A 56,029-nucleotide genomic window follows, 5' to 3' on the forward strand; every position below is an offset into this window, starting at 1 on the left:
ACCACGCCAACTAGCTAATCGGACGCAAGCTCATCCCCAGGCGGCAAGCCTTTCACCTCCCGGTCACATCCGGTATTAGCGGCGGTTTCCCACCGTTATCCCGAACCTGGGGGCAGATTCTTACGCGTTACTCACCCGTCCGCCACTGTGCCCAAAGGCACCGTTCGACTTGCATGTGTTAAGCATACCGCCAGCGTTCATCCTGAGCCAGGATCAAACTCTCCATTTTGCCTTGCTCGGCTGTTGTATCTGTTGTTAAATCAATCTTGCACGGGGTGGGTGTATTTGTTTGTCTTGGTTCTGGGTGGTTGCGCAAAAGGCGCTTTATTAATATGCACCACCCCCTCAACCCCTGTCAAGTACTTAAATAAAATTTTTTGTGCGTTTCTCTCGCCGATCGGTTTACGGGTTGCAGGCAATGCTGGCTCTGGTGGAGCGGGGGGTAGTGTCCGCGGAGGTGCTGGCAAGGGAGGGGGGGATTCCTGTGGCTTTTCTGGAGAAGATTTTGTTGGATTTGCGTAGGGCGGGATTGGTGGGGGCAATCAGGGGAACAAGGGGGGGGTACTACTTGACCCTCCCTCCCCAGTCGATTTCGGTGGGACAGGTGCTAGGGGCATTGGGGGAGAAGTGGCAACTACGGGGGCAGGGATCATTTATGGAGTTGGTGGAGGGGCGGATTGCCAAAGTGGTGCAGGGGTATCTAGAGGGGTTGACTCTGGCAGATTTGTATTTCGATTGGCAGAGCTGGAAGGCACAACAGCAGGGGGATGGCGGATTTACGATTTAGGATGTTTGGCAAGGGAGAGGTTCGCGGCAAGGGCTACCTGGGGATGGGGGTCTTTGGCGAGGTACTTGAGAGCAGCTAGACTTTTGGGGGAAGGGAGGTTCCCTAGGGCTTCGGCAAGACGTTGCCGGGTTAACCAGTCAGGGGATTGGGCAAAGGGCAGGATGGCTTCGATCGCTTCTGGGTTGCCAATTTCACCTAGGGCGGCAATGGCAGCTTGGTGGAGGAGGGTTTCGTCGGTTTTGAGGGCACTGAGGAGGGCTTCTATAGCACGATCGTCTCCTAGGTTACCAAGGGAAACAGCCGCACTAAAACGCACCAGCCATTCCGTGTCTTCGTAAAAGGCTCGCAGAAGGGGAGTGAAGGCACGGGGGTCTCTGAGATAACCTAAAGCACCAGCGGCATCAGCCCGAATGCTATAGTCAGGGTCGGTTTCCAAAATCTTGACTAGGGTGGGCAGAGATTGGGGAGTGGGCTTGAGTCCGAGGGCAAATACTGCCATAGCCCGCACTTGCAGGCTTTCGTCATCTATCAGTTGCAGGATGAGGGGCACTGCCTCTTCAGGAGGGGTATCCTTGAGGGAAGCAAGGGCTAGTAAACGATCGCGGGTGTAGGGGCTATGGATTTTAACTCTAATCTCGTCCAGGTTCATAGTTGTTACCAGTATTAACGGAATTCTAAAATCACCTCGGCGGCACGTCACCTAACTTGTGAAGGAAATATTAAGTAAATCTTCCTATTTACAAAAAGTTAAGTTTATAGTTAGTGAATACATAAGTATTACCTATATAAATATAAACATTTGCCAAACTATAAATTCCTGTATAGTTGGTAAGATTAACCACACAGACTGGGGATGAAGGCGGTGTACTTATTACCGATCGTATAGATGCAATAAGAGTTGACAGCCGTTTCATCTTACAATTCCTATAATTTTGCGTGCAATTTTCTAGTGAAGGAGCGTTGCTATGGCATATTCACCAACTACAACTAAGCCCAAGGCGGGCTACCAAGCGGGGGTAAAGGACTACAGACTGACTTACTACACCCCTGACTACACTCCCAAGGATACGGACCTTTTGGCAGCTTTCCGGGTCACACCCCAGCCCGGTGTACCCCCCGAAGAAGCAGGGGCAGCAGTGGCAGCCGAGTCCTCTACGGGTACCTGGACAACAGTATGGACGGATTTACTTACTGACCTGGATCGCTACAAGGGACGTTGCTACGACATTGAGCCAGTGCCCGGCGAAGACAACCAGTATATCTGCTATGTGGCTTATCCCCTCGATCTGTTTGAGGAAGGCTCGGTGACTAATATGTTTACCTCGATCGTGGGGAACGTATTTGGGTTTAAGGCACTGAAGGCTCTTCGCTTGGAGGATATTCGGGTGCCCGTGGCATATCTGAAGACCTTCCAAGGTCCACCCCATGGGATTCAGGTAGAGCGAGACAAGTTGAATAAGTACGGTCGTCCGCTCCTGGGTTGCACAATTAAGCCTAAGCTGGGTCTGTCGGCTAAGAACTATGGTCGGGCAGTTTATGAATGTCTGCGGGGTGGTTTGGACTTCACCAAGGATGATGAAAACATCAATTCCCAACCCTTCATGCGCTGGCGCGATCGTTTCCTATTTGTGCAAGAGGCTTGCATGAAGGCGCAGGCGGAAACGGGGGAAATCAAGGGGCATTACTTGAATGTGACTGCTCCCACCTGTGAAGAAATGTTTAAGCGGGCGGAATTTGCCAAAGAGATTGGCGCCCCCATCATCATGCACGACTACCTGACAGCGGGCTTTACGGCTAATACCAGTCTGGCGCGTTGGTGCCGCGATAATGGGATGCTTCTCCATATCCACAGGGCGATGCACGCGGTAATTGACCGCCAAAAGAATCATGGTATTCACTTCCGCGTTTTAGCAAAGGCATTGCGGATGTCCGGTGGTGACCACGTACATACGGGGACGGTAGTTGGTAAGCTGGAAGGTGACCGCGCTGCTACCCTTGGTTTCGTCGACCTGTTGCGGGAAAACTACATTGAACAAGATAAGTCCCGTGGTATTTACTTCACCCAGGACTGGGCTTCCATGCCAGGGGTGATGGCGGTGGCTTCTGGTGGTATCCATGTTTGGCATATGCCCGCACTGGTGGAAATCTTCGGCGATGATGCTGTTCTCCAGTTTGGTGGTGGTACGCTTGGTCACCCCTGGGGGAATGCGCCGGGGGCAACAGCTAACCGGGTGGCTCTGGAAGCTTGTATCCAAGCCCGCAATGAAGGTCGCAGCCTGGCACGGGAAGGGAATGAAATTATCCGCGAAGCAGCTCGCTGGTGTCCTGAACTAGCAGTAGCTTGTGAAGTGTGGAAGGAAATCAAGTTCGAGTTTGCTACCGTCGATACGCTGTAAAGCCCTGACAGAGGGTGGGATATGGACATTAACCAAGTTGCTAAGGCGACAACCAAAACCCTCATTAGTTACCTGACCTACGAGGCAATGCGGATTGTGGCAATGCAACTCGATCAAACCAATCCCCCCCTTGCCCACTGGTTGCGTGGCTTCTCCTCTACGGGCAAACTCCAAGATGGGGATATGTACCTAGAGGAAATGTTACAGGCGAATCAGGAAATCGCCTTCCGGTTGATGGTGGTACGGCAACACCTCGCTCAGGAAATCGCCGATTTTTTGCCGGAAATGCTCCGATCGGGGGTAGAGGCATCTAATACTAAACTTAAATGTGCTCACCTCGATCGGTTAGTCAACGCTACTGCTGATAACATCCCGGAGTGGGAAAGATTAGACCAGGATTAAGGAGATAACCATGCAAACACTACCTAAAGAGCGTCGTTACGAAACTCTTTCTTACTTGCCCCCTATGAGCGATGTGCAAATCGCCAAACAAATTCAGTACATTCTGGATCAGGGCTTTTTCCCCTGTATTGAATTCAACGAGACAGCGGAACCTACTGACCACTACTGGACAATGTGGAAACTGCCCATGTTCAATGCCGCCTCTGCCCAGGAAGTTCTAAGTGAAGTGCAAGCTTGCCGATCGACATACCCTAACTGCTTTATCCGCGTGATTGGCTTTGACAACATCAAACAGTGCCAGGTGTCCATGTTCATTGTGCACCGCCCCAACCGCATTTAGTTCAACAATTGTTTGACTCTAGCTCCTCCCGATCGGGGGGATTTTTTACTACTTAGCCAAGAGTAATTGACTATCTGGAAAAGTGGTTTGCTAAATTTGAATGTTTGCGAAACTGTGACACCCGCTAAATTAAACAATAGGGTGAAAATCAGAAGAAGGTAGGCTGGAAGAAAGGTATTCCATGATTTTGTCACTAAACAAAATGTGGTCAGGACGAAATAGTAAATCCACCCCACAAGCGGTCCAATGGTGAGATTGCAAAACAAGCCTATGGGGAGTTGAATCAGAAGTCTCATGAAAAGGTTGCCAAATTGCTGAAATGCCAAAAGGGTGACAAATTCTTGAGAGGCTGGCAACAGCGATCAGCCAGGAAATTAGAGCAATGAAAGTTAAGGGAAAAGAGTTTCACAAATCTATAATTACCATTAGGGTAGAGCCATATCCTGACACAAAAGACGTAGCAAAAGTAGCGTAAAGCAGTCGGGGAAAATTTCCAGGACAAAGCAACTCCGTTAGTCCCCAAGGTGTTTTAGTATGGGATTTATACGACCAGCTTCCATTTAGCTTTACCTCAACCCTGTCTCCAGAGTACTGTTCCCTTTTCCTGTGACTAGTTAAATTTGGGTGTCCCGAGCGGGGGAATTTGTAAGAGGAGAAGGGACTATTGGCAGGATTGCCGACTAGAATAGGGGTTGGTATATGAGGATAAGCCTATGTCTAGTGCTCCCGTCGCTGCTACTACAACTGCTCCTAGCTTTGATACTACTGTCCCCAGCGTCAAACGCATCCACAACCTAATCAAGGACAAGCAAGAAATTGAAGTCAAATTGGTGACCGGTGATAGTTACAGGGGTACAGTAAAGTGGATTGACCCCAACTGCCTATGTATTGACTTACTGGGGGAAGAAAGGGGACAAAGTATGGTGATTTGGCTTACGGCGGTTGCCTTTGTCAAGTATCGTTCTCTCGGGCAATGACTGGCTGGCTTGCTTGATTTTTGGGGTAATGAGTCTCATTCTGCCGCCTCACCAAGGTAAACTGGAGGAGTACCTGCTTGCAGCCCGTATCATCAATCGGGAACAACTGGATGTGGCAAAGCGGATGCAGCTGCGGCAGGAAGCTCCCCTTTTGATGGTGTTATATCAGCTAAGTTTTATTGATATTCAGCAGTTCAGTCAGATTTTAGACTGGTGGCTGCAGGCAGGACTGTAGTTCCTGGGCAATGGCTTGGCGTTGTTCCTCGTCGTAGCCCCACTTTTGGTAGAAAGCTTCGTACTCCCCTGTGAGCATCTTTTGGAGGATAGGGGTGATGTCAGGGTGGTGGAGGTGTTGCAAAAGATAGCGGCATCGCCTTTGCACGCGAACAGAGCTATTTGCCATGTCTAGGTCACCGTTGCGCCGATGGGTAATTGCCATTGCTGTTGACATAACCAGGTTTTTGACCAATAGTTCCGCTGTGGGAGTGGGCGACTGCGCCAGTGCTTGCATGATTTGGGGGCTGGGTTGGTCTGCCTGGTACCAATCTCCTGTTAGGAATGTCACAAAAAAGCCACGGGCACCATTTTCAGTCATCAGTAATTCCTGGACTGCTTCTCCCATTTGCTCAGGACTGACATCCGTGCCCTCTAGCAGCTCTGTGGTGCGCACAATTGCTTCCTCGAAGGAGATGCTCATATTTTCCTCTGTCACCTTCTACAATTTTAAGACGTAATGAGTGATTCCACTATGGCGTTTGCAGACACTATTCGGGTGCTAGCCCTGGGTCTAATCCGCGACCACGATCGTTTATTTGTCTCGGAGGGCATCGATCGGCACAAAAACCAAAAATTCTATCGTTTTTTAGGGGGAGGAGTAGATTTTGGTGAACCCAGTGCGGTGACATTGGAGCGGGAATTTCAGGAAGAATTAGGGGCAAGCCTGAAAAATATTACTTACCTCGGTTGCCTGGAGAATATTTTTACCTACGAGGGGAGGAAGGGCCATGAAATCATCCAGCTCTATCGCTGTGACTTTGCCGACGATCGCTTTTATCAGTTGGAGGAAGTGACTTTTGCCGAGGGGGAGAGAAAGAAGCGAGCGCTGTGGCTGCCCCTTGCTGACTTTATTATGGGGGATTTAATTCTGTATCCAACAGGAGTTTTTAAGTATTTGACGTGAAGCAACCTGCCTTTTTAGCGCCGCCCCAGGTCGTCAAAGCCATTGCCCCTGCGGGTGCAATAGGAGATGGGGCAGCCCTGGCAAGGGGTGTATCAATTTGGCAAGCCCAGGGTTACGGGGTAGAACTGCCCCAGGGTCAGAGTCCTTGGCATTATCTGGCAGGTGGGGATAGGGAGCGATGGCAGGAACTTGTACAAAGTTGGGGGCAATACCCTGCCCTGGTGGTGGCAAGGGGAGGCTATGGTACGATGCGGTTACTCTCTCACCTGGGGGAATTGGGGGAGACCTGCCCATGGGTGATTGGCTTTTCCGATGCAACGGCGCTCCTGTGGGCTTTAGCTACCCAAAGGCAAATGCTATCTATTCATGGGCCAGTCCTAGTCACCCTGGCAACTACGACGGTTGCAGCCCAAAGAGTGTTGTTTGGTTTGGTGGCGGGAAAATTGACCACCTTCACGATGGCGGGCATGGCTTGGCAGGGCGGCAAGGCAGAAGGCAGACTCCTAGCAGGTAATCTCACCGTCGCCACCCACTTGCTAGGTACACCCTTTATCCCCCCTTGGCAGGACATCATTCTTGCCCTGGAAGATGTGGATGAGCCTCCCTATAAACTCGATCGCATGCTGACCCACTGGCACTTGAGCGGTTATTTCCAACGGGTAAGGGGTATTGCCCTGGGGGATTTTGGCAACCATCCCCTCACTGACACGATCCTTAAAGAACGTTTACAAAATTTATCTGTGCCCATAGTAGCCCATTTACCCTTTGGGCACATTCCTGATAACTTTCCACTGGTGGTGGGGGCAAGGTGTTTACTGGATGGTGAGCGAGGAGAACTATCTTGGTACCTAGATTAGAAATTTAGGGTAAAGTGGAAGGTAAGTATTGTGGGGTCGGCGATGGACGGCTTTAACCCTTATGAGCTGCTCGGTATAGAGGAAGATGCCGCCTTTGAAGAGGTGACAGCGGTACGGGACCGGCTATTGAAGGCAGCAGCGGATGACCCAGTGGAGCTAGAAAGGATAGAGGCTGCCTACGATGCTATTTTGCGCGATCGTTTACGGGCAAGAATTGAAGGCAAAATTGCGGTTCCCGATCGGATTCGCTATGCCGAGCGCTCCCTGAATGATTTAATTGGGGAGTCTACAACTGAACTGAAACCCTTACCTGCGCCTTCCTGGTTGGCTAACCTCTGGGAGCGTCCCCGCGGCGGCGATATACTCATTACTTTATTGGTCTACGGTGGTCTGGGGCTGGTGGGCTATCTTGTCCCTGCCAATATTAGTCTTAGTCTATCCTTAGGTTTGATTGCAGGCTTCTATCTCCTCCATCGCAAGGAAAATAGGGTGGGGCGGACACTAATGTGGTTAGCAATTGCTCTGGTGGTAGGTATAGCTGTGGGCCATGGTTTAACCCAGGTGGGGGGTGTCCTCCAGGTAAACTTGTTGGTGGCGATTTTGCTCTGTCTGTGGCTGGTTACTACCTTCTGCCGCTAGATGTCACCCTTGGTTAGTATCATCATGGGGAGCGATTCTGACCTGCCAACGATGACGGGGGCGATCGAAGTATGTCGGGAATTCGGTGTACCCTTTGAAGTAAACATTGTCTCTGCCCACCGTACGCCCCAAAAAATGTTTGAGTTTGCCCAGACTGCCCATGTACGGGGTATCAGAGTGATTATTGCGGGGGCGGGGGGAGCTGCCCATCTGCCAGGGATGGTGGCTGCTTTGACTCCTTTGCCTGTTATCGGTGTGCCTGTGGCTGTGACTAAGTTGCAAGGAGTGGATGCCCTCTATGCTATTGTGCAGATGCCCAAGGGAATTCCAGTCGCTACCGTTGCCATTGATAACAGTACTAATGCGGGGTTACTAGCCGTGCAGATTTTGGCAACAGAGAGATCCGATTTACAGCAAAAGGTGCTAAACTATCGCCGACACTTGGCAGACCAAGTAGAACTCAAACAAAGTCAGCTAAAATACTAGCTCAAGTCTTAAAATAGCCACAGTTTGCGCTATGACCCTGCTGATGCCTAAGTCTCCCCCCCAAATGATTGTTATCTTCCCCGATGAGGAACTAGCCTTTGATGCCTATCGCTTTTTGCAAATTAACGGCATCTCTCCTGAAAATATGGTGCTGGTGGGGAAAGGGTTTAGTAGTCCTGAGTACCTCGGTTGCTTGATGCCTCCCTATCGCATCGCCAGACAGACAGCGATTGGGGGAATGGGGTCGGGTTTGCGCATTGGCTCGCTCCTGGCTTTGTTGGCAATGGGATTAGTTCTCTATTTGCGGCTGTTGCCCTGGTGGTGGGCGATCGGGTTAGGGGTAAGTCTCCTCTGTGGTGCTACCCTGGTGGGGGGAATACTGGGTTGGTTGTTTGGTTGGCTCCACCGCAGTCATATTTCGGCAAAGTGTCGCAGTTATCTCAACCAGGGGCAGTATATTTTGCTATTGGAGGGGTCAGAGGCGGTCATTCGGCGGGGTAGGGAAATTCTGCATTCCTACGGTAGTCGCTACGATTTCTAGTCTATGGTGAAGACAACGTTATTGGGTCTGGGTCTAGCGATTACCCTCTCCCCTTTTACCTCGGTCCAGGCAGAAACTAATCCCATCCTCAAAGTCGGTATTGTGCAGCGGTTTGGTAAGCAAGCAGGGGAGCGTCTCCACCTAGAAGCGCCGCCAGGGGATCAACTCCAGCTCAAATTTGCAGGTAAGACGATGCCTGCCCAACAGGTTACTTTTACGGTGGTACCTGAATTATTGCCCCAACCCCGCTTAGAAGAAAGGGTGGTCTTGAGCTATCACCGCAGTTTTGAAAATGCCCAGGCTAGTGCCCATCGTTGGCAGTCCCTCGGTATCAATACGGAAATTGTGCAACCCGATCGGTGGCAAGTGTGGGCAAAACGATCGGACTATGACAATCCTGTGGCACGGCGCTTACTAGTACAGAAATTGCGCTGGCTGGGCAATAATGTCGCTAGATTGGAGAGCCGCTGGCTGACCACTAGCCCTGTTTTGAGTTGGGAAGTTAATGGTATTACCTACAAGGGTACCCAGGTGGACATCAGTACTAGAAACGGCATTGCTCTGGTCAATCAGAACCCCTACCCTGGCACTTTGCGGCTACAGCCCAACGCCTTTGGCAGTTTTACTCTAGTAAATTTTGTGCCCCTGGAGACCTACCTGCGGGGAGTTGTGCCCCATGAGATTGGCTACCAAGCCCCCTATAGCGCTATTCAAGCCCAGGCTGTCCTTGCCCGTACCTATGCCTTGGCTAACCGCCATCGCTTTGTGGTGGATGATTACGAGATTTGTGCCACTACCCACTGTCAGGTCTATGCTGGGTTGAAAAACACTAGTCCTGTCGCCGATCGTGCCATCCAAGATACGAGAGGTAAAGTCCTCACCTATGGGGGCAAAGTAGTTGATGCTCTCTACTCTTCTACTACGGGTGGCATCACTGCTAACTTCCATGACCTCTGGGATGGTGCAGACCGGCCCTACTTGCGCTCCGTCTTTGATACTGTCACTCCCCCCCAGAACCTAGACCTATCCAGGGAGCAGGACTTCCGCCGCTTTATCACCCTGCGTCGTGGTTTTAATGAAGAGGGCTGGCGCACCTTCCGCTGGGAAAAATTTACTTCCCTAGAGGAGATGGCAACTACTCTGCGGGAGTTCCTACGCAAATCAGGGGACAATAAAACTAATTTTCAGCGTATCCGCTCAGTGCAGATTACGGAACGATCCCGCTCTGGCAGAGTCTTGAAAATGCAGGTGCAGACAGATACAGGGACAATCACGATCGAGAAGGACGAAATCCGCGATGCCTTCCACGCGCCAGGAAGCACCCTGTTTTACCTAGAACCGCAGTTGAATGGGGAAGGGGAGTTAATTGGCTATACCTTTGTGGGGGGTGGTCTAGGGCACGGTGTGGGCATGAGTCAGACGGGTGCTTACCGTCTCAGTAGGATGGGCTGGAACTATGAGAAAATTCTTGCCTTCTACTTTCGGGGTACGACCCTAGAGACACTGCAACCCCAGATGATCGCGTTAGAATGGCAGAAGCCCTAGGAGATGTCTATGACTGCGGAGTTAGAAACGATCGTGCCGACAGAGTCAGAAACTAGCAACAGTTGGCTAGTTGGTAGGGGGGAAAACGATGTGGAGATGCCCCTCTTTGACCACTTAGAAGAACTGAGAAGGCGTATTTTTGTAGCGCTGGGGACAGTGGCAGTCTGTGCGGTGGGTTGTTTTGTCTTTGCCCGTCAGATTGTTGCTTGGCTAGAACTCCCCGCCCAGGGGATTAAATTTTTACAACTTGCCCCTGGCGAATATTTCTTTGTGTCATTGAAGGTAGCGGGTTACAGTGGACTCCTCCTGGCAGCACCAATGATTGTCTATCAAATTGTCAAGTTTGTCCTACCAGGTTTGACACGCAGAGAGAAGCAGATTGTCACCCCGATCTTGATTGGCTCTAGTACCTTGTTTGTGGGTGGGATTTTCTTTGCCTACTTCGTGCTTATTCCGGCTGCCCTGCGTTTCTTTGTCAGCTATGGAGCAGATGTAGTTGAGCAGTTGTGGTCGATCGATCGTTACTTTGAATTCGTCCTCATTCTACTGTTTGGCACGGGCTTAGCCTTTCAAATTCCCGTGATTCAGACTTTACTGGGGTTACTGGGAGTTGTCACTTCTCGCCAGATGCTGACGGGGTGGCGCTACGTAGTACTGGGGGCGGCAATTTTAGGAGGCGTTTTGACTCCCTCCACTGACCCGACAACCCAAGCACTCTTGGCAGGGGCGGTAGGTGGTTTATATTTTGCTGGCATTGGAATGGTGAAACTCCTGGGCAAATAGCTCCTATAATGCAGGCAAGCGTCACCTGTAACCTATGAACCGTCGTAGTTTTCTCCTCACCACCCTTGCTGGTCTAACCGTTCTGCCTAATTTAGCAGAGGCACAAGAGGTTAAGCAACTCTACGAATTACCGCCCCTACCCTATGCCTATGATGCCCTGGAACCCTACATCGATGCTGACACTATGCGGTTCCATCACGACCGCCACCATGCTGCCTACGTCAACAATTTGAACAGAGCGCTCACCCCCTACCCCGAATTGCATAACAAGTGTTTAACCGAACTCATCCAAAATCTTGACCAACTACCCAGTCCAATTCGCACCACAGTGAGAAACAATGGTGGCGGACACCTCAATCACACCCTTTTTTGGGCAATTATGTCTCCCGCTGGGGGTGGTAAGCCCACAGGTAACATAGCCCAGGCGATCGATACAACCTTTGGTTCCTTTACGGAGTTTCAACAGTCCTTTGAGCAGGCAGGTTTAAGTGTGTTTGGCAGTGGCTGGGTATGGCTAGTAGGAAGTGGCGATCGGTTGGAAATTATCACCACCCCCAATCAGGACAGTCCTTTGCTGCAGGGCAAGTATCCCCTCCTGGGCAACGATGTCTGGGAACACGCCTATTATCTCAGGTACCAAAACCGCCGCGGCGACTATCTAAAAGCCTGGTGGAACGTGGTCAACTGGGAAGTTGTCAATCTCCGTTTTATGAACCAGTTTGTACCTCAGTTAGAGAATGCTTGACCGCAGCAATGATAGCATTTATATTAGCTAAGCCCCTCTGCGGCGTGCGTGTCTACCTATAATGTTTGTTGATCTATGACAGTTTTGTAAGGGAACTATCTTAATCTGACGGCAGTAGACCAATCCTGGCAATTGGAAACTTTAAGTCAGAGTGACAGTGCCCACCTGGGTTATCCGGGGTCAAAAACTGCGGTAAAACGGCGTAGCGGAGGGGTTTACCTCTATTGCCTGACGAGGGAAGTCCTGCCCTGCAGTGACAACGATCGGGTTGTAGCTTCAAATCCACAGCAGGAATCTGACAATCAAGAAGAGGGCTACTACCCCCAATTGCAGAGCAGTAATCGGGACACCATAGCGCAAAAACGTTTTGAAACTAATGCGTCGCCCGTGGAGTTCCGCCACCCCTGCTCCCACAATATTAGCTGAAGCCCCAGTCAAAGTAGCATTTCCCCCCAGCGTCGCCCCCAGCATCATGGCGTAAAACAGGGGCAGGACATTATTGGGAAATTCCCCACTGTAGTCCGGCTGCAGAATTTCACTACCAGCAAGACCTACTTCCACGACATATTTCTTCAGAAGGGGTACCATAGCCACTACTAGAGGGATATTAGCAATCACACTGGAGAGCATGCCAATCACAAACACCAGCAAAATTGAACCCAGGAAAACATTTCTCCCAATTACTCCTGCCAAAATCAGCGATAGCTGGTCAATTATGCCAGTTTTTTCCAACCCGCCAATCAATACAAAAATACTCATAAAAAAAATCAGCGTCGACCAGTCCACATCCCGCAAGATATGGGTTACCGTATCGATCTTGCTTTTATGGGACAACAACATCGCTAAACCTGCCCCCATAAGAGCAACTGCTGGCGGTGAAATGCGTACAGGCAAACTGTCACCAATCACAAAAAATGTCAAGACAAACAGCACGATTATTGACCCGATCGCCAAGGTGCGAGGATGGTTAATTTTGGGATGGGGCAAGTCATCTAGGGATTTTAGTTCCTTACGCCAAATGCGCCGAAATAGTACAGGTAACAAAAAAATAATTACTCCAATAGCTAGTGCTCCCCCCAAACTCAGCCGCCATAGATACTGGGTAAAGCTGAGGTTAATGGCATCACCAACGATAAAGGTAGCAGGGTCACCGATGAGAGTCAGCAAGCCAGCACTATTGGAAACAACTACCATGAGAATAATTAGGGGCACAAAATCCACTTCCAGCTCGGCTGCCATCGGTGGTAACAGGGGAGCCAGGAGCATTACCGTTGTGGCATTGGGTAAAAAAGCACAAACAATAGTTGTCAGAGCTACGATCCCCAGTAATAAACGTTTTCCCTGCCCCCGCGATAGGATCACCATCTGGGTTGCCAGGTAGTCAAACACTTTAGTTGGCTCAAACGCCCGTACCAACACCATCACCCCAAAAAATAAAGCCAGGGTGCTGTGACCCCGCCCAATGTAACCGATCGCTTCCGGCAGGGTCATGACATTGAGAAACACCAACAGCAATGCCCCTAGGAAGGCTGCCACAGTGATGTCTATCCATTCAGTTATGATCAAACCAATCACGCCTAGAAACGTGCTGCCTGCAACAAACGCTTGCCAGTTCTCCATCAAATTGCAACTCCTAGATGGGGGGAAGAATAATCAGGGCTGGGAAATTACCAAGCTAGAATATGGTCTGAGCCGTTGCCGTATTGAGAATGTACTGTTTGCCATTTGAGGGAACCGATCGGGTTAAATTGTGGCTCAGCATAGCATAGTTATTTCAGGACATTCAAGGGTTTATGGTTGGTTGCAAACCCTACAACTTACTCAATAAAAATAAACTACCTAGGAGGAGTTGAGCCACAGCAATGGGTAATCCCAGCTGTAAAAATTTAGCAAAAGACAGAGTGCGACCATATTGTTCTGCTACACCCGCAGCTACTAAATTGGCAGAAGCCCCGATTAGAGTGGCACTGCCCCCCACACTACCCCCAAAAATTACAGCATAAAACAAGGGTAGATTTTCTATTGCTGTACTGCCAACATTTACTAAATATTGATTAAGTAAAGGCACCATTGCCACTACGAGGGGAATGTTAGGCACTAAGCTGGACAGGCAACCAGTTACCCACAGCAAAATCAAGACAGATAGTCCAGGATTTTGTCCTAAAATCGGTGTTAAAAACCCTGCTATTTGCCCAATTACACCCGTTGCCTCTAAACTGCCAATCAATACAAAAAAAGACATAAAAAAAATGAGCGTACTCCAGTCCACATCCCGCAAAATATGGCTGACTTTGTCCACTCCCGTTAAATCAGAAAGCAACATACACAGAGTTGCCCCCAATAACGCTACAGCAGGCGGAGTAATTCTAGAAGCAAGGGAATCACCGATCGCGAAGAAAATCACAACCAAGAGTACGATCACCCCACCAACTACCAGGGTGCGACGGTGATGGATTGGCGGTACAGGTAAATGGGCAAGGGAGCCGAAATCAGATTGCCATAGGACAGGAAAGAGAAAAGGTAAAGTAATGACCACAACTAGCATCGTAAGGATGCCACTGACTGCCATCTGGTGCAGATATTGTCCAAAAGTCATCTGCAAAAAATCTCCAACAATAAAGTTAACAGGGTCGCCAATCAAAGTAAAAAGACCACCACTGTTGGCAGCAATCGCCATTAAAATTAATAGGGGCACGAAATCCACGCCAATCAACTCGGCTAGGGGGGGGAGGAGAGGTGCTAATAACAAGACCGTGGTTGCGTTGGGTAACAAACTACTAAACAACCCTGTACTAATAGCAATACCCAATAGGATGTTCTTTCCCTTGCCGCCACTAAAACGAATCATTTGCGCTGCCAGATAGGCAAAGATTTTAGTCGGTGCAAAGGAACGCACCATCACCATCACACCAAAAAACAAAGCCAGAGTAGTGTGATTGCGCCCGACATATTCCATTGCTGTTGCCAGGGAGATGACATTAGTAAAGACCAAAACTAATGCTCCTGCCAAACCCACAATCGGCATGGGTAATAAGTCCGTCATCAGAAGTACAACCGCTGTCACAAAAACCCCCACTGACAAACCAGCCTGCCAGTTGTCCATGTGCTCTCCTCTAAGGCTAATCTAAGGGTGACTCTAGTTGAGAGTCAGGCAAATGTAAACTATACTAGGCGCATTTTACTGTAGATACTTATGACCTTCCCCCTGAGTGCTGTCATAGGACAGGAAGCTATTAAAACTGCTCTCCTCCTGCTCGCCGTTGACCCAGGTTTGGGGGGAATTGTCATCAGTGGCAGACGGGGTACGGCTAAGTCTGTGCTGGCAAGGGGTATCCATCAACTCCTCCCCCCGATCGAAGTAGTAGTAGGCTCTATCTGCAACAGTGACCCCAATCAACCCGCTAACTGGGAAGATAGTCTCCACCCCGATCCCCTGGTGACTAGGGTGATCCCGGTCCCCTTCCGCCAAGTGCCTCTAGGGATAACAGAAGACCGCTTGTTGGGTGCTGTGGATGTCGCCCGATCGGTACAAACTGGTCAGACTGTCTTCCAACCGGGAATTTTAGCGGAATGCCATCGGGGAGTTCTCTACGTCGATGAAATCAATCTCCTTGACCCCCAGATCACGAGTTTGTTGCTACAAGCGATCGGGCAGGGGTATAACCAAATTGAACGAGAAGGCATCAGTTTCTGGCATCCCTGTCAACCTTTGTTTATTGCCACCTATAACCCTGAAGAGGGAGCATTGAGTGAGGCATTTCTCGATCGGATTCCCCTGGTTCTCTCCGCCGATGGCGTTTTGGGCTTAGACGAAAGACTAGCGGCTGTCGATGCTGCTCTAGCCTATGCTGACCATCCCAGCAAATTTCTTGCCCAGTTTCAACAGGAGATAGAGGAACTGCAAACCCAAATCCTCCTGGCACGGGAATGGTTGCCCCAGGTGGAAATCACCACCACCCAAATCAACTATCTAGTGCAGGAAGCTCTGCGCGCCCAGGTCAAGGGGCATCGTGCCGAAATATTTGCTGTACGGGTGGCGAAAGCCCACTGTGCCTTAGAGGGTAGAACCCAAGTCAATAGCGAAGACCTGCGCCTAGCCGTGGAATTAGTCATCGTGCCCCGCGCCACCGTTATCCCCCGAAATCAAACTCCCCCACCGCCCCCGCCACCACCAGAACCCCAAAACAGTGACCAAAACCAAGAAGAAGACAACCCCGATAACCAGGAATCTCCCACCATTCCGGAAGAATTTGTCTTTGACCCTGAGGGCGTAATTCTTGACCCCGAAGTGATGTACTTTGCTCAGATGGTGCGCCGATCGGGTAAGTCGGGTGCCCGTAGTCTCGTCTATTCCGACCAGAGGGGGAGATACATTAAGCCCGTCCTGCCCCAGGGTAACACCCCTCGCATTGCCGTGGATGCCACCTTGCGGGTAGCTGCCCCCTACCAAAAAGCGCGTCGTCAGCGTTATGGCACTAAAAAGAAAGTTTACGTCGAGCAAACCGACATCAGAGCGAAAAAGCTTGCCCGTAAGGCAGGTGCCCTCACTATTTTTGTGGTGGATGCCTCTGGCTCCATGGCTCTCAATCGTATGCAATCTGCCAAGGGAGCAGTGCTGCGTCTACTGACTGAAGCCTATCAAAATCGAGATCAAGTCGCCCTCATTCCCTTCCGTGGCGAACAGGCAGAGGTATTGCTACCGCCCACCCGCTCGATCGAAGCCGCCCGCAAACGATTAGAAGTTTTGCCCTGTGGGGGAGGCTCACCCCTTGCCCACGGCTTGACCCAGGCAGTAAGAGTTGGTCTCAATGCCCAAAAAACAGGGGAGGTGGGACAGGTAATTATCATTGCTATTACGGATGGACGGGGTAATGTACCCCTAGCCAGGTCTTTGGGAGAACCAATTGATCCCCAAACTAAGCCTGACATCAAAGGGGAACTGCTAGAAATTGCCCAAAAAATTCGCGCTCTAGGGATGTCCTTTTTGGTAATTGATACAGAGAACAAATTTGTTTCTACTGGCTTTGCTAAGGAACTAGCAGCTGCGGCAGGGGGCAACTACTATCATCTCCCAAAAGCCACAGACCAGGCAATTACAGCTGTAGCTATCAGTGCCATTCAAGATATGCGCCTTAAATCCTAACCAGCCGCGTCAGGACTTCCACCGAACGATCGAGAAAGCCCTGCATCACCTTGGGGTCGAAACTGCGCTGGGATAGTAGGGCAAGGTCGTAAACATGCTGGCACAGGAGTTGGAGAGTATCACTGCTACTCTGTCCCCCCGGCAGAAGGATACTGCCCTGGTCTAGTTGCAAGATGTAATCCATGAGGGGATGGGCGGTATTGATGACTAGAATATGGTCTTCCGGGAAGCTGGGACTGCTCTGTTGCAGCAACATAGAAATTTCCTGCATACGGCGGGCAGCTTCCGGCAAAAGAATCATAGCAGGGGGAGCCGTTTTAAGGGCTTCAGTGCGAATATTCAGACGAGGTTTATTGAGAACACGCTCAAAAATTTCCTTTAACCGATCGCTTTTAGTTTTATTCGTCTTCGGGTCGACTAGCTCAGTTTTAGCCTCTTTGTCGAGGAGAGTATCATCTAGTTCTGCATCTACCCGCACAAACTTGACATCGCGGTACTCCCGTTCCAAAAAGTGAATGAAGTGACTGTCAATGATAGAGTCTAGGGTTAGAACTTCCAGTCCCTGTTTTTGGTAGAGGGCAATGTATTGGCTTTGTCCGATCGGGTCAGAGGTATAAAACACCCGATTTTTCTGCTTCTCCCGATTGCGCTCCAGGTAATCAGACAAAGTAGTATAATTGCCCCCCTGACTCTTAGTTTGTTCTGTTTCTAGGGTAGTGGGATACACCAAAATATCTTTCACCTGCTGATAGAATTTATCACTATTCATGGAGCCAAACTTCATAAATACCCCAATATCCTTCCAGCAGGCAAGAAAAGCTTCCCGATCGTCGGCATACATTTTTTGCAGGTGGTCGCCCACCTTCTTAGCAATGTAGTCTTGGATTTTACGCACCTTGGGGTCACCCTGGAGGAAGCTGCGGGAAACATTGAGGGGAATGTCCGTACTATCAATTGCCCCCCTCAAAGGCAGGAGAAACTTGGGGATAACTTCCTCACAATTTTCGCTGACAAAGACATTATTGCAGAATAGCTTAATTTGCCCCTTAGTGGGGTCAATATCGGGTTTCAGGCGGGGGAAATATAACACCCCTTTGATGATGAATGGGTAATCAGTATTGAGATGAATCCAAAACAGGGGGTCATCTTGGTAGGGATAGAGATAGCGATAAAATTCCAAATAGTCTTCCTTACTCAAACTACTGGGGGGGTCGCGCCACAGGGCTTTCTGCCGATTGATGACTTCCCCTTCCAACAAGATCGGGACAGGGAGAAAATCACAATAGCGTTTGACAATCCGTTTGATCTCACTGGTTTCCAAAAATTCCACCGCATCTTCCTGCAAAGTTAGGGTGACAGTCGTACCGACCGTCGAGCGGGTACCATCCTCGATAGTAAACTGGGTAGAACCATCACAGCGCCAATGGACTGCCGTTGCTCCTTCTTGGTAGGACAAAGTATCAATTTCTACCAACTCGGCGACCATAAAGGAAGAATAAAAACCCAATCCAAAAGCACCAATCAACTGCTGGTCCGTCCCCCCTGCATACTTTTGGGCAAACTCACTGGCACTGGAGAACGCCACCTGATTGATATAACGCTTCACTTCCGCGGCAGTCATGCCAATTCCCGTATCTGCTACCGAAATTTGACGTTTAGCCCGATCGACCGTAATTCTTACCTCTGGGGCAGCCGCCCTATCGTACCCCACCAGACGCAATTTGGTAATGGCATCAACACTATTAGAAATCAACTCCCGCAAGAATATATCCCGCTCGGAATAGAGAGCCTTCTTGATAATAGGGAAAATATTCTCAGTGTGAATGCTAATTGTGCCTGTCTCTTGCATATTTACCGTTGCGCCCAACTTAAAAAAATTTTAAGCCTTCCCCCCAGGCAAATATAAGATCGGGTTTCTGCACTTGGCAATTGCCAAATTCTTTTAATTCTACTACCCTAGGAACATAGGTAGAATGACAGCTATGTTTGTCTTGCTATACGTCTCACTGCTGCTTTTGTTGATGGTGGGGGCGGTATTCTTTTTTGTCAAGTCCCTCACCTATGTCCGTCCCCGTAGCCGCAGCGAAATTATTGCCCAGTTAGAGAGACAGTTTCACAGTAGTCCCTCAGGAGACCCCTAGGTATGGTTGCCGAGCGCTATCGTTTCTCTGAGCGGCGACAGGCAAAACGGCGGCAACGCCAACTACGACGCCTGAGAGGGTGGTGGCAGGTACTACTGTGTAGCAGTTTGGTGTGGGGAATCTGGCGGCTGACTAATGCCCCCTTTTGGTACCTCTATGACTTAGGGCAAGTCACGATCGAGGGAGAAAACCTCCTCCCCGAAGCAGGACTAAAAGCCCACCTCAATCTCTCTTTGCCCCAGTACCTGTTCCGCCTAGAACCACAACGGATTGCCCGTCAGTTGCAGAGCCAAGCCCCCTTGGCGGCAGTGCAAGTCCAGAGGCGACTGTTTCCCACCCAATTGGTGATTCGGGTCAAGGAGCGGGTGCCCGTGGCACGGGCAATGTATGAAGGCAAAAACGGTTACATTGATACTGAGGGTGTGTGGATACCTGCCACTAGCTACCCCACCAAGCTACATCCCCCTTTGACAGTGGTGGGTTTTGATGACCAGGTGCGTGCCCATTGGGCAGAGCTATATTCCCTAGTTGCCCGCAGTCCCGTGGCGATTAGCCAAATCAACTGGCTCGATCGCAACAACTTAATTCTGGCGACAGAGTTGGGTGTAGTTCACTGTGGCAATTTTGAGCGGGAGACTTTCGCTAAACAACTGGCAAAACTCGATCGGATGCGCTCTTTACCCCAGGTTATCAAGGGCAACAATATCAAGTATCTTGATTTTAGAGACCTGGCTGCACCGACAGCAAAATTTTCTGTTTCCCTTCCGTAACCACTACCAAGCGATAGTATAATGCCTACACACAACTGGACTGACCTACTTGCCGATGACTCTGGTGATGGAGAGTTGGAAGAGTTACTTGACCTGGACGAGATTGTGGAGCCTGAAGTGCCTGTGCAAGCCCCGAAACGCCCCTCCCTAAAGCAGCAATACACCCCTGACCCCAAGGGGGAGAATATCATGCCCAGCAACACAGCTAAGATTAAGGTCATTGGCGTGGGCGGTGGCGGTGGCAATGCGGTCAATCGGATGATAGCTGCCCAGGTCAGTGGTGTAGAGTTCTGGTGTTTTAATACCGATGCCCAAGCCCTTATGCTCTCCCAAGCAAGCAAGCGCTTCCAGATGGGGGTAAAAATTACCAAGGGTCTAGGAGCAGGAGGCAACCCCGCTATTGGGCAGAAGGCGGCGGAAGAATCGCGGGATGACATTGCCCAGGCAGTAGAGGGAGCTGACCTAGTTTTCATTACAGCAGGTATGGGGGGTGGTACAGGGACAGGGGCTGCCCCCATTATTGCGGAGGTGGCAAAGGAAGTGGGCGCTTTAACGATCGGAGTGGTGACCCGTCCCTTTACCTTCGAGGGCAAACGGCGGATTAGCCAGGCAGAGGAGGGAATCGCTGCTCTGCGGGAGAACGTTGATGCTTTGATTGTGATCCCCAACGATAAACTGCTGAGTGTGATTACGGAGCAGACTCCCATTCAGGAGGCATTTCAACTAGCAGATGACGTGCTCAGGCAGGGTGTGCAGGGGATCACTGATATTATTACGATTCCTGGGCTAGTGAACGTAGACTTCGCCGATGTACGGGCAGTGATGGCAGATGCAGGATCAGCCATGATGGGGATAGGGACAGGGTCGGGCAAGTCTAGGGCGCGGGAAGCAGCTACGATGGCCATTTCCTCCCCTCTCCTAGAATATTCCTCCATTCAGGGGGCAACTGGGGTAGTGATGAATATCACAGGGGGTAGGGATTTAAGTCTCCATGAGGTAACGGTAGCAGCGGAGACAATTCAAGATGTAGTAGATGCTAATGCTAACATTATCTTTGGAGCGGTGATTGACGATACCATGCAGGGGGAAGTAATGGTGACAGTCATTGCCACTGGGTTTTCCGGTAAAAATGGACCGACCAATGTACCTATCAAGAAGCCAAGTGCTACTAAATCTCCTCCCACCCCCCCCTCGGAACCAGATAATCCTGTCAGTAAGCCTGACCTAGATATCCCCGACTTTTTACAACGGCGCAGACCGCGGATTTAATGATAGGATGCTATTAGATTATTTTGACAACGGCGGTGACCTTCTCTATACCTAGATGCACCCATCAGTTCCCTGCTGATCGACGGCACGAGGACAAGTTAAGGCTGTTTTCTGGTTCGGCTAACATTCCCCTGGCACAGGAGATTGCCCGCTATTTGGGCATGGGTTTGGGTCCTATGGTGCGGAAGACCTTTGCTGATGGTGAAATTTATGTACAGGTACAGGAATCCATTCGTGGTTGCGATGTTTATTTAATTCAACCCACCTGTCGCCCTGTCAATGACCACCTCACAGAACTCCTGATTATGATTGATGCCTGTCGGCGTGCTTCGGCACGGCAAATTACAGCAGTGCTACCCTACTATGGCTATGGGCGAGCCGATCGGAAAACTGCAGGGCGGGAAGCGATTACCGCTAAGCTAGTAGCGAACATTATTGTAGAAGCGGGGGCAAATCGTATTCTAGCCATGGATTTACATTCAGCCCAGATTCAGGGCTACTTTGATATCCCCTGTGACCATGTTTACGGGGCCCCTGTGATTCTCAGCTATCTGCAGGAGAAACAGCTGGAAGATGTAGTGGTGGTGTCGCCGGATGTGGGGGGGGTAGCGAGAGCAAGGGCATTTGCTAAAAAACTCAATGATGCTCCTATTGCCATTGTGGACAAACGCCGCCAAAACCACAATGAGGCAGAAGTGGTCAATATTGTAGGGGATGTGCGGGGGAAAACCGCAATTATCGTGGATGATATGATTGATACAGCAGGGACGATTTTTGAAGGGGCAAAACTTCTGTTAGAGCACGGAGCTAAGGAAATTTATGCCTGTGCTACTCACGCAGTTTTCTCGGAGCCTGCCTATGAACGTCTTGCCAGTGGTGTCTTTCAGGAAGTAATTGTGACCAATACTATCCCTGTGCCTGAGGAAAAACGGTTTCCCCAGTTGAAAATCCTGTCAGTGGCTAATTTGCTAGGAGAAACTATTTGGCGGGTGCACGAGGATTCCTCTGTCAGTGTCATGTTTCGTTGATCTTTAAGAAAACCGATCGATCCACCTAGTCCTGCTCTCCTTCCCCTTAACATTCTTACAACAACGGATGGAAGAAGGGCTATGACAAGAACTCTACCCCTAGTAAGGGATGGTAGCTGGCTAAGGAATTACGCCTTGGTGATGGCAGGGCTAACTTTGGCTTTGATGGCTGTGGGCAGTACTACCAGGGTGATGAATGCGGGACTGGCTTGCCCTGATTGGCCTCTCTGTTATGGCGAGGTTGTCCCCCTTACCCAGATGAACTGGCAAGTGTTTTGGGAATGGTTTCACCGTGTGATTGCCAGTGGCGTGGGATTACTCACGATCGGGTTTGCTGTCTGTAGCTGGTGGTATCGGCAGAGTTTGCCTAGGTGGGTGCCCTGGAGTGGGGTTTTAGCGGTAGCAGTGGTGGTTTGGCAAGGTATTTTGGGGGGATTGACAGTTACGGAATTGTTGCGCTTTGACATTGTGACGGCTCACTTGGCAACAGGCATGGCTTTTTGGGCTTTGTGGTTGGCGATCGGCTTGGGTATGCAGCCGATAGCTGCCTTTGGGGGAGCAGAGCGCTTGGCTTTGGTAGGGGCAGTCTCCACTGCTCTGGTCTATGGGCAGAGTGTGTTGGGTGCTTTGGTGGCTTCCCAATGGGCTTTACACCAATGTCTGGCTAACAGTGCTCTCTGTCAGGTCATGCACAATCACTTGTGGGGGGTAGTGCCTGCCGCGGTGGGGGCAAGTCTCTTACCGATTTGGGTGTGGCGGACTCCTGATGCTCCTGCCATAGTTCATCGCTTAGCACAAACGATCGGAGTTCTCATTCCTGGGCAGATTCTGGTGGGGGTGGCAACTTATCAATTACAGTTATCGGTACCAGTGGTGACGGTATTGCATCAGACGGGAGCAGCCCTCCTATTTGGTGCTTGTTGGGCAGTAGCGGTTTTGGCAATCAGAGGAAGGAAAGCATGACAAATTTGTTGGGCTATAGTTCTTTCCTGGGGTGGAGACAGACTATCTACGATTATTTGCAGCTGACCAAGCCCCGTATTATCTCGCTGTTATTGATTACCACAGCGGGGGCGATGGAGATTGCCGGACGGGGACAAGTCAATCCCTGGCTACTATTGGTAACTCTGGTGGGGGGAGCGTTAGCGGCAGGGGCTGCTAATACTATCAACTGTATCTATGACAGCGACATCGACTATTTAATGGAACGCACCCGTTGGCGACCAATTCCTGCAGGCAAAATTACACCCCGCCAGGCTTTGGTGTTTGCTCTCGCTTTAGCGGCTACCTCTTTCCTGCTGTTGGCAGTTTTTGCTAATCTCCTGGCGGCTTGCCTGGCTATGGCAGGGATTGTCACCTACGTAGGGGTCTATACTCTATGGTTAAAACGTTCCCATCCCCAGAATATTGTCATTGGGGGGGCAGCCGGAGCAATTCCACCGTTGGTGGGTTGGGCAGCAGTGACAGGTAGCTTGGATTGGACGGCATGGGTGTTATTTGCCATTATTTTTGTGTGGACTCCTCCCCACTTCTGGGCGCTCTCTATGATGATTGAGGAGGAATATGCGCGGGTAGGTGTGCCCATGCTGCCTGTGGTAAAGGGGAAAATAGCTACCGCTTGGCAAATTTTGTTCTATATCTTGCTGTTAATTCCTATCAGTCTCTTGTTGGTAGTGCCCCTGGGAGTGATGGGAGCTATCTACTGTGGAGCAGCTCTGGTTTTGGGTTTAACTTTTGCGGCTAAAGGGTGGCGCTTGCTAGAAAAACCCCACGATCGCCAGCTATCTGTGGATGTCTTCAAATACTCGATCGTGTACATGGGTTGTCTGTGCGGTGCTATGGCGTTAGATGCTATTCCCTTCTTACACCGATCGGTTTTATGATCGATGCCACAGTTGGGGATGGCGATGCGGGTCTGTGTGATTGGTACGGGGTATGTGGGCTTGGTGACGGGGGCTTGCCTGGCTTACATGGGCAATGAGGTGGTCTGTGTTGATAACAATGAAGCAAAGGTAGAAGTCTTGCGAGCAGGTCGCTGCCCTATCCACGAACCAGGGTTACCGGAAATCCTGCAACAGGTCTTAGCCCAAGGGTTAATTACTTTCACTACAGACATTGGTGCGGGAGTTAGTCAGGCAGAAATCATCTTTATTGCGGTAGGCACGCCCCCCCTACCCGATGGACAGACAGATTTGCGCTATGTGGAAGCAGTTGCCCGCAGTTTGGGCAAGTATCTCGATAGTAACTACCGCATCATTGTCAATAAATCAACTGTCCCGATTGGTTCTGGGGATTGGGTGCGCATGGTGATTCTAGATGCAATGCAGGCAGCTGCCAACCCTCACCCCCCCAACTTCGACATCATCAGTAACCCCGAATTTTTGCGGGAAGGCTCCGCCGTCTATGACACTTTTAATCCCGATCGGATTGTCCTGGGTGGCAGTTCCCCCACAGCGATTGCCAAGATGCAGACCCTCTATCAAGGTATTATCGATCGTACCTATGCTGCTGCTAAAACTTTACCCCCTGTGCCTGTAGTGATTACTGATATTAGTTCGGCAGAGATGATCAAATATGCGGCTAACGCTTTCCTGGCAGTAAAAATTAGTTTCATCAATGAGATAGCCAACATTTGCGATCGGGTAGGGGCAGATGTCCAGGAAGTGGCAAGGGGGATTGGCTTAGACAGTCGCATTGGTCAGAAGTTTCTTCAGGCGGGGGTAGGTTGGGGTGGCTCCTGTTTCGGCAAGGATGTGGCAGCTCTTATTCACACAGCGGCAGACTACGGCTATACGGCAGAAATTTTGCAGGCAGCGGTCAAAGTCAACCAGCAACAGCGCCTATTGGTGATTGAAAAATTGCAGCAGGTGTTAAAAATTCTCAAGGGGAAAACGATCGGGCTTTTGGGTCTCACGTTCAAACCCCACACCGACGACATGCGGGATGCCCCCTCTCTCACTATCATTGAGCAGTTGCATAGATTAGGAGCAAAAGTAAAAGCCTATGACCCGATCGTGTCCCAGTCAGGCTTAAGGGATGGCATTGCCCACGTAGCAGTGGAAACCGATGTGGAACGCCTGGCCGATGGTTGTGATGCTTTGGTTTTGGTCACCGACTGGCCCCACTTCCAAAACTTGGACTATCCTACCCTCGCTACCCTTATGCATCAGCCCATATTTATTGACGGTAGAAACTACCTCGATCGGAGTCGCCTGGAAGCCGCCGGCTTCAAATACATCGGCATTGGGCGTTAAGTATTAGCCAGCTCCAACAAACGAAGGATTACCTCTTCCACAACCCGATCGGGTGTAGAAGCCCCTGAAGTGACACCGACTTGAATATTGCCAGTAGGTAACCAACCCTTAGTGCGGACTACATCTTTGTGGAGGGGTTTATGTTCAATTTCTGAGCGGGAGAGTAAGCGGTGGGCACCATCAATGTGGAAAGAAGCTAACCCCTTCTCCTTGGCCATCTCCTGCAGGTGAGTAGTGTTGGAGGAATTAAACCCACCAATGACAATCATCAAATCCAGGTCATGTTCCAACAGTTTGACCATGGCATCCTGGCGCTCCTGGGTAGCATCACAGATGGTATTAAAAGCCAAGAAGTGCTCATTCAAATTTTCCACCCCGTACTTTTGCATCATTGTCCGTTCAAACAACTTCCCGATCGCTTCCGTCTCACTTTTGAGCATAGTGGTTTGATTTGCCACACCAATTCGCTCTAAATCCCGATCGGGGTCAAACCCGGAGGACATAGCTTTAGCAAATTTACGTAAAAATTCCTCCCGATCGCCGCCCTGCAAAATATAATTTGCCACATACTCTGCCTCCGACAAATTCAAGACAATCAAATAACGCTTGGCATAGGAGCTAGTAGCGATCGTTTCTTCGTGGTTGTATTTACCATGAATGATAGAAGTGAAATCAGCCTTTTTGTGCTTTTCTACCCGATTCCACACCTTAGACACCCAGGGGCAAGTTGTATCGACAATGATGGCACCCACAGTTTGCAAGTAAGAAATTTCCTGATAGCTAGCACCAAAAGCAGGTAGGATTACTACTTCCCCTTTTTGTACCACGGAAAAATCCTTCACCCCATTAACTACAGGAATGAACTCCACTGCCATCTCCCGTAGACGGGCATTCACTAGGGGATTGTGGATAATCTCGTTCGTAATCCAAATTTTATGATGGGGGAACTGACTGCGCGTTTCATAGGCCATAGCCACCGCCCTTTCTACACCCCAACAAAAGCCAAAAGCTTCGGCTAAGTGAATTGTCACTCTTCCCTCTGTGTATTGATAGTTTTGCTGGCGAATTTGTTGAATTAAGGAGCTCTGATACTCCGAGACCAGCTGGGCTTCTGCTTCTTCTGTATGCCCAAAACCACGACGGTGGTAAAGCTCGGACTTTTGTAGCTCCCTGCGCCAAGACTGAGTATCGATGTGAGAAGTTTCCATAGTGGGGGTAAAAACTGTAAAATCGCTTAACATTATACTAGAAGCAAAAAAAAACGATCGGGTACAAAAGCACAACTCAGCCCCTATTCAGATCACTATCGCAATCTCCCAACAAATACTATATTTGTAACTTTATGACCAGACACTCTCATATAACCACACTTAAACCACATCTACTCACAGGGAAGATCAAGGAGTAGAACAAGAGCAATACAGCCATACCACCATTAATGTATCCCCCCAGCAATTCCCAGAAACAAACGGGGGCTATTAACTGCAAGGAGGGGAACTACTGACAATTCCCTGGACTGCATTCTCTGATGCCATAACTCGGCCTCAGTAGCTGATGGTCAGTATGCAGCCATACAGTTAACAAATTTAGTCGATAAAAAACGATCGTTTTAAAGCAAATACCCATGGAGGTCTGCACATCTCGCAATTACTACCAGGAGAAAGGAGTGATAACCGATCGGTAGCAGATACTCCAGAAATTCCGCCCTGTTTTACAAATAAAAACCGATTCCCATCGACTGGCTGGTTAGATGTAGTGAATTTTAGGGTGGCAAAAATCTGCCATACTCATTGACTTGCATTATTAGGAGAAACTATCAGGCTGTGTAGTCAAATGCAGCAAACCAGCAGCGGCAACAGCAACTTGCCCTTAAGCAGCAGCAAGAGTCGTGCAGGATATTACTAGAATGTTGGTGAGTACATTACACAATTAACACTCATTCCTGATAAACTACGAGAGACAGCATACACATTTCTAAACAATAGATTTGCTTAGAAAATTCTGTTTAATAGACTACAGAAATAACAGAAAGGTCATGGCACCCTGGGAACTAAACTGGGTAACTCAGTCCTAAGCCAAAGGGGTGGCTGTCAATGGGAAGCAGGCGATTGCACTTTTTAATTCTAGTATGCTTGACCTTAACTGTAGCAGGGGGAATGCCAGCGATCGGTAAGAAGCTAGTTAAGGAGGCTACCCAAGCTAAGCGACCTGTTACAATTGTTGTATCGGCAGCAGCAGATTTGAACTATGTCTTTCCTGAAATTGGTAAGTTGTGGGAGCAAGAAACGGGTAACAAAGTTGTATTCAATCTAGGTTCGACAGGACAATTAGCACAGCAGATTGAGCGGGGTGCACCCGTCGATTTATTTGCCGCTGCTAACAAAAAATTTGTGCAAGATTTAGACAAAAAAGGTCTTGTACACTCTGAGACAAAGGCTTTATACGGTGTAGGCAGGATTACGATTTGGCAACGGCAGGATGCTAACTATGACCTCAAAACCGTTAGGGATTTGATGGACCCCCAAATTAAACGGGTGGCAATTGCTAATCCTGACCATGCTCCCTATGGTGTAGCGGCTAGGGAAGCTCTAAAAGCAGTGGGCATTTGGGACAGTATCCAACCCAAACTGGTACTGGGAGAAAATGTTCGCCAGACGCAACAGTATGCGGAAACGGGGAACGTAGATGCAGCAATTGTGGCTCTTTCCATTAGTGTGAATCGACCTGGCAAGTGGGTGCTAATTCCTGATAACTTACATCAGCCCCTAGAGCAAATGTTAGTGGTGCCCAAAAGCGCCCGCCACCCTGAGTTAGCCAAACAATTTGCTGCTTTCATTAACGGACCGAAAGGTAGACCCCTGATGCGCAAGTACGGTTTCATTTTGCCTGGGGAGGAACCAATCCGATGATCTGGCAACCCTCCCTCCTCTCCATACAAGTTACTCTTCTTGCTAGTGGTCTGATTTTAATTTTTGGTCTCAGCCTGGGCATTTTTCTCGCCCGTGTGCAATTTCCTGGTCAAATTCTATTTTCTACTATGCTCAACTTGCCCCTAGTTTTACCACCCAGTGTGGTGGGCTATTTCTTGCTCATAGCTCTAGGACGGGGTAGCCCCATCAAGGAATGGTTGGGTATTGACTTGTTGTTTACCTGGCAGGCGGGGGGAATTGCTTCCGCAGTGGTGGCTTTACCTTTGATGGTGGAATCTACCAGAGCAGCAATTGCCAGTGTCAATCCTGAGTTGGAAGCAGCAGCGCGTACCCTAGGCTCGACGGAGTGGGAGGTTTTATGGCGAATTACTATCCCTGTAGCCTACCGCGGTATTCTGGCGGGGTTTGGCTTGAGTGTGGCGCGGGGGCTAGGAGAATTTGGGGCAACGCTGATGGTGGCAGGGAGCATTCCTGGACGTACACAGACTTTACCCCTAGCTATCTACGACGCGGTACAAATGCAACAATACGGGCTGGCAAATGTCATGGTGCTGATTATGACCACGATCGCTTTTGGTTTATTGTGGTGGGTCAGGCTCCTAGAAACGCAGCATCCCCAAAGTCAACAACACCTAGAGGATTACCCCGATGGAATTGATCGTCGATATAGAGAAGCAGCTTCCCCACTATAACCTGCAAGTAAGTTTTGCGCTGACAGGGGAGACCCTGGGCATATTAGGCAGTTCCGGTTCAGGTAAAAGTATGACTCTCCGCTGTATTGCGGGGATTGCCAATCCTACGCAGGGAAAGATTATCCTCAATGGACGCACCTTGTATGATTCTACTCGACGTATTAATGTGCCCAGCCGCGATCGGAAAGTTGGTTTTGTCTTTCAGAACTATGCTTTGTTTCCCCATCTCACGGTAGCAGAAAATATTGCCTATGGGTTGCGGCAGTTACCTAAACCCGCCAGACAAAAATTGGTGTATGAACAACTAGAGCAAGTACATTTATCGGAGTTTGCCCAGCGTTATCCCCACCAACTGTCAGGGGGACAACAACAAAGAGTGGCTCTGGCGCGAGCCTTAGCTCCCCAACCCGATCTACTGTTGCTGGATGAACCCTTCTCAGCCTTGGATACTCACTTGCGTAATGAATTGGAAAAACAATTGATTAAAACTCTTGCCACCTTCAACGGACTGACTCTATTTGTCACTCACAATTTAGAAGAAGCCTACCGCGTTTGTCAAAAGTTGTTAGTCATCGATCGGGGTCAAGTTGTTGCCTTTGGCGATAAACAGACAATTTTCGCACATCCCGGTCGATTGGTGGTGGCGCAACTCACAGGGTGTAAAAATTTCTCCCCTATGCAACCGATCGATAACCACAGAGTCAAGGCTCTAGCCTGGGGATGTACTTTACAGACAACCGAATTAGTCCTAGCTAGCCATACCCACGTTGGCATTAGGGCACATCAGATTACCTTTTTGGCAGCGGCAGCGGAATGTTTACCTAATACTTTTCCTGCCTGGCCAGTGTGGACAAGTGAGACTCCCCACCGCATGACTATCTATCTGAAACTGGGTACGCCACCGATCGATGGGGATGACTATCATCTGCAAGCGGAAGTGTTCAAAGAAAGATGGCAGGAACTGAAAGACCACCCCCAACCCTGGATTGTCCATCTGCGCCCCGATCGGATAAATCTCCTCAGCTAGTTTTTATATTGCCCAAAATTGATGACAGGAGAGCAACATCTTTCTGTTTAATCTTATACCTACCTGACTCGATGTCTCTGATCCAACTCTGACTTTTGTTTAACAGAGCGGAAAGCTGCCGTTGACTAATACCCTGTTGCATCCTTGCCTGTTTAATCATATCTCCAGTAACTGCCTCAGAGGGAGAGGAGAGACTAGTAGTCCTTGGTTTGGGTTTAGCTTTTGCTTTTGGGACTTCTGTCCGCCAATCATCGGGCAGTTCAAAATCAGAAATGGTAGCGTTGAGCAGCCCCATCCACTTCTTCTTAGAATTAGTACTGATTTTGTTTTCGTTGGCATCTTCTATCCAATACTGCAAGGCTTCCTCAGGGTCATCAGGAATCTGTTGCACTGTTAACCAGTCTGGTTGTATCTCTTCTGGATAACTATCGTTATCAAATACTGGCTTCAACCCATAATAAAATAACTGCTCCATGTCTGCTTCAAAGGTACTGATGATTTTGCGTCTGACATCCGCCTTGTACCAGGCTGTTTGCAGATAGTCTTCCCCATAAACCTGTTTTAACAAGGTGGCAACTTTAGCACTCCGATCACTTCCCACTCGCCACTTAAACAACAGATAAAGTAGCATCACCACTGCCCCCTCATGGCGTTGCCAGAGATTCATAATCTTAGGGGGCAAAGAAATGGGTAACCAACTGTACTGGTAGTAGGCAGTTCTGTTACGGGCTTCCTCTTGATTGAGAAAGTAAGCTGCCCACTTGCCTGCCAAGACTTTGAACGATAGACCAACTAGGTAACGCAAGCCTTCATCTGTAGCAGAGATATGATATGTGGTATCGATCGACCAAATTGGCTCGTTAGGAATGTGAATAGCTTTGATTTTCCCCCTTTGTTCCCAATAAATTTCTACTTCTAATTCCCGCACTTGCTCAATCAGGGACTGGATTAACAACAGCTTTTTTAACCGATTCATGTCCCGCCGTTGGTGTAATCCCAAAAACTCAGTAATAACCCGATCGTTAATTACTATTTCTTCTGCCCAGGGTCGCTTTTTCTGCGTGGCACAGGCAGCCAGTAAGAGGTGAATTAAAACCGATCGGATGTCTATATCTTCTAGGGGATTTGTCCCCTTAGGTAAGCGGTAAATTAACTTGCCCGATCGTCCCGCGTAGTGGCAATAGATATAGTCTCCCTCCTGCTGCCAGTTGTGGAAGGGGCGATGAGTCATTAAGTTACAAGCTTGCCAAATGACTAAACAGGAGGCAAAGGGCTGATTCTTGCCATTTTGGAATAGCGTGACGTTGGCTGGGGGGTAGTCAATATTGGCGGTCTTAAAACTAGGATTAGTCACTAAATTACTCAAACACTTGTACACCCTATGACAGTGGGGGCTAGGACTCACTGATATGATTTCCGAGGAAGATAATTCCTCAAATTCGTTGGTGCTCAAGGAATAGATGGGGCAACTTGTACAGGAATTATTAGAAGCCATGGCTATTACCCCCTGGGCGTTTCTGGGTGAGTAAGCAGACTATAACCCTAGCCGCCAAGAGTTTTTGTAGGCTAGTAAACATATTCACAATATTTTAATAATTGGACAGTGGCTTCGTAGCTGATTTAACAGAATATTACTCTACAAGCTCTAACTCGTTGTAACGACAACCAATTACAATCCCCAGTTCCAGAAAGTGGACGGCATAAATGTAAAAGGTTTGTAAAAAATCCCCAATGTGAATGACATAGCCAATTTCCCCTGGGCGGGCTAAAACCTCTCCTCTTTCTCGACCACGAAAGGTACCATCATTTCTGATCAATTTAAGCAGGCGTACTTTGTCACCTAGTTCAAATACAGGGGGAAAGTCTAATTCATTCCTAGCCATAGTTTTTCTCCTTCACTTCTTGGGTAATTCTAATTAAATCTTCCACTGCTAAACCAGTTTTTGCTTGGGTTGCCCGTGCCCGTACGATCGTTAAAATTTCCTGGGCTTCCTGGGCTGTAACCGTGATTCCTGCTGTAGCTAACAAATGCATGATTAGATGTCTGCCTGAGTGTTTGCCAACTACTAGTTGCCGACTACGTCCTACTTCCTCTGGGGGGTAGGGTTCATAACTGTTAGTATCGACAAGCATGCCGTGGGTATGGATACCCGATTCATGGCAAAAAGTGTTTTTCCCTACCACTGGTTTACAAAAAGGGGGGGGACAGTTAGCCGCTGTACTGACAAATTGGGATAATTCCCAAAATTTTTGCGTGTTGATGTTTAGTTTAATGCCGTAGATTTCTTTCAGCGCCATTACTACTTCTTCTAAGGCAGCATTGCCTGCTCTTTCCCCTAGTCCATTGACTGTAGTATTGACCGATCGTGCCCCTGCTCTGATGCCCGCTAAAGCATTGGCAACTGCCATCCCTAAGTCATTGTGGGTGTGCATTTCAATGGGAATTTGCACTATTTTAGTCAGTTGTTGGATGCGCTCGTAAGTGCCAAAGGGGTCAAGTCTGCCTACAGTATCACAATAGCGGAACCGTTCTGCCCCCCAGGACTGGGCTAGTAAAACTACCTCTGCCAGAAAGTGAGGATCAGCCCTGGAACTATCCTCCCCCCCCACGGAGACGAACAAGCCGTGGGATTTAGCAAACGCCATGCAGTTTTTTAGCCGCTCCAACATTGCCGATCGGCTGCCCTGAAATTTTATAGCTATTTGTAAATCCGATACAGGTACAGAAATATGTACTCGCTCCAGTCCACAGGCAAGGGAGGCTTCCAAGTCAGCAATGTTGCAGCGATTCCAACCGATTATTCGGGCATTTAGACCGGCCTGCACGATCGTTTTTATCGCTTCTGCCTCTTCGCCCCCCATGATGGGAATGCCTACTTCGATTTCAGGAATACCAATTTGGTCGAGGAGATGAGCAATGGCGACTTTTTCTGCCAAGGTAAAGGCTACACCTGCAGTTTGCTCCCCATCGCGCAGAGTAGTATCGTTAATTGTAATAGCGTTCGTCATGCGCCCTTTACTCCACTAGATAGAACAGTCCATTAACGAAGAGAATACAGAGGACAAAGTAAATCAAGAAAAAGATAGCGATCGTCATAGGTTTAGCCTCCACTGTCTACTGGTAATGTTGATAGCTGCCAGCATCTTTCTAACCATGCTAAATGGTCTTTGCGGGAACCTGTACATTGAAACACTGTCATACAGAGCAAGGCAATTTCACAGCTGCAGTTAATCTGTACACATAAACATCCGTCAGCAGGGCATTGACAGGATATGGATAACTGCTGCAAGCGATGACATACATTCCATCTCTCTCCCGCTGGTAATGAATCTATCTTTGCTATCAAAGTAAAGTCTGACATTTCTCTTAGCTCCTTTTTCCCTATTTTTCCCCTTCTAGCAGACTGTTTTTGCTAAAACCAAGGTGTGCCAGAGATAGGTTATTTGGTTTATTACTCTGTACTCAGATTGCCTAACCCCAGGCAAAACCCTATCCAGGTCAGGTTTGGGGGTTGTGATCACCAAGAGAAAGGAAAAATAACTGCTGACGGGCAGCGGTATTTGCTACAACAAATGGTATTTATCTAGCAATAGTTAGCGTATCTGTACTCACAGATAGTTAGCCCCCCGCCGCCATATAGCCGAGTATCCCCTAGAAGAGAAAATGTACTCACAACCTAAATAGTATAATTAAATACAGAAAAATTGGTGTAATTTGATACCAAAGCTTTGGAACAAAGGAAATAACAAATGTCAGTAAAATAAGATACAATTCACTACTTAGTGATACAGGGGTGGACGATGGGAGTGAGTGCAAGTAATTTTGACTACCAAGGAGGGGAAAGTCTCTGTAGGCAAGTATTTGGTAGAGTACACATAGTTAGCATTCAGCTAGAAATACAGTTACCTACAACAGTGAAATACTAGTTCCCTGGGGGATAAAAATTATTTCTATGCCCCCATTACTAGGAATGGGTGACTGAGTACATCACTAATACACTAAATAACCCTATCTCTTCTGCCAAAATAGAGCGGCTATTTGGGGGGTGCTATAACTGTCTCACTCATTTAGCAAGGCAGGAGTCATGGAATTGCAAGCATCAACTTCTCTCAGTAATTGCAACTGTACTAAGCAGAACGTGGCGGATAAGATTGCCGATCGGGATGAAAGAATCAAAGCGCGGATTGCTAAACATCCCTGTTACAGCGAAGAAGCTCATCATCACTACGCACGGATGCATGTGGCGGTGGCTCCTGCTTGTAACATTCAGTGTAACTACTGTAATCGCAAGTATGACTGCGCTAATGAAAGTCGTCCCGGTGTGGTTAGTGAGGTCTTAACGCCAGAGGAGGCTGCCCACAAGGTCTTGGTCATAGCAGGCAAAATTCCCCAAATGACGGTGGTTGGTATTGCGGGACCTGGTGACCCCCTAGCTAATCCCAAGCAAACCTTTGAAACCTTTGCCCGCATTGCCGAAAAAGCACCCGACATTAAGCTCTGTCTTTCTACTAACGGTTTGAATCTGCCTGATTATGTCGATCGGATTAAAGAGCTGAACATCGACCATGTCACAATCACGATTAACACGATCGACCCCGAGATTGGTGCCCGTATTTATCCCTGGATTCGCTGGCAGCGCAAAAGAATTAAAGGGATGGAAGGGGTAAAGATTCTCCTGGAAAGACAAATGGAAGGACTACAGGCTTTGCAAGAGGCGGATATTCTCTGCAAGGTCAATTCCGTTATGATTCCAGGGATTAATGACCAACATCTCATAGAGGTAAATAAGGTCATTCGGGAGAAGGGGGCATTCTTACACAACATCATGCCTCTAATTTCTGCCCGTGAACATGGTACCTACTTCGGACTGACGGGGCAGCGGGGACCAACTCCCCAGGAGTTAAAGGCTTTGCAAGATAAGTGCGCCGGCAATATGAAGATGATGCGCCACTGTCGGCAATGTCGGGCTGATGCAGTGGGTCTTTTGGGCGAAGACCGATCGCAGGAATTCACAAAGGACAAAATCATGCATATGCAACCGGAGTATGACCCTGAACAAAGACAGATTGTCCATGCCCGCATTGAACTGCGTAAACGGGAGTTAGCAGAAGAAAAGGCAAAATTGGCAAGGCAAAATGCTCAGCCCACACCCAAGATTTTGGTAGCCGTTGCCAGCAAGGGCGGTGGGTTAGTCAACCAACACTTCGGTCATGCCAAGGAATTCCTCATCTATGAAGTAGATGCCAACAGTGTCAATTTTGTTGGTCATCGCAAGGTTGCTCACTACTGTCAAGGCGGCTACGGAGAAGAAGCCACAATGGACAATATCCTACAGGCAATCGGAGATTGCAAAGCTGTTCTCTGCAGCAAGATTGGTAGCTGTCCCCAGGAGAAATTACGTCAGAAAGGCATTGAACCCTTCGAAGATTATGACGTGATTGAGGTAGTAGCGCGCAAGTTTTATACCCAGTTTATGCGCAAACAATTGGAGGTGGATTATGCCCTACAAAACCATTAATGAATACATGAGTTGGGAGGAGTGTCTCAGACGCTGTCCCAAAGGAGCAATTAAAAAGAATGGCTCCCACTATTGGTTAGATGAAAAATTGTGCGATCGATGTCGTAACCTGCCTGAATACTGCTGTGGGGGCATCTTTGAAAACAACTCCCCCAACTATCTGCAAGACTTTAATTCCTATTGGCAGGAATGGTTCACCAACTACAACAAACTACTGGAGCGGTTACGTCAAACGCAAGGAGGTCAGCTATGACAGTCACTTACCTAGATAACAATGCTACTACCCCCGTTGCCCCCGAAGTCGTGGAAGCCATGTTGCCCTATCTCACCGAGTTGTATGGCAATCCTTCTAGTATGCACAGTTTTGGTGGGCGGGTAGCAAAAGCTCTGCAAACAGCAAGAGAACAGGTAGCTGATCTCATTGGTGCCTTACCTGCAGAAATTGTCTTCACCAGTTGTGGCACAGAGGGAAATAATACTGCCATTCGCTCGGCATTAGCTTCTTTCCCCGATCGTCGTCATATTATCACTACCCAAGTAGAACATGCCTGCGTCCTCAATCTCTGCAAAACACTGGAAAAACAGGGCTATCGGGTCACCTATCTGTCTGTAGATAGCAAGGGCATGCTCGACCTCATGGAACTAGAGGCAGCCTTGACAGGGGATACAGCGATTGTTTCCACCATGTATGCCAACAATGAAACAGGGGTGATTTTCCCAGTGGAAGAGATTGGACAGTTAGTGAAATCCCATGGTGCTCTCTTCCATGTGGATGCCGTGCAAGCGGTAGGCAAAGTTCCCATCAATTTGCAAAATAGTCCGATCGATTTTCTCACTCTCTCTGGTCATAAGTTCCATGCCCCCAAGGGAGTAGGTGCCCTGTTTATCCGACGGGGTGTCCGTTTCCGTCCGTTACTAATCGGTGGACATCAGGAAAAAAATCGGCGGGGTGGCACAGAGAATGTTGCCAGCATTGTGGGATTAGGACGAGCAGCCGAACTAGCACGGCAAAACATAGAAAAAATGCTAGCGGTACAAGCCCTCAGGGATTATTTGGAACAAGGTATTCTCACTACCATTCCTGATACAGTCGTCAATGGCAAAGGCAGCCCCCGTTTACCCAACACCTCTAACATTGGCTTCAAATACATTGAAGGAGAAGCGATTTTGTTATTGCTCGATCGGGAGGGGATTTGCGCTTCTTCGGGTTCGGCATGTACTTCTGATTCCCTAGAACCTTCCCATGTTTTGCGGGCAATGGGTCTGCCCTACAGCGTCTTACATGGTTCTATTCGTTTTAGTCTTTCCCGTTATACCACTCTGGCAGAAGTAGAACGATTATTGGCAGTCATGCCCACCATTGTCGCTAAACTGCGTGCTCTGTCGCCCTTCCAATCCGACGAAGGAGAGTGGCTACAGCAGAGAACAGAATCCCTGGTTACTTCGGCATAGGAGGTTGTTATGTGGGACTACAGTGAAAAAGTATTGGAACTCTTCTACAATCCCCGCAATCAGGGTGTAATCGAAGACACACAAGACCCGGAATTTGCCGTTGTCAGAGGGGAAGTGGGCAGTATTGCCTGTGGAGATGCCCTCCGCCTCCATCTCAAAATCGATAAAAGAAACGATCGGATTGTTGATGCCAAGTTTCAAACCTTTGGTTGTACCAGCGCGATCGCTTCTTCTTCCGCTTTAACGGAGATGGTAAAAGGATTGACCCTGGATGAAGCCCTAGCGATTACCAACCAAGATATTGCCAACTACCTGGGCGGGTTACCACAGCAGAAAATGCACTGTTCAGTAATGGGACAAGAAGCCCTAGAAAAAGCTATCTACACTTACCGTGGTATCTCCCTCCCGGAGCACGAAGAAGATGAAGGAACTTTAGTCTGCACTTGTTTTGGTGTCAGTGAAGAACGTATCCGCAAAGTGATTCGGGAAAATCATCTCACCCGCACAGAAGAAGTCACTAGCTACATCAAGGCGGGGGGAGGATGTGGTTCTTGTCTGAGTGCCATTGATGACATTCTCGCCAGCATGATTGCTCAACGCAGCATGACCAATCTGCAAAAGATTAACAAGATTCAGTCCGTGTTGGCAAGTTTACGCCCCTACTTGCAGGAAGATGGCGGGGATGTGGAGTTGTTTGATGTGGAAGGCGATCGGGTTTTAGTCAATCTCAAGGGTGCTTGTGGCAGCTGTGCCAGTAGTTTGGTCACCCTCAAAGAAGTGATAGAAGAACGCCTCCGCCAAGAGGTGTTGCCTTCTTTAGTTGTGGAAGCTGTGTAATCCAATTGGGAGGTTCTATGTTTTCTCTTCTCTTAATCATTGGTGAACGATCGCCCCCTGGGGGTAATCAGGCTCATTCACCAATTACAACCACAGTTCATTTTTGCAACAACTACAGTTCTAGGAGAGAATTATGACAGACCAAATTAGACAAATTGCCTTCTATGGCAAGGGTGGGATCGGTAAATCTACCACATCCCAAAACGTAATTGCCGGCATGGCAGAGCTAGGACAACGGGTGATGATTGTTGGGTGCGACCCCAAAGCAGACTCTACCCGTCTCATGCTCCACAGTAAAGCCCAAACCACCATCTTGCACCTAGCAGCAGAACGGGGCACAGTGGAAGACTTGGAGCTTTCCGAAGTCGTATTGACAGGCTACCGCGGGGTGAAATGTGTGGAATCCGGTGGTCCTGAACCTGGTGTTGGTTGTGCAGGACGAGGCATCATCACTGCTATCAACTTCCTGGAAGAAAACGGTGCCTATGAAGACCTAGATTTTGTCTCCTACGACGTATTGGGGGACGTAGTCTGCGGTGGTTTTGCTATGCCCATTCGGGAAGGTAAAGCCCAAGAAATCTACATCGTTGTTTCAGGGGAAATGATGGCAATGTATGCCGCTAACAACATCGCCCGTGGTGTCCTGAAATATGCCTACTCGGGTGGTGTACGCCTCGGTGGTCTCATCTGCAATAGCCGTAAGGTCGATCGGGAAATTGAATTGATTGAAACCTTGGCTAAGCGCCTCAACACCCAAATGATTCACTTTGTTCCCCGCGACAACATCGTACAACACGCTGAACTGCGCCGCATGACGGTAATTGAATACGCTCCCGACAGCAAGCAAGCAGATGAGTATCGCGCTCTAGCCAAGAAGATCATCGACAACAAGAACCTTACCATCCCCACTCCCATTTCCATGGACGAGCTGGAAGAACTGCTTGTCGAATACGGCATCCTGTCAGGCGAAGAAGAATACCAAAAAGCGATCGCCCAAGACAAAGCTAAACAGCTAGTCAACGCCTAACATCCCCCCACCCTTCCCTAATTGGGGAGGGGTCTCTAACCAAGTATAAGGAGAACAACACTATGACTTTTACCCAGGAAGAAAAAAAGCAAATCATTCGCGAGGTGCTAGAAGCCTATCCTGAGAAGGCACGCAAGAAGCGGGAAAAACACCTCAACGTCACGGAAGAAGGTAAGTCCGACTGCGGTGTGAAATCCAACATCAAATCCATTCCAGGTGTGATGACCACCAGGGGTTGTGCCTATGCGGGTGCCAAAGGGGTGGTCTGGGGCCCTGTTAAGGACATGATTCACCTCAGCCACGGTCCAGTTGGTTGCGGTTACTATTCCTGGTCAGGACGGAGGAACTACTACATCGGTACAACGGGGGTAGATACCTTCGGCACAATGCAGTTTACCAGCGACTTCCAAGAGCGGGACATCGTCTTTGGCGGCGACAAAAAACTGGATAAACTCATCGATGAGCTAGAAACCCTCTTTCCCCTCAGCCAAGGGATTACCATTGAATCGGAATGCCCGATCGGTCTGATTGGGGATGATATTGAAGCTGTCGCCAAGAAGAAGAGCAAGCAGATTGGCAAGCCGGTTGTGCCAGTACGCTGTGAAGGTTTCCGGGGTGTCTCCCAATCCCTAGGTCACCACATTGCTAACGACACTGTGCGGGACTGGGTATTTGCCAAGACCGACAAACTCTCCAATGAAGAGCTAGGATTTACTCCCTCTCCCTACGATGTGTCCATCATTGGTGACTATAACATCGGTGGTGATGCCTGGTCGTCGCGCATTTTGCTGGAAGAGATGGGATTGCGGGTGATCTCCCAATTCTCAGGCGATGGCACACTCCATGAAGTGAAACTATCTCACCGTGCCAAGATCAACTTGATTCACTGCTACCGATCGATGAACTACCTCTGTCAGCACATGCAGGAGAAGTATGGTATTCCCTGGTTGGAGTACAACTTCTTTGGTCCGACGGAAATTGCCAACTCCCTGCGCAAAATTGCTGCCTTCTTCGATGAGACGATTCAAGCCAAGGCAGAGGAGGTAATTGCCAAGTACCAACCCCAAGCTGACGCAGTGATTGCCAAGTATCGTCCTCGCCTAGAAGGTAAGAAAGTACTGCTGATGGTAGGTGGTCTGCGTCCCCGCCACGTCATTCCTGCTTTTAGGGATTTGGGCATGGAAGTAATCGGAACAGGTTATGAGTTCGGTCACAATGACGACTACCAACGTACTACTCACTACACCGACCCCGGTACAGTCATCTATGATGATGTCACTGCTTATGAGTTTGAGGAATTTGCGCGCAAACTCAAACCCGACCTGATCGCCTCTGGCATTAAGGAAAAATACGTCTTCCAAAAGATGGCCTTACCTTTCCGGCAGATGCACTCCTGGGATTACTCCGGTCCCTATCACGGCTATGACGGCTTCGCTGTCTTTGCTAGAGATATGGATTTAGCCCTCAACAGCCCCACTTGGGGATTGGTGCGCGCACCCTGGAAAACTGCCTAACTATTTCATCTAGCAGGAGAACAACCATGTCTCAGGATGTCAACAAAATCAACGACCACGTCCGCCTGTTTCAGCAACCTGAATATCAGGAACTATTTCAACGCAAGCGGGAGTTTGAAAATTGCCACAGCCCCGAAGAAGTACAGCGGGTAGTGGAATGGACAAAGAGTTGGGATTATCGGGAGAAGAACTTCGCTAGGGAGGCTCTTACCGTCAATCCTGCCAAAGCCTGTCAGCCCCTGGGTGCCATCTTTGCTGCTTCTGGCTTTGAAGGGACTTTGCCCTTTGTGCATGGTTCCCAAGGTTGTGTGGCTTACTTCCGCACCCATTTGACCCGTCACTACAAAGAACCCTTTGCCGCTGTGTCTTCCTCCATGACAGAAGATGCTGCTGTCTTCGGTGGTCTGAAGAACATGATCGAGGGTCTGCAAAACTGCTATACCCTCTACAAACCCAAGATGATTGCTCTCTGCACCACCTGTATGGCGGAAGTCATCGGGGATGACTTGGGTGCCTTCATCACCACAGCGAAAAACGAAGGGGCGATTCCCAAGGATTTCCATGTGCCCTATGCCCATACCCCTAGCTTTGTCGGCTCCCATATTACGGGCTATGACAATATGCTTAAGGGCATTCTCCTAGAGCTGGGAGGGGAAAAAACGGGGAGTAATGGCAAGTGGAATTTCATTCCTGGTTTTGATACCTACATCACTAACAACCGTGAACTGCGGCGGATTCTAACCTTGATGGGTATTCCCCACACCATCTTGGCGGATAACTCTGATTCCTTTGACTCGCCCAATAACGGGGAGTATGTGATGTACAACGGCAGAACGACCCTAGCAGAAACCGCTGATGCCATCAATGCGGAAGGCACGATCGCTCTGCAAGCTTACTCCACGGAAAAAACCAGGGATTTCATTCAGACGGAATGGCAGCAACCAACCTATGTCTTGCGTCCCTTTGGCATCAAAGGCACAGATGCTTTCTTGATGAAACTGTCAGAACTCACAGGTAAGCCAATTCCCCAGGAGTTAGAGATTGAACGGGGCAGAGCCGTAGATGCTATGACGGATTCCCAAGCCTGGTTGCACGGCAAACGCTTTGCCATCTATGGTGACCCCGATTTAGTTCTCTCTCTCCTGTCCTTCACCCTGGAGATGGGGATGGAGCCAGTGCATATTGTTGTCACCAACAGCAATGACTTGTTTGAGCAGGAGGCTAAGGAGCTACTAGCTAGCTATCCCAACGGCAGTGAAGCAACCGTCTGGGGCGGCAGAGACCTATGGCACCTACGATCGCTCCTGTTTACCGAACCCGTCGATCTCTTGATTGGCAACTCCTACGGTAAATACCTCTGGCGGGATACGAAGACTCCTTTAGTGCGGATTGGCTATCCCATCTTCGATCGCCATCACTGGCATCGCTATCCCACCTTGGGTTACCAGGGGGCGATTAACCTGCTCAACTGGATTGTCAACACCGTGCTGGATGAACTCGATCGGCAGACGATTATCCCTGCCAAGACCGACATCTCCTTTGATTTGATTCGCTAAGTTCGCGTTCCCCAGACTCCAACCAGGGGATGGGGAACCACATTTTCTTGGAGTTACCGCCATGCATACCCTCGTTTTAGATGCCCCCAGAGATTGGCTCCATCCCCTGCGGCAAGCCATTAACAGTCTACAGGTACACCGATCGGTCATAGCTCACTGGATTTGTCGGTTGATTCCCAGTCATTGTCCCCTGGAACGTACTTTCCATCTGGGCAAGTATCGCCTTCACATCCCGCCCCTTTGTCACCTCAATCCCCTCTATGGCGAAATAATTGCCCTGCGGATGCGTGCCCTGGAGTACCTCATGGTTTTGGAAGTAGATGTCAGTGCCTATCTGGAGGCGTGATATGTTGCAAGCTAAAATCAATCAACTCCTCACTGAACCTGCCTGCGCCCACAATCACCACCACGGCGATAAAAAGAACCGCAGTTGCAGTCAACAGGCAAAACCAGGTGCTGCCCAGGGGGGATGTGCTTTCGACGGCGCTAGTATCACCCTAGTACCGATTACGGATGCTGCCCACCTGGTGCACGGACCGATCGCTTGTGCGGGTAACTCCTGGGGGACAAGGGGGAGCCTATCTTCGGGACCATTGTTGTTCAAAACAGGGTTCACGACAGATTTAAGTGAGCAGGACATCATCTTTGGCGGCGAAAAACGCCTCTACCAAGCCATTAAAGAGATAGCCCAGAACCATAGACCGGCGGCAATTTTTGTCTATTGCACCTGTGTGCCTGCCCTTACAGGGGAAGATGTGGAAGCTGTGTGTCAAACAGCAAGGGAAAAGCTAGGTTTACCTGTCATCCCTGTGTTAGCCCCTGGGTTTGTGGGCAGTAAAAATCTGGGCAATCGCCTAGCAGGGGAAGCGCTGCTGGACTATGTCATTGGCACAGGGGAACCACCGACAGTAGGGCAGTTTGCCATCAACTTGATCGGCGAATACAACATCGCAGGGGAATTATGGGATGTGTTACCCCTGTTTGCACAGTTGGGCATTCAAGTCCTGGCTAAAATGACAGGGGATGCTCGCTACGAAGAGATCACCTATGCCCATCGTGCCCACCTCAATCTGGTGATCTGTGCCAAGGCGCTGTTGAACGTGGCGCGCAAAATGCAGGAAAGGTATGGCATTCCCTACATTGAATGTTCTTTCTATGGCATTCGGGATATGAACGACTGCCTGCGGCAGATTGCCCGCCATTTTCAGTCAGAGGAACTCACTGCCAAAGTGGAGGCTTTGATTGCTGCTGAAACCCAGAAACTGGAACAGGAATTGGCTCCCTATCGAGCTAAGTTGCAGGGCAAGCGAGTCGTGCTCTACACAGGGGGGGTCAAGAGTTGGTCGGTCATCTCTGCTGCTCAGGATTTGGGCATAAAAGTAGTGGCTACCAGTACCAGGAAAAGTACGGCGGAGGACAAAGCCCGCATCAAAGAACTGCTGGGAGAAGACGGCATCATGATGGAAGGAGAAGGGGCACAGGCATTGCTGGATGTGATTCAGCGGACTAAAGCTGACATGCTCATTGCCGGCGGCAGAAACCAATACACTGCTCTCAAAGCCAAAATTCCTTTCCTCGACATCAATCAGGAGCGCCATATCGGCTATGCCGGCTACAAAGGTATGGTTACCTTGGCAAGGGAACTGACCAACGCTATGTATAGCCCCATTTGGCGACAGATACGTCAGCCCGCTCCCTGGGAGGTGGATTATGAGTAAGGTCGTAACAACAGTAAAACCTGTAGCCACCAATCCCCTCAAACTGAGTCAGCCTTTGGGTGCATCCCTGGCATTTCTCGGTATCAAGGGAGCAATTCCCCTCCTGCATGGTTCCCAAGGGTGCACTGCCTTTGCCAAGGTCATGTTGGTACGCCATTTTCGGGAATCTGTTCCTTTAGCCACCACGGCACTCACGGAAGTTTCCACCATTCTGGGCGGGGAAGAAAACATCAAAAAGAGTATTGAGGTACTGCTGGAAAAGGCTAAACCCCAACTGATTGGGTTGTGTTCTACGGCTCTGTCAGAGGTACGGGGGGAGGATGTGGCAGGTATTCTCAAGACTTGTAATTTTCCTATCCCTGTCCTCTACGTCTCTACACCGGATTTCTGTGGCTCTCTGTCCGACGGCTATAGTCGGGTGGTGGAAGCGATCGTAAAAACTCTGCCCCAGGCAGGTGCCCTCAATCCGCGGCAAGTAACACTGCTCCTAGGTTCGGATTTGACCCCAGGGGAGGTAGCTGACCTCAAACAGTTAGTTGCTGCTATGGGCTTGACCCCCATTGCCATTCCTGACCTGTCCACTTCCATGGATGGGCACTTGGCAGATAGCTACCAAGGTGTATCAACCGGAGGTGTGACGGTAGAGGAAATCCAACAGGCAGGACGATCGGCGTTTGTTCTTGCTATTGGGGAAACTATGCGCCAGGCAGCCAAACTCTGGCAGGAGCGATTCCAAGTCCCCTATGCCCTTTTTGCGGGGGTGACGGGATTAGAAGCGACCGATCGGTTAATCCACTGTTTGATGACCTGGAGTGGGAACACTGTGCCAGAGCTATATCGTTGGCAACGACGGCAGTTACTGGATGCCCTGCTAGACACCCACTTTTACATCACAGGCAAACGGATTGCCCTTGCCCTAGAGCCAAACCAACTCAGTGTGATGAGTCATTTCCTGGCTGGTATGGGAGCGGAAATTCAGGTAGCTGTTTCTCCCACCCGTACCCCGCAGCTAGAGCATATTCCGGCGGCAACAGTGATTGTGGGTGATTTAGGGGACTTGCAAGCCCACGGTGCAGGCGCTGACCTCCTGATTACCAGTTCCAGGGGCGTACCGATCGCTAAAGCCCTAGGCATTCCCCTGCTAAGGATGGGCTTCCCCATCTTTGACCGTCTGGGCAATGGTTTACGTTCCTACGTCGGTTATCGGGGCACCATGCAGTTGTTGTTTGACATCAGCAACCTGTTCCTAGAGGCAGAAGGTCATTGAAGTTTGTTTGAAGGAGAACCACTATGAAAATCGCCTTTGCTACTAGTGACTACCAACACATCAATGCTCACTTCGGCTGGGCAGAAATTCTCTCAGTCTATGAAGTGTCACCGGAGGGTTATCGTCTGATAGAACACCATCATTTTCCCCTCGGTCAAGAGGACGGGAATGAGGACAAATTAGTACCCAAACTGGATTTTCTGGAATCCTGTCAGGACTGCAAGATTGTCTATGTTTCCGCCATTGGCGGTAGTGCTGCTGCCCGCTTGATCAACAAGGGAATCACCCCCATCAAAGCCCCCTCGGAGGAAGAAGGGATTATTTCTACCCTCGATCGGCTTGTGCACACCCTGCAAACCAGCCCGCCCCCCTGGCTACGCAAAGCTCTCGGTCTCAAACCCAAGTTCACGGAGGAATGACCCATGAGTACAACGGTAGTAACTGATTCACCCTTCTTGCAAGCCCTAGTCGCCCAATTCCGCGCCCAAGACCCCTATGGTGTCTACCGATCGTGGAGTGACGAGCGCCTTTTGCAGCCCTACATCCTCACCAAGGAAGAGAAACGGAAAATCTCTTTAGAAGAACCCGTTGATCCCGTCACCAAAGGTAGAATTCACTTCTTCTACGGCGCAGTTGCCCGGGTGATTGAACAACAGACCGGCAAGTTGCTCCAAGTCGTCATCAGTTTGAATGAAGAAGGCTTTGGTTGGGCACTAGTTTTCAGTGGCAAACTGTTGGTAGTCTGCCGCACCCTCAGAGATGCCCAGCGCTTCAGTTTCACCAGCCTCGCTCAGATGGTAGAAGAAGGCGAAAAATTAATCCGATCGGGCGTAGCTCTTTTGGAGAAATTTCCAGCAGTTGCGGAAGCGTAATACCATGATTAGCGCCGAAGAGTTAAGGAATCAGATTCGTCGCCTGAACAGCAAAGCAGGGCAGATGAAGATGGACTTACACGACCTGGTGGAAGGACTGCCAACCAACTACGAACACCTGATGGAACTGGCAAGTCAAACCTACGAAATCTTCCATCAAATCAGTTGTTTGCAGAAGCAACTTACGGAATTAGAAGGTAAGGGAGGTTAAACTATGACGAAAACCCTAGAGGAATTCAACCGCCTCACCGATGCGGAGCAATACTTTGAGTATTTAGAACTCCCCTACGACCCTAGGGTAGTGAATGTCAACCGCTTGCATATCCTGCGCAAATTCTCCCTATTCAAGGAAGAAATTGACCAGCAAATCAATGACCCCCAGGAACGGCTAGCGCGCTACCGATCGGCATTACAGACTGCCTATGAGGTGTTTTTAACTTCCTCTGCGCCTGAACAAAAATTGTTTAAGGTGTTTCAGGAACAAGCTCCCCATGTGGTACTACTGTCGGAGATCAAGGAGGAGTAGATAACAATGGAACTGTCCCCCCAAGAACTGGAACGCTATCGGCGGCAGATACAGCTACCAGGCTTTGGTAAAACTGCCCAACTTGCACTCAAACAAACAACCGTGCTGATTACAGGTGTTGGCGGTTTGGGGGGGACGGTCGCCCTCTACTTGACCGTGGCAGGGATTGGTAAATTGATTCTGGTACGGGGCGGCAATCTCCGTCTAGATGACATGAATCGCCAGGTGTTGATGACCCATGATTGGGTGGGCAAGCCCAGAATTTGGCGGGCAAAAACCACGCTGGAAGCTATCAATCCCGATGTGGTCATCGAAGCAATTCCCGAATATCTCATAGAAGAAAATCGCCGCCCTCTGGTCAAGGAGTGTGACCTGGCGGTCAGTTGTGCCCATAACTTTGACGAACGATCGTTGTTGAACCTCACCTGTGTAGAACAACAAAAACCAATGGTAGAGGCTGCCATGGATGGTATGACTGCCTATCTCACGACGATCGTGCCTGGCAAAACCCCCTGCCTCAGTTGTCTGTATCCTGAATTTCCCGCTTGGGATAAAAGAGGCTTCGGCGTGTTGGGTGCTGTATCGGGGACACTGGCTTGTCTGGCCGCCCTAGAAGTGATCAAATTCGTCACTGGTTTAGCCTCCCCCCTGGTGGGGGAACTGCTGGTTATGCAGCTCGACACCCTTACCTTCCACAAATATCGCACCTACCGGGAACCCCACTGTCCCATTTGTAGCCATTTGTAGTTGCTAAAGGAGGAATACTATGTTGATTACCCCCGCTGCCCAAAATAAACTGCGTGAACTTCTGCCCCAGCCCGATCGGGCTTATCGCCTGCGCGCCATACCAGGGGGCTGTCAGGGTTACACCTATGACCTAAAAATCATCCAAAACCCCACTGCTGATGACGTGCGTCAATCCTTTCCCAATTTGCCCATCTACATCGATCGTGCCAGCTTGCCCTACTTCCAAGAAGTCGTCTTGGACTACACAGAAGGGTTGATTAACAGTGGTTTTGTCTTTCACCATCCCGCCAGTTGTAGTTGCGGCAAATCCTTTGCCCCCGACCAATGCCCTAGTCAATAGAGGACAAACCTATGACCACCTATCAAGTGCATTTGATCAGCAAAAAATACAATCTCGATGTCACCTTTCCTGTCGATGAAAACACCTACATCCTTGATGCTGCCGAAGAACAGGGGATTGACTTACCGTCCTCTTGCCGCGCAGGTTCCTGCTCTAGTTGTGTCGCCAAACTCATCGAAGGAGAAGTGGATCAATCAGAGCAGAACTTCCTAGACGAAGAACAGATCGCCAAGGGCTTCGTTTTACTATGTGTTGCCTATCCCCGATCGGATTGTACAATTCGCACCCACCAGGAAGCCTACCTAGTGTGAGGAGAAAGGTCATGTTCTGCACTGTATCGATTGCCAACTTGCGGTTGTTACAGCCAGGGGAAGGGGGAGAGATACTGCACTTTACCAGAGCAGACGAACAACAACAAACAGAGCTACGCCAGCAGGGAATCATCCCAGGCAAGCAAATAACTGTAATCAAACGCTATCCAGTTTTGCTCGTAGAAGTTAGCGGTCAAAAAATTAGAGTACCAGACCATCTCAGCAGTTATGTTAGGGTCAAAGTCTTTGACAACTGCCCCCGCTATCCCCCCTCAGCTGAACCCAATTTCCCTAACTATCCTTTTGCCAATTAATTACTAATCGATGAGAGGAATAGATTATGTCTTACCTAACTGGAGTGACCCAAGGGGGAAAGACCTGGACTCCCCAATTTGTCCAAAGTATTGACATCACCCGTTGTTTGGGTTGTGGTCGCTGTTTGAAAGTGTGTGGCAGGAATGTCTTGCACTTGCAGGCAGTCAATGACCAGTTTGAATTTGTCGATGAGGACGAAGAAGAGAGCGAACGCAAAGTGATGACGATCATTCATCCTGAACTCTGTATTGGTTGTCAAGCTTGTGCCCGCATCTGTCCGAAAAACTGCTATACCCATGCTCCCCAATCTTTGAACTAAGTTAAGAAGGAGAACAACTATGTTACGCGCAATTGACATCATGACCAAGGATGTACCCTTGGTAAAAGGTTCGGCTACCGTGGCTGAGGCAATCAGATTGATGCGCTTGAAGGGGCTAGGAGCCTTGATTGTGGATGTCCGTGACCCCGACGATGCCTACGGGATTATCACCCAGACCGACATTGTCTACAAGGTTGTCGCCTACGGTAAAGACCCCAACAAAATGCGGGTGTATGAAATCATGACCAAACCCTGCATTACCGTCAATCCTGACCTAGGGGTAGAGTATGTTGCCCGCTTGTTTGCCAATGCTCGCATTCGCGTAGCGCCTGTAATTCAGGGCAAGCTGTTGGGCATGGTGACCTTGAGCGACATCCTCAAACGGGGTGATTACCTAGAAAATCCCAGGGCGGTTGCCTTGACCAGACAACTGCAAGCTGCTATCGCCGAAGCCCGATCCGTCTGTCAGGCAGAGGGATTTGACTCTGCAGAATGCATTCAAGCCTGGGAAAAGGTAGAAGAACTGGAAGCAGAAGTTGCCTACCTCGAAAACGCTCCCCCTGTGGAAATTACCGCCTTCCAGCAGTACTGCCTGGAACATCCCGAAATTCTGCGCAAACGCCACCAAGACCTAGTCGCTGCTGAGGGGGAAAAAGTAGGCTAGCAATAAAATCATCCCAGAAACTGAGGGCGGCTCGATCGAGCCGTCATTTTTTATGGCAGCCACTAGGGATGAGCTAGAATAGGGCAGGAATTGCTACAGAAGCTTACATGGAAATTCGTGCAGTTGCAAATAGCTATCGTGATTGGTCGGGGGACGTGCTGGTGTTTGGGGTGTTCAGCGGTGATCTCCCTGCCCATATCCTAGAGATGGATAAAGAGGTTTTGGCGAACACGATCGAGGAATTAGTAGCGGAAAACAAGTTCAAGGGGGAAGTCAACAGTGCTGTAGGGGGACGGGTAGGGAGCAACAGCCCGGTCAAAAAGGTGATGCTAGTTGGTTTAGGTGACCCTGCCAAAGCCACGACAGATACCTGGCGCAGAGCCGTAGCCCAGGCAGTCCGCTGGGCAAACCAATCCCGCTGTAAGACCATGGCACTAAGTTTTCCCCCCTTCAATGCTGATGCTGACCTCACTGCCCAAATTCTCACAGAGGGGGCACTCCTGACAGCACACCAGGACAAACGCTTCAAGTCTAAACCCAAGGAAGAAGACAAAGATAAGGGGGAACCGACCCTGGAAAAAATTGATATTTTAGAAAGTCAAGCCCACGCAGCGATCGAGCGGGCACGGGTCATCTGCAACGGGGTCATTCTGGCACGGGAACTGGTCTCTGCCCCTGCTAACGTTGTTACCCCCGCTAAACTAGCCGAAACTGCCCAGGAGATTGCTAACACCTACCCCGATCGGTTCACAGTGGAAATCTTGGAGCGGGAGCAGTGCCAGGCATTGGGGATGGGGGCATTTTTGGGGGTCGCCCAAGCCTCCGATTTGGAGCCGAAATTTATTCACCTCACCTACAGGCAAGGGGAAAATCCCACCAAACTGGCAATTATCGGCAAGGGTTTGACCTTTGACTCAGGGGGGTTGAATCTCAAGACAGGCAACAGTGGCATTGAAACCATGAAAATGGATATGGCGGGAGCGGCGGCTACCCTCGGTTGTGCCCAAGTCATTGGGGCCCTCAATCCCCCCAATCTGGAAGTACACTTCATCATTGCTGCCTGCGAAAACATGATCAGTGGCAGGGCTATCCACCCAGGGGACATCCTCACTGCCTCTAATGGGAAAACAATTGAAGTGAACAACACCGATGCCGAAGGTCGTCTTACCCTGGCCGATGCCCTCGTGTTTGCCGATCGGTTAGAGCCAAAAGCGATCGTGGACTTAGCGACATTGACGGGGGCTTGCATTGTGGCTTTGGGAGAAAGCATAGGTGGCTTGTGGTCTACAGACGATGAACTAGCCCAAAAGATCGAAGCCAGCGCTAAACTAGCGGGGGAGAAGTTCTGGCGGATGCCCCTAGAGGAACCCTACTTTGAGGGCATGAAATCCATGATTGCCGACTTCAAGAACGCAGGGGGACGCTACGGGGGAGCCATTACTGCTGCCCTCTTCCTCAAGCAATTTGTGGAAAAAACCACCGCTTGGGCACACCTAGATGTTGCGGGTCCCGTGTGGACAGAAAAGGAATCAGGCTACAACAACCCCGGCGGGACTGGTTATCCTGTGCGCACTCTGGTCAACTGGGTGCTCAGTATGGCAGCAGCCTAAGTATCTCTGAGGCAGCGGCGGTAGCGTTCACAGAGGTGGGCAATCACATCAATAAGAGTGAGGCGGTAGTCCAGCAAAATATCGGGGTTCCGCCCCTCGATCTTCAACTGGCGTGCCAAGTCTTCCATCAATTCCGCATGGATTTTAATGATGTCACTCACAGCCAGATGGTGGGCAAAGGCTTCCTCCGCAAATTCCTTGACTGCCCGATCGGTATTACGGTGAAAATAGTCCAAAACGATGTGGCGATACTTTTGCCGCAAGCTCTCTAAAATAGCGGTGGTATTATCATCTCCCAATGCTGAACAACTGTGGTAACTTTACGATCCTGAATAGATATTAAGACATTCTTAAAAAACTATGGCAGGACATAGTAAATGGGCAAACATCAAGCGGCACAAGGCTAAGGTGGATGCCGCCAAGGGACAAATCTTCGCTAAGATGTCCAGGGCAATTATGGTGGCTGCGCGCAACGGGATTCCTGACCCCGCTGGCAATTTTCAACTGAGAACTGCGATCGAGAAGGCTAAAGCCGCTGGTATTCCCAACGAAAATATTGAACGGGCAATCGCCAAGGGCGCAGGCATGGCAGGGGGAGAAAACTTGGAGAGCATCCGCTACGAGGGCTATGGACCGGGGGGAGTCGCCATCATCATCGAAGCCCTGACAGACAACCGTAATCGTACTGCTGCTGACATCCGTGCTGCTTTTAACAAATACGGCGGCAACTTGGGGGAAACGGGGTGTGTCAGTTGGCTTTTTAGTCAGCGCGGCGTAGTGACCGTCAAAAACACTATGACGGAGGAAGAAATCCTGGAAGCCTCTCTGGCAGCGGGTGCCGATAGCTATGAATACACCACCTGGCAGGACGACGAACCGGTTGTGGAGATTTTCACAACAGCCACCAACTTAGAACAGGTGAATCGCTACTTGCAAAACCTAGGCTGGCAGATTCTGCAAACGGAGTTGCGCTGGATTCCCAGTAACACGGTGGAAGTGACGGACAGCGACCAAGCCCGATCGTTACTCAAGCTCATCGATGCCCTCGACAACCTAGAGGATGTGCAAACTGTCACCACCAACTTTGACATGGCAGAGGAATTATTGGCACTGGCGTAGGAACAGAAAATGCAGTAATTACGACTACAATGTTGGTGACCCAGTGACCCCCACTATGACCCATAGACATTTTCTCGCTTGGACAGCCTGTCTTCTCCTGGCTTTACCCGCCTGGGCAGGTGATCCCTTTCGCACCACCAATCCTCGCCCGATCGGCAACGAAACGGAGAAAGCCTTTCAACTCCTGTTCCAACAGGGCAACTATCTGGCGGGGGCAAAACAGGTAGATACGGCACTGCGCACGGAAGCCGATGAACCCCTACTCCACAGTCTGCGGGCAGCTATTGCCTATTTGGAGAAAGACTTTCCAGGGATGTTGGTTTACGCCAACCGCATCAAGGATAACGCCCAGAAACTGTTGCCTAGGGACAAACTACGGGGGCATCTCTACACGGGGGTTGGTCTCTTCATGGAAGCAGGGCATATTGTGTCCACCCAAGGAGTAATCAAGGGATCACCCCAAGCGATCGCTGTTTTGCAAAAAGCCCTGGAGGAAATTGCCAAAGCCCAGGAGGTTGACCCCACTGACCCTGAACTCAATCTGATCAAGGGATACATGGACATTTTAGTGGCGTCTGTGTTGCCCTTAGCGGACTTGGAAGCAGCCCTCAATACCCTACGGCAGGCGGCACCTGAATACTTGCGCTGGCGGGGCATTGCCCTGGGCTATCGGGATGCCAAGAAATCTGACCTCGCCCTAGAAGCAGTGGATAAAGCCATTGCCCTTGCCCCCCAAAATCCCGAACTCTTCTATTTGAAGGGGCAAATTCTCTGGCAAAAGGGTAGTATAGAGGAGGGCAAACGCTTCTACCGCTTAGCCGCAGAACGATCGTCCCAACTACCCAAGGAGGTAGCGCGCCAGCTTCTCCAGGAATGTGCAGCGATTACGGGGGCAAAGTGCTAGACATTAAATTGGTGGTTTTAGACATCGATGGCACGATCGCGGGGGAGGATAACACCGTCAGTCCCCGCCTTCAGGAGACCATCAAGGCAGTGCAGGCAAGGGGAGTCAAAGTAGGTATTGCCACGGGCAGGATGTACCGCTCAGCACTACGTTTTCACCAGACCGTAGGGGCAGATGTGCCGTTAATTTCTTACCAGGGAGCGCTGATCAAAGACCCCCAGACCAATCAAGTTGTCAATCATCTGCCTGTGAGTACGGATTACGCCCTGCGCCTGGTAGAAGACCTACGTTCCTATCCCGATGTGGTAGTGCATCTTTACATTGACGACCAACTCTATGTAGAAGCACTCAATCCCCAGAGTGAAGCCTACGCCGAACGTTCCCAGGTGTCGGTAGTGCCCGTTGGTTGTCTCAAAACCTTTTTACAACAGCAGACTCCCCCCACCAAACTCCTAGCCCTAGCTGACAGGGGCGAGCGGGTAGCCCAATTGCTCCGCGATATGCAACAGCGTTACAGACGGGATGAGCTATACCTGACCCGCTCCCAAGCCCGCTATTTTGAAGCCACCCATCCCCAAGCGAACAAAGGCACTGCTGTTCAGTTCTTAGCCGAACAAATCTACGGCTGGCAACCCCACCAAGTGATGACGATCGGGGACAACGCCAATGATATAGAGATGGTGAAATATGCGGGAGTAGGGGTAGCGATGGGGAACGGCACACCTGAGCTAAAACAAGTAGCCGATTGGGTAGCCCCCCCTATCACAGAAGAGGGAGCCGCCGTTGCCCTGGAGAAATTCATCCTAACTTGAGCACAGCTTGGCGAATTACCTGATCCAGGTCACCATAAATGTCTTCCCCGCTCACAGTGGTAGCGGCTTTGATGAGGTAAATTTGTTTCTGATTGCGGCAGCAGAGATGGAGGAGCGTACGGGCAAGGCGCTGGCGACGTAGTTGTTGGTCTATCAGTGGCGTATATTCTCCCCCTTGCCAATTTGCACTGAGCACCGCAGGATTAAACAATTCCCGACAAATGGGTTTGCGCCACTCTTTACCCGTAATATTAAACCAAATTTGATAGTCAGTCTCCCGATCGGTCTTGAGGAATTGCAGGGGTGTAGCTACGATAATTTTATCAGCATAATCGACGGGGGGGAAAACCGTAGGAGTCTGTCCTGACCAGAGCATTTGGATAAAGTCCAGGTTACTGAGAGTGGGAAAAGTGTCAAAAAACCGTTGTACTGCCTGCATTAAACTGCGGAGCACTGACCGGTCAGTGGGATGCATATGAAAATTAGGGCTAAACTCTCTAATAAAATTGCCCCAGAGACAATCCAATCTAGGCTGGTCTTGCTGATAGGAAATCAGGCGGCTATGGAAGTAATTAAACTCCTCTAGGACAGAATGGGGAATACGGGACGAGGGCAGCACAATAAATTCCCCTGTGGTGCGGTCAAAAGTATTAGCTAGTAAACTAGCCCGAATGGGGTCAGTGGGGAGACATATACTGAGCAGATTCCGCACTTCCGCCTGGGTAGGAAATAGTTGCCACTCCCGATATACCAATTGGGCAACCGTCAGCATTGCCTGCACGATCGGGTAGCGCAGAAAAGCCACATAGGGTTGCAAAAATAGGCACCTTTCACCGATGGCAGCTTGTTGCAGCAGCTGAGTCACTACCTGATCAAACTTGGGCAGGATAATTGCTATGCGATCGGGTTTCACCCCCTGCTGCAGAAGAACAGAGACAGTATCAATTGTCAAGGCAGCAGCACCTAGGTAGGAGTCAGCCTGCTGCAGAAATACCCGATCACGATAATTTTCCGGTGGCGGCGGGGGGATAGGAATGCGTAGATTTGTCTCTAGGATTTCACTGATTTTTATCCCCAGTTTTGCCATGCCCGGGTAATCATTGTTAAACTGGTAAGACATATTGTGATAAATGAAATTAGCCACTCCCCGATCGGCACTGGTATAACTGGCACCACCTCCCAGAGTGTAAGCTAGGAACAAATTTTTACCCCGTTGTTGTGCCTGCTGGTAAAAGCGTAGTAGCACCTCATTACTTTCTTCTGCCTGATCAACAATTAAGTAGTCCCAACCCTGCCAAAACCGATCGACCTTGAGCAAAACTTCGCCAAACAGTTGCCACTGGTAGCCGAAATCAATTACCTGATAGGTTAAAGCCAGCTCCCGCAGGCGGTGCAGACAACAGGGGAGAGAAGCTAACATCTGCTGGTGGGTTTTATCCTGGCGGTTTGTCCAAGCGGTGGCTAATCGTTCTCCCACAGTGGCTAAGGGAATACAGTTACTGCTAGCTACATAACCAACGGAGACAATTTGGTCAACAATCTTGTACAGGGGCAGAGGGCAGGACTGAAATCGCGCCAAATGATCAGGACATTGATCAAATACCTGAGTTAGGAGAAATTGGGTTAAATCTTTAGTTAAAAATACAGGTTGAAAAGTGGTGGGCAGACCAGGTTGCCTTTGACAAACATCCACCCAGAACTGGGACAATTGGGACTGCACAAAAGGGACAAAACCGTACACCTGCACCGTGCCTCTGCTGTAGCCATAGCGCTCCTGCCATTGCTGCCGCCACCATCTCCCCTGACTGCCATGGCGCACGAGGACAATGACCCGATCGAGGGGAACACCCCCTGCCTGCAACTCCGCTAACCATTCCCAACACTGTTGTGTCAAACCGCTGCCAGGTAAACCAATCACTGCCGCCGCTGTCATAAATTTTTTATGTCATCCAGTAAAAGGTGCCCTATTTCCAATTTGGATACTAACGGATAGACCTTCTGACGACCGTGACAATCCAGGAAAATCCCTTCGTTTTCTGCCCTAGCAAACCCCCCTGTGGGGCGATCGATAGCATTGATCAAAATGCCATCCAGTTGTTTGGTCAGGAGTTTTTCTCTGCCTTTCGCTATCATCTCTGCGTCTGTACCTGTTTGCGCTGCCAAACCAATCACTTTTTGCGCTGGTCGTTTGTTTTGACTGATAGTAGCGATTAAATCAGGAACTGGGACTAGGGGTAAACAGTCGGGTAATTCCGCTTTTGCTAGTTTGTAATTGACACAGGTCTGAGGTTTGACATCACTAACCGCTGCTGCCATGATCAACCAGTCGTGGTGGGGGAATTCTGCCTGCAAAACCTGTTCCAGCTCCAGCGCCGAAGAGACAACGATCGTTTTACACTCTGGCACTGTTTCAACGGGATTGGCATAAATGAGAGATACTTCTGCCCCCCTGTGGAGAGCTGCTTTGGCGATTGCTACTCCCTGTTTGCCCGTGGCGGGATTGCCAATAAACCGCACAGCATCTAGGTATTCCCGCGTCCCCCCTGCTGTCACCAAAATCCTTTTACCTAGCAAGTCCTGTTTGCCTTTTGTATGCCTGACAGACATAAGATAGTCCAAAATGGTTTGGGGTGCCGCCATTTTGCCGGTCCCGATCGTGTCACAGGCT

General features: G+C 49.7%; 61 protein-coding genes, 1 rRNA gene, 1 other RNA gene and 1 pseudogene (1 of these 64 cut by a window edge). 51 read left to right on the top strand and 13 right to left on the bottom strand.

The annotated features are described in order from the left end of the window. Positions 1 to 229: ribosomal RNA gene (locus NZM01_10035) — 16S ribosomal RNA — on the bottom strand; the annotation flags it as partial. A 150-nt stretch (positions 230 to 379) separates the two neighbouring features. On the opposite strand from NZM01_10035, the gene NZM01_10040 reads away from it, so the two are divergent. Further along, the gene (locus NZM01_10040; protein ID MCS6960372.1) at positions 380 to 787 is read left to right on the top strand and encodes an Rrf2 family transcriptional regulator; all 408 of its coding nucleotides are present in this window, start codon (positions 380 to 382) and stop codon (positions 785 to 787) included. Here NZM01_10040 and NZM01_10045 read toward each other — a convergent pair. Then, a complete protein-coding gene (locus tag NZM01_10045) occupies positions 777 to 1,436 on the bottom strand; it encodes a HEAT repeat domain-containing protein (protein MCS6960373.1) in 660 nt (219 codons plus the stop codon). The genes NZM01_10040 and NZM01_10045 overlap by 11 nt on opposite strands. Positions 1,437 to 1,752: 316 nt before the next feature. Between NZM01_10045 and NZM01_10050 the strand changes: the two genes are divergently transcribed. The 5 genes from NZM01_10050 to NZM01_10070 all read left to right on the top strand — a co-directional run bounded on the left by NZM01_10050 (position 1,753) and on the right by NZM01_10070 (position 5,137). Further along, positions 1,753 to 3,183, top strand: coding sequence for a form I ribulose bisphosphate carboxylase large subunit (locus NZM01_10050; GenBank protein MCS6960374.1), 1,431 nt, complete (start codon positions 1,753 to 1,755; stop codon positions 3,181 to 3,183). A gap of 21 nt (positions 3,184 to 3,204) precedes the next feature. Then, the gene (locus NZM01_10055) at positions 3,205 to 3,585 is read left to right on the top strand and encodes a chaperonin family protein RbcX (GenBank protein MCS6960375.1); all 381 of its coding nucleotides are present in this window, start codon (positions 3,205 to 3,207) and stop codon (positions 3,583 to 3,585) included. A gap of 10 nt (positions 3,586 to 3,595) precedes the next feature. Continuing rightward, positions 3,596 to 3,925 carry a ribulose bisphosphate carboxylase small subunit gene (locus NZM01_10060; protein ID MCS6960376.1) on the top strand — a complete coding sequence of 110 codons (330 nt, stop codon included), beginning with the start codon at positions 3,596 to 3,598 and terminating at the stop codon, positions 3,923 to 3,925. Between the two features lie 713 nt (positions 3,926 to 4,638). Beyond that, positions 4,639 to 4,902 (top strand): hypothetical protein, encoded by a 264-nt coding sequence (locus tag NZM01_10065; protein MCS6960377.1) that lies wholly within the window; start codon positions 4,639 to 4,641, stop codon positions 4,900 to 4,902. After that, positions 4,874 to 5,137 (top strand): DUF2949 domain-containing protein, encoded by a 264-nt coding sequence (locus NZM01_10070; protein MCS6960378.1) that lies wholly within the window; start codon positions 4,874 to 4,876, stop codon positions 5,135 to 5,137. The genes NZM01_10065 and NZM01_10070 overlap by 29 nt, the downstream gene beginning before the upstream one ends. Here the strand turns inward: NZM01_10070 and NZM01_10075 are convergent. Beyond that, complete coding sequence (locus NZM01_10075; protein ID MCS6960379.1) at positions 5,108 to 5,599, bottom strand: hypothetical protein; 492 nt, start codon at positions 5,597 to 5,599, stop codon at positions 5,108 to 5,110. The two genes, NZM01_10070 and NZM01_10075, sit on opposite strands and share 30 nt — an antisense overlap. 51 nt (positions 5,600 to 5,650) lie before the next feature. Here NZM01_10075 and NZM01_10080 point away from each other — a divergent pair, with 51 nt between their 5' ends. From NZM01_10080 to ssrS, 9 genes are all read left to right on the top strand, one after another. After that, positions 5,651 to 6,082 carry an NUDIX hydrolase gene (locus tag NZM01_10080; GenBank protein ID MCS6960380.1) on the top strand — a complete coding sequence of 144 codons (432 nt, stop codon included), beginning with the start codon at positions 5,651 to 5,653 and terminating at the stop codon, positions 6,080 to 6,082. Continuing rightward, positions 6,079 to 6,939, top strand: a complete 861-nt coding sequence (locus tag NZM01_10085; protein ID MCS6960381.1) for an LD-carboxypeptidase — start codon at positions 6,079 to 6,081, stop codon at positions 6,937 to 6,939. The genes NZM01_10080 and NZM01_10085 overlap by 4 nt, the downstream gene beginning before the upstream one ends. A 42-nt stretch (positions 6,940 to 6,981) precedes the next feature. Then, entirely contained in the window at positions 6,982 to 7,578 is a 597-nt protein-coding gene (locus tag NZM01_10090; GenBank protein ID MCS6960382.1) for a CPP1-like family protein, read from the top strand. Further along, entirely contained in the window at positions 7,579 to 8,064 is a 486-nt protein-coding gene (gene purE, locus NZM01_10095) for a 5-(carboxyamino)imidazole ribonucleotide mutase (GenBank protein MCS6960383.1), read from the top strand. It begins immediately after the preceding gene. Positions 8,065 to 8,107: 43 nt separating this feature from the next. Continuing rightward, the gene (locus tag NZM01_10100; protein MCS6960384.1) at positions 8,108 to 8,605 is read left to right on the top strand and encodes a hypothetical protein; all 498 of its coding nucleotides are present in this window, start codon (positions 8,108 to 8,110) and stop codon (positions 8,603 to 8,605) included. A 3-nt stretch (positions 8,606 to 8,608) separates the two neighbouring features. Continuing rightward, positions 8,609 to 10,150, top strand: a complete 1,542-nt coding sequence (locus NZM01_10105; protein ID MCS6960385.1) for a SpoIID/LytB domain-containing protein — start codon at positions 8,609 to 8,611, stop codon at positions 10,148 to 10,150. 9 nt (positions 10,151 to 10,159) lie between these two features. Further along, entirely contained in the window at positions 10,160 to 10,933 is a 774-nt protein-coding gene (gene tatC, locus NZM01_10110) for a twin-arginine translocase subunit TatC (protein MCS6960386.1), read from the top strand. 34 nt (positions 10,934 to 10,967) lie between these two features. Then, positions 10,968 to 11,678 carry a superoxide dismutase gene (locus NZM01_10115; protein ID MCS6960387.1) on the top strand — a complete coding sequence of 237 codons (711 nt, stop codon included), beginning with the start codon at positions 10,968 to 10,970 and terminating at the stop codon, positions 11,676 to 11,678. Positions 11,679 to 11,709: 31 nt separating this feature from the next. Continuing rightward, positions 11,710 to 11,894, top strand: a non-coding RNA gene (gene ssrS, locus NZM01_10120) — 6S RNA. A 60-nt stretch (positions 11,895 to 11,954) separates the two neighbouring features. On the opposite strand, the gene NZM01_10125 is transcribed toward ssrS, so the two are convergent. After that, complete coding sequence (locus NZM01_10125; protein ID MCS6960388.1) at positions 11,955 to 13,298, bottom strand: ArsB/NhaD family transporter; 1,344 nt, start codon at positions 13,296 to 13,298, stop codon at positions 11,955 to 11,957. A 190-nt stretch (positions 13,299 to 13,488) separates the two neighbouring features. Further along, positions 13,489 to 14,781 (bottom strand): SLC13 family permease, encoded by a 1,293-nt coding sequence (locus NZM01_10130; protein ID MCS6960389.1) that lies wholly within the window; start codon positions 14,779 to 14,781, stop codon positions 13,489 to 13,491. Between the two features lie 90 nt (positions 14,782 to 14,871). Here NZM01_10130 and bchD point away from each other — a divergent pair, with 90 nt between their 5' ends. After that, complete coding sequence (bchD, locus tag NZM01_10135; protein ID MCS6960390.1) at positions 14,872 to 16,821, top strand: magnesium chelatase ATPase subunit D; 1,950 nt, start codon at positions 14,872 to 14,874, stop codon at positions 16,819 to 16,821. On the opposite strand, the gene htpG is transcribed toward bchD, so the two are convergent. Continuing rightward, on the bottom strand, positions 16,811 to 18,670 hold the full coding sequence (htpG, locus tag NZM01_10140) for a molecular chaperone HtpG (protein ID MCS6960391.1): 1,860 nt from the start codon (positions 18,668 to 18,670) through the stop codon (positions 16,811 to 16,813). The two genes, bchD and htpG, sit on opposite strands and share 11 nt — an antisense overlap. A gap of 133 nt (positions 18,671 to 18,803) precedes the next feature. Between htpG and NZM01_10145 the strand changes: the two genes are divergently transcribed. The 7 genes from NZM01_10145 (at position 18,804) to NZM01_10175 (ending at position 25,283) form a co-directional block, all read left to right on the top strand. Further along, the gene (locus NZM01_10145) at positions 18,804 to 18,962 is read left to right on the top strand and encodes a hypothetical protein (GenBank protein ID MCS6960392.1); all 159 of its coding nucleotides are present in this window, start codon (positions 18,804 to 18,806) and stop codon (positions 18,960 to 18,962) included. Positions 18,963 to 18,964: 2 nt separating this feature from the next. Beyond that, complete coding sequence (locus NZM01_10150; GenBank protein ID MCS6960393.1) at positions 18,965 to 19,732, top strand: FtsQ-type POTRA domain-containing protein; 768 nt, start codon at positions 18,965 to 18,967, stop codon at positions 19,730 to 19,732. 18 nt (positions 19,733 to 19,750) lie between these two features. Continuing rightward, the gene (ftsZ, locus tag NZM01_10155; GenBank protein MCS6960394.1) at positions 19,751 to 21,001 is read left to right on the top strand and encodes a cell division protein FtsZ; all 1,251 of its coding nucleotides are present in this window, start codon (positions 19,751 to 19,753) and stop codon (positions 20,999 to 21,001) included. Between the two features lie 47 nt (positions 21,002 to 21,048). Next, the gene (locus tag NZM01_10160; GenBank protein MCS6960395.1) at positions 21,049 to 22,029 is read left to right on the top strand and encodes a ribose-phosphate pyrophosphokinase; all 981 of its coding nucleotides are present in this window, start codon (positions 21,049 to 21,051) and stop codon (positions 22,027 to 22,029) included. 81 nt (positions 22,030 to 22,110) lie between these two features. Then, positions 22,111 to 22,992, top strand: coding sequence for a COX15/CtaA family protein (locus NZM01_10165; GenBank protein MCS6960396.1), 882 nt, complete (start codon positions 22,111 to 22,113; stop codon positions 22,990 to 22,992). Next, entirely contained in the window at positions 22,989 to 23,912 is a 924-nt protein-coding gene (locus NZM01_10170; GenBank protein MCS6960397.1) for a heme o synthase, read from the top strand. Before NZM01_10165 ends, NZM01_10170 begins: the two co-directional genes overlap by 4 nt. A gap of 24 nt (positions 23,913 to 23,936) precedes the next feature. Next, entirely contained in the window at positions 23,937 to 25,283 is a 1,347-nt protein-coding gene (locus NZM01_10175; protein MCS6960398.1) for a UDP-glucose/GDP-mannose dehydrogenase family protein, read from the top strand. Here the strand turns inward: NZM01_10175 and NZM01_10180 are convergent. Further along, complete coding sequence (locus tag NZM01_10180; GenBank protein ID MCS6960399.1) at positions 25,280 to 26,491, bottom strand: 4-hydroxy-3-methylbut-2-enyl diphosphate reductase; 1,212 nt, start codon at positions 26,489 to 26,491, stop codon at positions 25,280 to 25,282. The two genes, NZM01_10175 and NZM01_10180, sit on opposite strands and share 4 nt — an antisense overlap. Before the next feature lie 885 nt (positions 26,492 to 27,376). Between NZM01_10180 and modA the strand changes: the two genes are divergently transcribed. The 3 genes from modA to NZM01_10195 are packed head-to-tail and all read left to right on the top strand — an operon-like array spanning position 27,377 to position 29,932. Continuing rightward, positions 27,377 to 28,192, top strand: coding sequence for a molybdate ABC transporter substrate-binding protein (gene modA, locus NZM01_10185; protein ID MCS6960400.1), 816 nt, complete (start codon positions 27,377 to 27,379; stop codon positions 28,190 to 28,192). Next, positions 28,189 to 28,905 (top strand): molybdate ABC transporter permease subunit, encoded by a 717-nt coding sequence (gene modB / locus NZM01_10190; protein MCS6960401.1) that lies wholly within the window; start codon positions 28,189 to 28,191, stop codon positions 28,903 to 28,905. The genes modA and modB overlap by 4 nt, the downstream gene beginning before the upstream one ends. Continuing rightward, positions 28,862 to 29,932: a sulfate/molybdate ABC transporter ATP-binding protein gene (locus NZM01_10195; GenBank protein MCS6960402.1), complete on the top strand. Its 1,071-nt coding sequence runs from the start codon at positions 28,862 to 28,864 to the stop codon at positions 29,930 to 29,932. Before modB ends, NZM01_10195 begins: the two co-directional genes overlap by 44 nt. On the opposite strand, the gene NZM01_10200 is transcribed toward NZM01_10195, so the two are convergent. The 3 genes from NZM01_10200 to nifV all read right to left on the bottom strand — a co-directional run bounded on the left by NZM01_10200 (position 29,925) and on the right by nifV (position 32,941). Next, a complete protein-coding gene (locus NZM01_10200; GenBank protein MCS6960403.1) occupies positions 29,925 to 31,427 on the bottom strand; it encodes a helix-turn-helix transcriptional regulator in 1,503 nt (500 codons plus the stop codon). The genes NZM01_10195 and NZM01_10200 overlap by 8 nt on opposite strands. A 136-nt stretch (positions 31,428 to 31,563) precedes the next feature. Then, the gene (locus NZM01_10205; protein MCS6960404.1) at positions 31,564 to 31,815 is read right to left on the bottom strand and encodes a nitrogen fixation protein NifZ; all 252 of its coding nucleotides are present in this window, start codon (positions 31,813 to 31,815) and stop codon (positions 31,564 to 31,566) included. Further along, entirely contained in the window at positions 31,808 to 32,941 is a 1,134-nt protein-coding gene (gene nifV / locus NZM01_10210; protein MCS6960405.1) for a homocitrate synthase, read from the bottom strand. Before nifV ends, NZM01_10205 begins: the two co-directional genes overlap by 8 nt. 1,130 nt (positions 32,942 to 34,071) lie before the next feature. On the opposite strand from nifV, the gene nifB reads away from it, so the two are divergent. The 22 genes and pseudogenes from nifB to NZM01_10320 all read left to right on the top strand — a co-directional run bounded on the left by nifB (position 34,072) and on the right by NZM01_10320 (position 50,526). After that, positions 34,072 to 35,451: a nitrogenase cofactor biosynthesis protein NifB gene (nifB, locus tag NZM01_10215; protein MCS6960406.1), complete on the top strand. Its 1,380-nt coding sequence runs from the start codon at positions 34,072 to 34,074 to the stop codon at positions 35,449 to 35,451. Further along, the gene (locus NZM01_10220) at positions 35,432 to 35,704 is read left to right on the top strand and encodes a hypothetical protein (GenBank protein ID MCS6960407.1); all 273 of its coding nucleotides are present in this window, start codon (positions 35,432 to 35,434) and stop codon (positions 35,702 to 35,704) included. Before nifB ends, NZM01_10220 begins: the two co-directional genes overlap by 20 nt. After that, a complete protein-coding gene (gene nifS / locus NZM01_10225) occupies positions 35,701 to 36,903 on the top strand; it encodes a cysteine desulfurase NifS (GenBank protein MCS6960408.1) in 1,203 nt (400 codons plus the stop codon). The genes NZM01_10220 and nifS overlap by 4 nt, the downstream gene beginning before the upstream one ends. A gap of 9 nt (positions 36,904 to 36,912) precedes the next feature. Then, positions 36,913 to 37,503, top strand: a pseudogene (nifU, locus tag NZM01_10230) (Fe-S cluster assembly protein NifU). Positions 37,504 to 37,506: 3 nt separating this feature from the next. After that, a complete protein-coding gene (locus NZM01_10235) occupies positions 37,507 to 37,740 on the top strand; it encodes a NifU family protein (GenBank protein ID MCS6960409.1) in 234 nt (77 codons plus the stop codon). A 133-nt stretch (positions 37,741 to 37,873) separates the two neighbouring features. Next, on the top strand, positions 37,874 to 38,767 hold the full coding sequence (gene nifH, locus NZM01_10240; protein MCS6960410.1) for a nitrogenase iron protein: 894 nt from the start codon (positions 37,874 to 37,876) through the stop codon (positions 38,765 to 38,767). A gap of 62 nt (positions 38,768 to 38,829) precedes the next feature. After that, complete coding sequence (gene nifD, locus NZM01_10245) at positions 38,830 to 40,281, top strand: nitrogenase molybdenum-iron protein alpha chain (GenBank protein ID MCS6960411.1); 1,452 nt, start codon at positions 38,830 to 38,832, stop codon at positions 40,279 to 40,281. Positions 40,282 to 40,307: 26 nt separating this feature from the next. Next, a complete protein-coding gene (gene nifK, locus NZM01_10250) occupies positions 40,308 to 41,837 on the top strand; it encodes a nitrogenase molybdenum-iron protein subunit beta (GenBank protein MCS6960412.1) in 1,530 nt (509 codons plus the stop codon). A gap of 61 nt (positions 41,838 to 41,898) precedes the next feature. Continuing rightward, entirely contained in the window at positions 41,899 to 42,183 is a 285-nt protein-coding gene (locus tag NZM01_10255) for a Mo-dependent nitrogenase C-terminal domain-containing protein (protein MCS6960413.1), read from the top strand. 1 nt (position 42,184) lies between these two features. Then, positions 42,185 to 43,555, top strand: coding sequence for a nitrogenase iron-molybdenum cofactor biosynthesis protein NifE (nifE, locus tag NZM01_10260; GenBank protein MCS6960414.1), 1,371 nt, complete (start codon positions 42,185 to 42,187; stop codon positions 43,553 to 43,555). Further along, complete coding sequence (nifN, locus tag NZM01_10265; GenBank protein MCS6960415.1) at positions 43,548 to 44,822, top strand: nitrogenase iron-molybdenum cofactor biosynthesis protein NifN; 1,275 nt, start codon at positions 43,548 to 43,550, stop codon at positions 44,820 to 44,822. The genes nifE and nifN overlap by 8 nt, the downstream gene beginning before the upstream one ends. Positions 44,823 to 44,845: 23 nt before the next feature. Next, complete coding sequence (gene nifX / locus NZM01_10270; protein MCS6960416.1) at positions 44,846 to 45,241, top strand: nitrogen fixation protein NifX; 396 nt, start codon at positions 44,846 to 44,848, stop codon at positions 45,239 to 45,241. A 3-nt stretch (positions 45,242 to 45,244) separates the two neighbouring features. Beyond that, complete coding sequence (locus tag NZM01_10275) at positions 45,245 to 45,694, top strand: NifX-associated nitrogen fixation protein (GenBank protein ID MCS6960417.1); 450 nt, start codon at positions 45,245 to 45,247, stop codon at positions 45,692 to 45,694. Next, positions 45,681 to 45,905 (top strand): CCE_0567 family metalloprotein, encoded by a 225-nt coding sequence (locus NZM01_10280; protein ID MCS6960418.1) that lies wholly within the window; start codon positions 45,681 to 45,683, stop codon positions 45,903 to 45,905. Before NZM01_10275 ends, NZM01_10280 begins: the two co-directional genes overlap by 14 nt. 3 nt (positions 45,906 to 45,908) lie before the next feature. After that, positions 45,909 to 46,220, top strand: a complete 312-nt coding sequence (nifW, locus tag NZM01_10285; GenBank protein ID MCS6960419.1) for a nitrogenase-stabilizing/protective protein NifW — start codon at positions 45,909 to 45,911, stop codon at positions 46,218 to 46,220. Between the two features lie 6 nt (positions 46,221 to 46,226). After that, positions 46,227 to 46,967 carry a HesA/MoeB/ThiF family protein gene (locus NZM01_10290; GenBank protein MCS6960420.1) on the top strand — a complete coding sequence of 247 codons (741 nt, stop codon included), beginning with the start codon at positions 46,227 to 46,229 and terminating at the stop codon, positions 46,965 to 46,967. Positions 46,968 to 46,986: 19 nt separating this feature from the next. Continuing rightward, the gene (locus NZM01_10295) at positions 46,987 to 47,307 is read left to right on the top strand and encodes an iron-sulfur cluster assembly accessory protein (protein MCS6960421.1); all 321 of its coding nucleotides are present in this window, start codon (positions 46,987 to 46,989) and stop codon (positions 47,305 to 47,307) included. A gap of 11 nt (positions 47,308 to 47,318) precedes the next feature. After that, on the top strand, positions 47,319 to 47,618 hold the full coding sequence (locus NZM01_10300) for a 2Fe-2S iron-sulfur cluster-binding protein (GenBank protein ID MCS6960422.1): 300 nt from the start codon (positions 47,319 to 47,321) through the stop codon (positions 47,616 to 47,618). Between the two features lie 11 nt (positions 47,619 to 47,629). Further along, entirely contained in the window at positions 47,630 to 47,932 is a 303-nt protein-coding gene (locus tag NZM01_10305; protein MCS6960423.1) for a ferrous iron transport protein A, read from the top strand. A gap of 26 nt (positions 47,933 to 47,958) precedes the next feature. Beyond that, positions 47,959 to 48,252: a ferredoxin III, nif-specific gene (gene fdxB, locus NZM01_10310; GenBank protein MCS6960424.1), complete on the top strand. Its 294-nt coding sequence runs from the start codon at positions 47,959 to 47,961 to the stop codon at positions 48,250 to 48,252. Positions 48,253 to 48,271: 19 nt separating this feature from the next. Then, positions 48,272 to 48,916: a CBS domain-containing protein gene (locus tag NZM01_10315; protein MCS6960425.1), complete on the top strand. Its 645-nt coding sequence runs from the start codon at positions 48,272 to 48,274 to the stop codon at positions 48,914 to 48,916. Positions 48,917 to 49,023: 107 nt separating this feature from the next. Further along, positions 49,024 to 50,526, top strand: coding sequence for a leucyl aminopeptidase (locus tag NZM01_10320; protein ID MCS6960426.1), 1,503 nt, complete (start codon positions 49,024 to 49,026; stop codon positions 50,524 to 50,526). Here NZM01_10320 and NZM01_10325 read toward each other — a convergent pair. Beyond that, a complete protein-coding gene (locus NZM01_10325) occupies positions 50,523 to 50,825 on the bottom strand; it encodes a circadian clock protein KaiA (protein MCS6960427.1) in 303 nt (100 codons plus the stop codon). The two genes, NZM01_10320 and NZM01_10325, sit on opposite strands and share 4 nt — an antisense overlap. A 61-nt stretch (positions 50,826 to 50,886) precedes the next feature. Here NZM01_10325 and NZM01_10330 point away from each other — a divergent pair, with 61 nt between their 5' ends. Genes NZM01_10330 through NZM01_10340 form a run of 3 tightly spaced genes read left to right on the top strand, consistent with a single transcriptional unit; the run spans position 50,887 to position 53,361 of the window. After that, positions 50,887 to 51,645 (top strand): YebC/PmpR family DNA-binding transcriptional regulator, encoded by a 759-nt coding sequence (locus tag NZM01_10330; protein MCS6960428.1) that lies wholly within the window; start codon positions 50,887 to 50,889, stop codon positions 51,643 to 51,645. A 55-nt stretch (positions 51,646 to 51,700) separates the two neighbouring features. Further along, positions 51,701 to 52,549, top strand: a complete 849-nt coding sequence (locus tag NZM01_10335) for a tetratricopeptide repeat protein (protein ID MCS6960429.1) — start codon at positions 51,701 to 51,703, stop codon at positions 52,547 to 52,549. Then, positions 52,543 to 53,361 (top strand): Cof-type HAD-IIB family hydrolase, encoded by an 819-nt coding sequence (locus NZM01_10340; GenBank protein ID MCS6960430.1) that lies wholly within the window; start codon positions 52,543 to 52,545, stop codon positions 53,359 to 53,361. The genes NZM01_10335 and NZM01_10340 overlap by 7 nt, the downstream gene beginning before the upstream one ends. On the opposite strand, the gene NZM01_10345 is transcribed toward NZM01_10340, so the two are convergent. Then, positions 53,348 to 55,294, bottom strand: coding sequence for a hypothetical protein (locus NZM01_10345; protein ID MCS6960431.1), 1,947 nt, complete (start codon positions 55,292 to 55,294; stop codon positions 53,348 to 53,350). The two genes, NZM01_10340 and NZM01_10345, sit on opposite strands and share 14 nt — an antisense overlap. Then, positions 55,291 to 56,029, bottom strand: the 3' portion of a protein-coding gene (coaBC, locus tag NZM01_10350) for a bifunctional phosphopantothenoylcysteine decarboxylase/phosphopantothenate--cysteine ligase CoaBC (GenBank protein ID MCS6960432.1). 458 nt of this gene lie beyond the right edge of the window; 739 of the gene's 1,197 nt are visible here — the last part of the coding sequence; its start codon lies off the right edge, out of view — the gene reads right to left on this strand; its stop codon occupies positions 55,291 to 55,293. The genes NZM01_10345 and coaBC overlap by 4 nt, the downstream gene beginning before the upstream one ends.

This window comes from Pseudanabaenaceae cyanobacterium SKYG29, from assembly GCA_025055675.1.
Taxonomy (GTDB): Bacteria; Cyanobacteriota; Cyanobacteriia; order Pseudanabaenales; family Pseudanabaenaceae; genus M5B4.

Coding starts and splice junctions, on each gene's coding strand:
- NZM01_10045 (MCS6960373.1), bottom strand. CDS start 1,436: ATGAACCTGGACGAGATTAGAGTTAAAATCCATAGCCCCTACACCCGC.
- NZM01_10050 (MCS6960374.1), top strand. CDS start 1,753: ATGGCATATTCACCAACTACAACTAAGCCCAAGGCGGGCTACCAAGCG.
- NZM01_10055 (MCS6960375.1), top strand. CDS start 3,205: ATGGACATTAACCAAGTTGCTAAGGCGACAACCAAAACCCTCATTAGT.
- NZM01_10060 (MCS6960376.1), top strand. CDS start 3,596: ATGCAAACACTACCTAAAGAGCGTCGTTACGAAACTCTTTCTTACTTG.
- NZM01_10065 (MCS6960377.1), top strand. CDS start 4,639: ATGTCTAGTGCTCCCGTCGCTGCTACTACAACTGCTCCTAGCTTTGAT.
- NZM01_10075 (MCS6960379.1), bottom strand. CDS start 5,599: ATGAGCATCTCCTTCGAGGAAGCAATTGTGCGCACCACAGAGCTGCTA.
- NZM01_10080 (MCS6960380.1), top strand. CDS start 5,651: ATGGCGTTTGCAGACACTATTCGGGTGCTAGCCCTGGGTCTAATCCGC.
- NZM01_10090 (MCS6960382.1), top strand. CDS start 6,982: ATGGACGGCTTTAACCCTTATGAGCTGCTCGGTATAGAGGAAGATGCC.
- purE (MCS6960383.1), top strand. CDS start 7,579: ATGTCACCCTTGGTTAGTATCATCATGGGGAGCGATTCTGACCTGCCA.
- NZM01_10100 (MCS6960384.1), top strand. CDS start 8,108: ATGCCTAAGTCTCCCCCCCAAATGATTGTTATCTTCCCCGATGAGGAA.
- NZM01_10105 (MCS6960385.1), top strand. CDS start 8,609: ATGGTGAAGACAACGTTATTGGGTCTGGGTCTAGCGATTACCCTCTCC.
- tatC (MCS6960386.1), top strand. CDS start 10,160: ATGACTGCGGAGTTAGAAACGATCGTGCCGACAGAGTCAGAAACTAGC.
- NZM01_10115 (MCS6960387.1), top strand. CDS start 10,968: ATGAACCGTCGTAGTTTTCTCCTCACCACCCTTGCTGGTCTAACCGTT.
- NZM01_10125 (MCS6960388.1), bottom strand. CDS start 13,298: ATGGAGAACTGGCAAGCGTTTGTTGCAGGCAGCACGTTTCTAGGCGTG.
- NZM01_10130 (MCS6960389.1), bottom strand. CDS start 14,781: ATGGACAACTGGCAGGCTGGTTTGTCAGTGGGGGTTTTTGTGACAGCG.
- bchD (MCS6960390.1), top strand. CDS start 14,872: ATGACCTTCCCCCTGAGTGCTGTCATAGGACAGGAAGCTATTAAAACT.
- htpG (MCS6960391.1), bottom strand. CDS start 18,670: ATGCAAGAGACAGGCACAATTAGCATTCACACTGAGAATATTTTCCCT.
- NZM01_10145 (MCS6960392.1), top strand. CDS start 18,804: ATGTTTGTCTTGCTATACGTCTCACTGCTGCTTTTGTTGATGGTGGGG.
- NZM01_10150 (MCS6960393.1), top strand. CDS start 18,965: ATGGTTGCCGAGCGCTATCGTTTCTCTGAGCGGCGACAGGCAAAACGG.
- NZM01_10165 (MCS6960396.1), top strand. CDS start 22,111: ATGACAAGAACTCTACCCCTAGTAAGGGATGGTAGCTGGCTAAGGAAT.
- NZM01_10170 (MCS6960397.1), top strand. CDS start 22,989: ATGACAAATTTGTTGGGCTATAGTTCTTTCCTGGGGTGGAGACAGACT.
- NZM01_10175 (MCS6960398.1), top strand. CDS start 23,937: ATGCGGGTCTGTGTGATTGGTACGGGGTATGTGGGCTTGGTGACGGGG.
- NZM01_10180 (MCS6960399.1), bottom strand. CDS start 26,491: ATGGAAACTTCTCACATCGATACTCAGTCTTGGCGCAGGGAGCTACAA.
- modA (MCS6960400.1), top strand. CDS start 27,377: ATGGGAAGCAGGCGATTGCACTTTTTAATTCTAGTATGCTTGACCTTA.
- modB (MCS6960401.1), top strand. CDS start 28,189: ATGATCTGGCAACCCTCCCTCCTCTCCATACAAGTTACTCTTCTTGCT.
- NZM01_10195 (MCS6960402.1), top strand. CDS start 28,862: ATGGAATTGATCGTCGATATAGAGAAGCAGCTTCCCCACTATAACCTG.
- NZM01_10200 (MCS6960403.1), bottom strand. CDS start 31,427: ATGGCTTCTAATAATTCCTGTACAAGTTGCCCCATCTATTCCTTGAGC.
- NZM01_10205 (MCS6960404.1), bottom strand. CDS start 31,815: ATGGCTAGGAATGAATTAGACTTTCCCCCTGTATTTGAACTAGGTGAC.
- nifV (MCS6960405.1), bottom strand. CDS start 32,941: ATGACGAACGCTATTACAATTAACGATACTACTCTGCGCGATGGGGAG.
- NZM01_10220 (MCS6960407.1), top strand. CDS start 35,432: ATGCCCTACAAAACCATTAATGAATACATGAGTTGGGAGGAGTGTCTC.
- nifS (MCS6960408.1), top strand. CDS start 35,701: ATGACAGTCACTTACCTAGATAACAATGCTACTACCCCCGTTGCCCCC.
- NZM01_10235 (MCS6960409.1), top strand. CDS start 37,507: ATGACCAATCTGCAAAAGATTAACAAGATTCAGTCCGTGTTGGCAAGT.
- nifH (MCS6960410.1), top strand. CDS start 37,874: ATGACAGACCAAATTAGACAAATTGCCTTCTATGGCAAGGGTGGGATC.
- nifD (MCS6960411.1), top strand. CDS start 38,830: ATGACTTTTACCCAGGAAGAAAAAAAGCAAATCATTCGCGAGGTGCTA.
- nifK (MCS6960412.1), top strand. CDS start 40,308: ATGTCTCAGGATGTCAACAAAATCAACGACCACGTCCGCCTGTTTCAG.
- NZM01_10255 (MCS6960413.1), top strand. CDS start 41,899: ATGCATACCCTCGTTTTAGATGCCCCCAGAGATTGGCTCCATCCCCTG.
- nifE (MCS6960414.1), top strand. CDS start 42,185: ATGTTGCAAGCTAAAATCAATCAACTCCTCACTGAACCTGCCTGCGCC.
- nifN (MCS6960415.1), top strand. CDS start 43,548: ATGAGTAAGGTCGTAACAACAGTAAAACCTGTAGCCACCAATCCCCTC.
- nifX (MCS6960416.1), top strand. CDS start 44,846: ATGAAAATCGCCTTTGCTACTAGTGACTACCAACACATCAATGCTCAC.
- NZM01_10275 (MCS6960417.1), top strand. CDS start 45,245: ATGAGTACAACGGTAGTAACTGATTCACCCTTCTTGCAAGCCCTAGTC.
- nifW (MCS6960419.1), top strand. CDS start 45,909: ATGACGAAAACCCTAGAGGAATTCAACCGCCTCACCGATGCGGAGCAA.
- NZM01_10290 (MCS6960420.1), top strand. CDS start 46,227: ATGGAACTGTCCCCCCAAGAACTGGAACGCTATCGGCGGCAGATACAG.
- NZM01_10295 (MCS6960421.1), top strand. CDS start 46,987: ATGTTGATTACCCCCGCTGCCCAAAATAAACTGCGTGAACTTCTGCCC.
- NZM01_10300 (MCS6960422.1), top strand. CDS start 47,319: ATGACCACCTATCAAGTGCATTTGATCAGCAAAAAATACAATCTCGAT.
- NZM01_10305 (MCS6960423.1), top strand. CDS start 47,630: ATGTTCTGCACTGTATCGATTGCCAACTTGCGGTTGTTACAGCCAGGG.
- fdxB (MCS6960424.1), top strand. CDS start 47,959: ATGTCTTACCTAACTGGAGTGACCCAAGGGGGAAAGACCTGGACTCCC.
- NZM01_10315 (MCS6960425.1), top strand. CDS start 48,272: ATGTTACGCGCAATTGACATCATGACCAAGGATGTACCCTTGGTAAAA.
- NZM01_10320 (MCS6960426.1), top strand. CDS start 49,024: ATGGAAATTCGTGCAGTTGCAAATAGCTATCGTGATTGGTCGGGGGAC.
- NZM01_10330 (MCS6960428.1), top strand. CDS start 50,887: ATGGCAGGACATAGTAAATGGGCAAACATCAAGCGGCACAAGGCTAAG.
- NZM01_10335 (MCS6960429.1), top strand. CDS start 51,701: ATGACCCATAGACATTTTCTCGCTTGGACAGCCTGTCTTCTCCTGGCT.
- NZM01_10345 (MCS6960431.1), bottom strand. CDS start 55,294: ATGACAGCGGCGGCAGTGATTGGTTTACCTGGCAGCGGTTTGACACAA.